Source organism: Mesorhizobium sp. M7A.F.Ca.US.007.01.2.1 (genome assembly GCF_003998165.1).
Taxonomy (GTDB): Bacteria; Pseudomonadota; Alphaproteobacteria; order Rhizobiales; family Rhizobiaceae; genus Mesorhizobium; species Mesorhizobium ciceri.
In genome coordinates this window covers 1-55167 of sequence record NZ_RZQP01000014.1, presented here as the reverse complement: position 1 = coordinate 55167, position 55167 = coordinate 1, and the positions used below count along the sequence as shown (strand labels likewise).

Genomic DNA, 55167 nt, shown 5'->3' with positions numbered 1-55167 from the left:
GGCGTCGATGTGCGCGAGGCCGATCCCGTTTCGGTCCGCCAGCGCATCGCCATCGTGCCGCAGGACGTCACCATTTTCGCGGCAAGCGCGCGTGACAATATCGGTTTCGGCCGGCCGGGAGCCAGCAAGACCGAAATCGAGACGGCGGCGAAGGATGCACTTGCCGATGAATTCATCCTCAAGCTGGAAAAAGGCTATGACAGCCAAGTCGGCGAGCGCGGCGTGACGCTGTCAGGCGGTCAGCGCCAGCGGGTTGCGATCGCCCGTGCCATCTTGCGCGACGCGCCGATCCTGTTGCTCGACGAGGCCACCTCGGCACTCGACGCCGAAAGCGAAACGCTGGTGCAGACGGCATTGGAACGGCTGATGCAGGGCCGCACCACGATCGTCATCGCCCACCGCCTGGCAACGGTGCTGAAGGCCGACAGGATCCTGGTCATGGATGGGGGCTCGATCGTCGAGGAAGGCACGCATCAAAGCCTTGTCGCCAAGGGCGGCATCTATGCACGGCTGGCCAAGCTGCAGTTCGAAACCGGCGCCAGTGCTTTCAGGGGCGCGGCGGAATAGGCAGATCTGGCGCTGTGGCGACAGCCGCTATGCGGCTCCATAGCGCTGTTTCAGATGGTTCACGAAATAGGTGGCGTTGAGCTTTTCGCCTGTGGCGCGTTCGAGCAGGTCCGGCGTCGACCAGCGTGACCCCTGTGACCAGATTTTTTGGCGGCGCCAGTCGTTGATCGCCTCGAAATTGCCTTTGGCGAGATCCTCGTCGGCGGCAGGATGCTCCCGCGTCAGCGCCGCCCATTGCTGTGCTGCCATCATCGCGCCCAGCGTGTAGGAGGGGAAGTAGCCGAAAGCTGCCCCGGGCCAATGCACGTCCTGCATTGGCCCGTCGGCTGGGTTGTCGATGGTGGAAAGGCCGAGGTAGTCGCGCATCTTGGCGTCCCAGGCTTCGGGCAGATCGGCCACCTCCAGCCGGCCCGAGACGAGTTCCTGTTCCAGTTCGTAGCGCAGGATGACATGCAGGGGATAGGTCACCTCGTCGGCATCGACCCGGATCAGGCCGCGTCCGACGCGATGCACGTGCGGCAGGATGTCGTCGAGCGACCAGGCTTCGCCGAGATGCTTTTCAACCACTGGCAGCGCCCAGCGCCAGAAGGCCGGGTTGCGGCCTAGCTGCTTCTCGACGAACAGGCTCTGGCTTTCATGCACGGCCATGCCGCGCGCTTTGCCGAGCGGCCAGTGCGACCATGCCTTGGGCAGGTTCTGTTCGTAGAGCGCATGGCCGGTCTCGTGCAGCACGCCCATCAGCGCCGACAGGAAGTCGGACGTCTTGTAGCGGGTGGTGATACGCACGTCGCTCGGCACGCCGCCGCAGAAAGGGTGGTGCGACACCGACAGCGACCCATGCGTCAGGTCGAAGCCGACTGCCGTCATCATGGCAAGGCCGAGCTCGCGCTGCCGATCGATCGCATAGGTGCCCGAAAGCGGCTTCAGCGGGCGCTTGCGCTGCCGTGCGTCCTGGATCGCCAGCGCCTCCGGCACGAAACTTTTCAGAAAAGCCTTCAGGTCGCTGAACACAGGCGTGATGTCGGCGGTGCGGTTGCCGGGGTCGTACTGCTCCATCAGCGCGTCATAGGGGGCCAGGCCGAGCACATCGGCACGCAGCGCCGCCTCCTCGCGCACCAGCGCCACGACGCCTTCCAGCGCCGGCTGGAAGCCTGCCCAGTCGTTCTTGGCGCGCAGGCCGCGCCACAGCTGCTCGCAACGCATGCGCGCGGTCGTCTGGCGTTCGACGAATTCGACCGGCAGGCAGGTCAGGTTGGTGTATTGCCGCCGCAGTTCCGAGACGGCGGCGCGCTGCTCCTCCCCCAGCGCTTCCTGTTCGGCCGCGGCGATCCAGTCTGCTATCTCGGGCGCCGTTGCCCTGGTGTGATACATGCCGGCCAGTGCCGACATCGCCTCGGCACGCTTCTCGCCGCCGCCGACGGCCATGTGCGTGGCCTCATCGGCACCGAGGATGGCCAGCGCATGCTCGAGCGCTTCGAGCTTGTGACCGAGGTCGTCGAGTTTCTGAAAGGACATGGCGACTTCCGTGATTGGGACGGCGCGAAAAGACACCAACGCAAAAGCGTTGGCAACCCTCGGATGCCGTCCGGCAAATGCACCTTGCGCAGGCGAGGCCGCGCATGAAATGCTGCCGGCAACACATCAAGGGGGAAAAAATGATCGGCAACATCCTGGTCGGGCTGGTGGCCTTGATCCATGCCTACATCGTCTATCTGGAGATGGTGCTGTGGGACACGCCGCGCGGGCACAAGGCTTTCAACCTGACCCCGGAATTCGCCAGTGCCTCGAAAGTGCTCGCGGCCAATCAGGGACTTTATAACGGGTTCCTCGCCGCCGGGTTGATCTGGGGGCTATACCTTGGTGCGGCCGGGTTCCAGGTCAAGGTCTTCTTTCTGGCTTGCGTGGCCATTGCCGGCCTCTATGGCGCGGCAACGGTCGGGCGCAAGATCCTGTTCATCCAGACCGTGCCGGCGGTGATCGCCCTGATCGCGGTATTGCTCGGCTGGTAAAAAGGACGCCCGCGGGATCGCTCTCGAAGGCGCCAGGCGGTTCCTTCCTCTTGGACCGTTTCGGGCGCTATGGCCTCAGCCGTTCGGGTAATTGCCGCCGTCGGCGCCGTCGCCGATCATGAAGCCGCTGCCGGTGTCGATCATCAGCCGCTGGTCGACATTGTCGAGACGGCGCAGCAGATCATGGTATTGCGCGGCCGGTATCCTGCCGTGATCGGAGGCGGCGACTTTCTCTGCCGCCTGACTGATGTGGGCCGTGCGCATTTCCAGGCGTTCCGCCACAGCCGGGGTGATGTTGTTGGCCTGTCTTGCGTCCACGATGCCCTGCCGGACGCCCTGCACCTGTTGGATAAGCGCCTCGACACGCGGGCCAGTCATATCGGTTGGATCGGTCGCGTCGAGAGCGCCCTTGTGATGGCCCGCGGCATAGGCGCCGGCAAGCGGAACGGCGATGAGGAGCGCCGTGAGTGTTGCAGTTCTAAGCGAGGTCTTGGGAGTGAAAGAGCGCATCACGCGTCTCCTCTTGTAGAGGGAGGCGGCGGTTGTCCGCCTGCCTTCCAGCCTTGGGCCGTCCGGTTCCGTCGCGTCGCGATGAGGGGGGATTCATCGCCGGCGGTTCTCGGCCCGGGCGGCAGGCTAGGACCGCCCTGCGACAATGTGTAATTAAAAAAAGATAATCTTTTCAGGCCTTGCCCGCCTCCATCTGCGCCCTAGGGTTGAACCGGCGAACAAGTTCGCGTGATTTTCGATCAACGTTCGGTGAGCTTCAGTTCAATACGGCGGTTCTTGTTGCGCGCCTCTTCGGTGTCGGCGGGATCGAGCGGCTGGAACTCACCGAAGCCTGCCGCGACCAGGCGGTTGGCCGGCACGCCGTTCTCGATCAGAAATTTCACCACCGAGGTCGAACGCGCCGTCGACAGTTCCCAATTGTCGCGGTAGCGGCCGGTGCCGGAGAGCGGCTTGTTGTCGGTATGGCCGTCGACGCGCAGCACCCAGTTGATCTCGGGCGGGATTTCCTTCTGCAACTCGATGATGGCGTCGGCGAGTTTCTTCATCTCGACCTTGCCGGCATCGTTGATCACCTCGGAGCCCGTTGGGAACAGCACTTCCGACTGGAAGACGAAGCGGTCGCCGACGATGCGGATGTTCTCGCGGTCGGCGAGGATTTCGCGCAAACGGCCGAAGAAGTCGGAGCGGTAGCGGTTCAACTCCTGCACGCGCTGCGCCAGCGCGACGTTGAGGCGGCGGCCGAGATCGGCGATCTTGGTGTTGGAATCGCGGTCGCGGATTTCGGAGACGTTGAGCGCATCCTCGAGCGCGCCGATCTGCTTGCGCAGCGCCGCGATCTGCTGGTTGAGTATCTCGACCTGGCTCAGCGCCTGCTGGCTGATCTGGCGCTGGCTGTCGAGTTCGCCGCCGAGCGCCGCTGCACGCTGATTGGCGGCGTCGCCGGCACCGGCACCTTGCGCCAGCAATCGTTCGAGCCGGCTCTTTTCCGCTTGCGCGGCCGACAGCGACGCCTGCAGATTGGCCAGGGAATCATCCTTGTCCTGCGCCGTCGAGCGCTCCAGCGCCAGCAGTTGGGTCAGTTCGTTGATCTGCGAGTTGAGGCGCGAGAGCGCCGTATCCTTGCCGGAGATTTCGCGTCCCAGCAGGAACTGCGCCAGCACGAAGACCGTGAGCAGAAACATGATCGCCAAAAGCAGCGTCGACAGCGCGTCGACGAAGCCCGGCCAGTAGTCGATGCGGCGATCGGTGCGCCGGCCCCTGGCGAGCGCCACTTCAGTGCACTCCGGGCTTCTTCAGGGCATCGGCGATCTTTTCCAGCGTGTTGCGCATCGCCTTCTGCTCGTCGGACTGGGCCTCGACCCAGTCGCGCATGATCTGCTGTTCCGAGCGCATATTCTTGACCAGGCCGGAAATGCCGTCGGCGAGATTGGCCATGGCGGTGGCGACGCGCGGGTTGGAGCCGCCGCCATTCTCCTGCATCGAGCGCAGCCGTTCCGACAGCACCCGGATCTCGTCGGAGGATTCGGTTTTGGCCGGGTCGGCGACGACGATGTCCGACGACAGGTCGGTGACCGAGGAAAGCCAGTTTTCCAGTTCGGTGTAGAAGCGCGTCTGGGCGCGGCCGGCCTGCAGGTCGAGGAAGCCGAGCACCAGCGAGCCGGAGAGGCCGAACAGCGAGGACGAGAAGGCGGTGCCCATGCCGGCCAGCGGCGCCGAAAGCCCCTGCTTCAGGGAATCGAGCACCGCGGCGGCGTCACCGGTGCCGGGATCGAGCGATTCGATGGTTTCGCGGATCGAGCCGATGGTGTTCAACAGTCCCCAGAAGGTGCCGAGCAGGCCGAGGAACACCAGCAGGCCGACGAGATAGCGCGAGGTGTCGCGGCTTTCGTCGAGGCGCGTGGCGATGGAATCGAGCATGGTGCGCATCGAACTGGTCGAGAAGGCCATCGCCGAGGAACGGCCGATCATCGCCTTCATCGGCGCCAGCAGCACCGGTTCGGTCGTCTCCGAGCCGGCACGGAAGGAGTTGACCCAGCGCACTTCGCGAAACAGTCGCCCAACCTGGGCGAAGGCCAAAAGGATGCCGACCACCAGCACGCCGACGATCAGGCCATTGAGGCCGGGATTGCTGCCAAAGGCGGTTGAGATCTGTCGGGTGAGGATGGCGGCGATGAAGGCGACGATGACCAGGAAGATCACCATGGTCAGCAGAAAGACCTGCGGGCTCGATAATTTATGCGGGTCGTAGATCAGGACATCAGAACGTCTGCCCATGCCGAAGGATCTGAGAAAAGCCATCCGTGCCCCGTTTCCGATGCCGCCGCCGATCACGTAAACCGCGACTCTAAACGGAATTGTGACCAAATTGAATGGCGCTTGGCAATATTGCCGCGTCGATAGTGTCAGAGGCGATTGATGACCAGACAGTCGACCATGGCGGCCAGATGCAGGCTGGCGCCGGTGACGACGAAACCGTGCCACAGCGCATTGTGGAAGCGCAGCCCCTTCCAGGCGAAGAAGATGACGCCGCAGGAGTAGACGATGCCGCCGGCAACGATCAGCGCTATCGATGTCGTCGGTAGCGTCTGGACAAGCGGCTTGACCAGGATGATGCCGCTCCAGCCAATGGCGAGATAGAAGCCGATCGCCAGCCGGTCGAAACGGCCGGGAAAGAACACCTTGACGGCAATGCCCAGCGCTGCCGCGGTCCAGACCAGCACGATCATCCAGCGCGCCAGCGGCGAGCCTTCGAGCTGCGCCAGGAAAGGCGTATAGGTCGCGGCGATCAGCAGATAGATCGCGGCGTGGTCGAAACGCCGCAACACCCATTTTGCCGGCGACGAGACCGGCCACAGATTGTAGGTCATCGACACCGAGAGCACGGTGAGCAGCGAAACCACGTAGAAGGCGGCGGCGATGTATTCGCCGGGTCCGACACGAAACGCCGCCAGCGCCAGCAGCGCGGAACCGGCCGATATCGCCAGCACGATGCCGACCGCGTGGACGATACCGTCAGCGATCATCTCGGCACGCGAATAGTGCCAGCGTCCGATGAACGGGATATCGGGGTAGGGTTCGTTGTCTCTCACTAAGCCGGGTTCCTGCGCCGCGCCCTCCAATCTGGGCGCTCGCCGGGCAGTATTTCAAGCTTCCGTTGCGGTTTTGCGACTGCGGCGCATCAGCGCGGCGGTTTGTCGGCGCGGCTTGCCTGTCAACGAGAGGAGAGCGGCTTCTTCACGACCTTGAGCAAAGCGCGCTGGATGATCTCGTTGCCGGCGACGACCGAACCGTTGTCGAGCATGTCCTGGCCGCCATCCATGTCGGAGACGAAGCCGCCCGCCTCGCGGATCAAAAGCAGCCCGGCGGCGATATCCCAGGCAGACAGGCCGGTTTCCCAGAAGCCATCCATGCGGCCGGCAGCGACATAGGCGAGATCGAGCGAGGCGGAGCCGAGGCGGCGGACGCCGGAAACCTCGGCCATGACGTTGCGCAGCTCGACGAGGAAATTGCCGTGGTGGCCGCGGCCGAGATGCGGCATGCCGCAGCCGATGACCGTGTCGACCAGCTTGATGCGGCCGGCGACGCGCAAGCGGCGGTCGTTCATGAAGGCGCCGCCGCCGCGTTCGCAGGTGTAGAGTTCGTCCATCGCCGGATTGTAGATGACGCCGGCGACGATCTGGCCCTGGCGCTCCAGCGCGATCGAAACGGCAAAGAGCGGAATGCCGTGCAGGAAATTGGTGGTGCCGTCGAGCGGGTCGACGATCCAGCGATGCTGGCCGTCGTCGCCTTCGACCACGCCGCGCTCCTCCATCAGGAAGGAATAGCCGGGCCGTGCCTTGGACAGTTCGGCGAAAACGATGTCCTCGGCCTTGCGGTCGGCCTGGCTGACATAGTCGCCGGGGCCCTTCATCGAGACTTGCAGGTTCTGCACTTCGCCGAAGTCGCGCGACAGCGAGCGGCCGGCCTTCATTGCGGCCTGGACCATGACGTTGAGAAGGGCTGAGCGTGCCATAGTGCTTTTTCCCGGTGCTGCGCTTTAAATTCTGCCTCGATGCATGTCGGTGACCCGGAACCGGGCCACTTTTGGGCGACATGCGTCAGTCGGCGCGGCGCACGTAAGTGATTTCGTTGGTGTCGACGATGATGCGTTCGCCGGCGCCGATGAAGGGCGGCACCAGGACGCGGATGCCGTTCTCCAGGATCGCCGGCTTGTAGGACGATGCCGCCGTCTGGCCCTTCACCACCGGGTCGGCCTCGGTGATGGTCAGCGTCACATAGTCGGGCAGCGAAATGCCGATCGGTCGCTCTTCGTAGAGCTGGACCGTTACCATCATGCCGTCCTGCAGGAAGGCGGCGCGATCGCCGACGAAGTCCTTGTTCAATTCGAGCTGCTCGTAGCTCTGGGTGTCCATGAACACCAGGGCGTCTTCCTGCGCGTAGAGGAAGGAAAAATCCTTCAGGTCGAGCCGGATCTGTTCGACCGTCTCGGCCGAGCGGAAGCGCTCGTTGAGCTTGGTGCCGTTGATGAGGTTCTTCAGTTCGACCTGATTGTAGGCGCCGCCCTTGCCAGGCTTGACGGTGTTGGTCCTGACCGCCACCCAAAGGCCGCCATCATGCTCGATGACATAGCCGGGACGGATTTCGTTGCCATTGATCTTGGCCATGATGAGATGATCCGGAATGATGCCTACGGCCACGCCGTCGGTATGGGATGTTCGCTGGGAAAGCGATTTCGGGCTCCCAAGACCACAAATCGCCAGAAGAGGCAAGGGAGCGGGCAGGTTGCGACCAGGCAAGGGAGCCGGGGTTGCACTTGCAATGACCGTGAGAACCGCCGTCAAGGCAGTCGGTTGGCCTTCTGCAGCGCCTGCTTGGTCTGGTCGTCGTCCAGCCCCTGCAGGAAGTCGTCCATCTGCGGATCGATGAGGCCGGCGCGGCGGGCAATGATGTACCAGGCACCGGCAAGGACCAGGTCCGGATCGGTGCCGATGCCTTGCATATAGAGCTTGGCCAGGCGGTTCTGGGCGGCAACATTGCCGCCCTCCGCCGCCTGCTTCATCCAGCCGAAGGCGGATTTCAGGTCGCGCGCGCCGCCGCGGCCTTCGATCATCCAGGCGGCGAGATCGATTTGCGCGGTGTCGTAGTTCTGCCTTGCGGCCTGCGTCAGCAGGCGCCTTGCCTGGGCATCGTCGCGTGGCTTGCCGCCGACACCGTTGGCGTAGATCTGCGACATTGCATATTGCGCGTCCGCGAGGCCGGTCGCAGCGGCGCGTTCATAGTAGGAGACCGCCTTGGCCATACCGGCGTCGCCGGGGTCCTGCTGGACCAGCATCTGCGCGAAATTGAATTGCGCCAGCCGGTTGCCGGCTTCGGCTGCGGCCTGCATCAGGGCGTAGGCCTCTTTTCCATCCTTTTTGACATAGCGGCCGTCGAGCAGCATCAGCGCATACTGGAACTGCGATTCCGGCACACCCTGTTCGGCGGCCAAGGCGTACCATTTCGCCGCCTGCGCCGAATTGACCGGTACACCGAGACCTCGCGACAGGATCTCGGCCACCAGGGTCTGCGCCGCCGGGTCGCCGTTTTGCGCCCGGACCAATGCCAGATTGTAAGCTGTCTTGTAGAGGCCGCGCTGGAAGGCGCCATAGGCCGCGTCGGCGGGTTTTGCGCCGAAGCGGTCGGGATTGACGGCGTCGGCCGACGGCAGCGGCGCAGGCTCGGCCGTGGTGGCGGGCTGCGGCAACGGCTTGTCGATCGGCTTATCGGTGTGGACGCCGATTTCCGGCTTGGGCTGCGGCAAGGGGATGGTCTCCGCGGCCGCCGCCTGGACCATCAGCACCGCAAGCAGAGCCTGGAGGGGAAGCGTCGCCGATGACATTTCAGTCCTCGAAGCGCGGCGCAGTCTCGTCGAGCAGCGCGTTGGCGGTGGCGACCGCTGTCCTGGGGTCGGTGCCGTCGGCGAACACGGCGATCGACAGCGCCACGAATTCAGCGCCGGTGGCGCCCACGGCTTCGACCGAGGCGATGTCGGATCCGGCCATGACGATGCAAGGGATCTGGATCATGTCCGCCCACCATACGCCGAGCGACAGGTTGCGCGGGTGCGGTTCGGGCTTGTTGTCGTAGCCGAAGCGGCCGAAGAAAATGTAGTCTGGCCGCGTCTCGCCAAGCTCGAGCGCGTCGTCACGCGTCTTGGCGCCTCCGGTGCCGACCATCATCTTTGCCTGGAAATGCTCGATCGTCTCGGCGAGTTCGGCCTTGGAGACTTCGACATGGATGCCGTCGGCCTGGACGCGGCCGGCTATGCGGGTGTCGCCGGCGATGATGACAGCAACGCCGGCGGCTTGCGCTGCCGGCACGATCCGTTCGGCGAAAGCCTGGAACGAGGCTTCATCCATGCCGTTCTCGGGCAGGATCAGCGAAGCGACATCGCCACCATCGAATGCCGCGACAATACGGGCCGCCGGCACGCCGGGCGGCGCGATCAGCACGATGCGACAGCGATTGGGGGGCGTTGCTTCATTCATGGTTCTTCGGGTCCCGCGTTTCGCCTATGCCGGGCGAAGATGGTTGGATTGCGGCATAGAGCAAAGTGCCCGCCTTGAACAGGCGGGCAGCCGGGATCGCGATGTTTGATCCGCCGGGCAGCCGGCGGGCCGCTTCACTTGATCGGGTGCGGGCTCGCGACGGGCGGTTTGCCCTTCCACAGCGTCCAGCCGAGATTCATGCCGGCGGCGGCGATCAGGATGGCGGTGGCGCCGACGACCTGGCTCAGATGCAGCCGATGGCCGAAGGCGACGACGTCGACCAGGATGGCGACGACGGGATAGATGAACGACAGCGATCCCTGCAGATGCGTCGGCAGCTTCTGGATGGCGCCGTACATCAGTATGTACATCAGGCCGGTGTGGACGATGCCGAGCGTCGCCAGCATCGTCCAGCTCCAGGCATCGGCTGGAAGCCGGGATAGATTGGCGAACGGCGCCAGCATGACGACGCCGACGCAGACCTGGATCAGCGCAATCAGATGCGGTGGCGTGCCCTTGAGCTTCTTGGTGACGATGGCGGCGACGGCCCAGAAGAAGGCCGCGCCCAATGCCATGACGATGCCGGTGAAATAATCCGTGCCGGCCATGCCGGCATTGGGGCCGGCATCGGGAGCCGACTGCACGATCAGCACCATGCCGGCGAAGGCGATGGTCAGCCAGGTCAGCTTGGTCAGGCTCAGCCGCTCGGCGAAGAAGAGCGCGCCGAAGCCGACCAGCATGAACGGCTGCGTGTTGTAGACGGCGGTGGCGATCGAGATCGACGCGCGCGAGAAAGCGCTGAACAGCAAAAGCCAGTTGACGACGATGGCGACGCCGCCGAGCGCGGCGATGCCGATGATGCGCAGCGACAGCCTGTTGCGCAGCAACCCCAGCCCGGCGCAGATGATGAGCAGCGTCAGCGCGCCGAAAGCGCAACGCCAAAACACCACATCCATGATCGGCTGGCCGGACAGGACGACGAACCATCCGATCGTTCCCAGGATGGCCATTGCGGCGGACATTTCGACCGTGCCGCGTACTGTCTCGTTCACAACAAACCTCCGTATCGGTTGAGCCGCCATAATCTCATGCGGTCGCGAAGCTTTCCATCAGATTGGAAAGGGTGTATGGCCTATTGGCCTAATTATATTAGGAGAAAGCTCCAAGCTGTCGGGAAAAGGAAAAAGATGCTGGACGATCTCGACCGAAATCTCCTTGAAATCCTGGTCAAGGATGCGCGGACCTCGCTGAAGGAGCTGGCCGCCCAGGTCGGGCTGTCGTCGCCAAGCGTTTCGGAGCGGCTGCGACGACTCGAGGAGCGCGGCGTCATCCGGGCGTTCACCGTCGAGATCGATCCGCTCGCGCTCGGCTATACCTTGCAGGCGATCGTGCGCATCCGGCCTCTGCCGGGCAAGCTGCACATCGTTCAGAAGCTGATCGAGGACATCCCCGAATTCGGCGAATGCGACAAGGTGACGGGCGATGACTGCTTCGTCGCCCGGCTGTTCGTACGCTCGATCGGCGATCTCGACGGGATTCTCGACCGTATCGCCGACAAGGCGGAGACAAGCACCGCCATCATCAAGGCGCAGCCGATCCGGCGGCGGCCGCCACCGCTCGACGCGGCTGCTTCTCGGGATAGGGCAAAGGTCTTGCATGCCTCCTGATCGAGCCGGGTGGAAAACCGATGGCCGCTTGGTTAGTGTGCCGACCAAATGAGACCGAGACTGTCATGGCGCAGAACATATACGACCGTGAGGATTTCTTCGCAGGCTACAGCCAACTCGGCCGTTCGGTCGAAGGGCTGGAGGGTGCCGCCGAGTGGCCGGCGATGCGCGCGATGCTGCCCGATGTCGGCGGCTTGAGGGTCGTCGATCTCGGCTGCGGCTTCGGCTGGTTCTGCCGATGGGCACGCGAGCATGGGGCGGCGCAGGTGCTTGGCCTGGACCTGTCGGAGAAGATGCTTGCCCGAGCAAGGGCCGCCGGCCCGGATGCAGGGATAAGCTATGAGACGGCCGATCTCGATCGGCTCAGCCTGCCGGAAGCCAGCTTCGATCTCGTCTACAGTTCGCTCGCCTTGCACTATGTCGAGGATGTGTCGCGTCTGTTCGGGACCGTGCATCGGGCCCTGGCGCCTGGCGGGCATTTCGTCTTTTCGACGGAACATCCGATCTTCATGGCGCCGACCAAACCCGGCTGGGTGATCGATAGCGAAGGCCGAAAGACGTGGCCTGTCGACCAGTATCTGGTGGAAGGACCGCGCAGCACGGACTGGCTGGCCAAGGGCGTGGTGAAACATCACCGCACGATCGGCACCACGCTCAACGCTCTCCTGCAGGCCGGCTTCACCATCGCGCATGTCGAGGAGTTCCGTCCGACATCAGAGCAGATTGCGGCCAAACCCGAACTGGCGGAAGAGCTCGAGCGGCCGATGTTCCTGCTGGTCTCGGCGCGTCGGTAGGCACAGGCCTGCGTCGGCCCGCATGTGCGGCCGCCACGCTCATATTTGCTGTCGCTCCGCCCGACATTCTGGGCTATTCAAGCGTCGACACGCTTTCCCTCCGGACCAGTCCCCTCCCATGTCAGGCCTGCTTCTCGATCCGTGGTTCTATGCGGCCGCCATTCCGGCGGTCATTCTGGTCGGCCTGTCGAAGGGCGGCTTTGGCGGTGCCGTCGGTTTCGTCGGCGTGCCGCTGATGGCGCTGACCATGCCACCGGTGCAGGCGGCGGCCATCCTGCTGCCGATCCTATGCCTGATGGACATCGTCTCGGTGTGGACATGGTGGGGCGTTTACGACCGCAAGATGCTGGTCGACATGATGCCGGGCGCCGTCATCGGCATCGGCCTTGGCTGGCTGACGGCGGCACTGGTGACCGAAGAGGCGGTGCGGCTGATCGTTGGCGCCGTCGCCATCATCTTCGTCCTGCGCTGGCTCTATCTGCAGTTCCGCCACGGCGCCGATCACGCGGCCGCGCCCAACCGCGTGGCCGCCGCCATCTGGGGCACGGTCGCCGGCTTCACCAGCTTCGTTGCCCATGTCGGCGGTCCGCCCTTCCAGGTCTATGCCTTGCCCATCCGTCTCGATCCGAAAGTTCTGTCGGGCACCGCAGCGATCTTCTTTGCCGCCACCAACGCGCTGAAGCTGGTGCCCTATTTCGCGCTCGGCCAGTTCGACACCGCCAATCTGACGGCATCGGCGGTGCTGATGCCGCTGGCGCCGCTGTCGACCATCGCCGGAGCGTGGCTGGTGCGCCGCATGCGGCCGGAAACCTTCTATCCCTTTACCTACGCAACCGTCGCGGTCGTGGCGCTGAAGCTGCTGTGGGATGGCATTGTCGGCCTGATGTAGAAAGGACGCCGCGCAGCCGCCCCGTCATTAGGGGTCAGGCGGCGCTTGGCACCAGACGACGGTTGCCGCCAAAAGCCAGTGTCGCGCCGACCATAACGACCAGCACCATGCCGGCAAGGATGCCGATGTCATGCACGGTCGGTTTGAGCACCATGTCCGCAATGATCACCAGCATCACCGCATAGTCGAAACGTGCCGCGCTCATCATGCGCTGGCCGATGGCAAGAACCTCTGGCGTGACGCCCTCCTTGGCGATCATTGCGCCCATGCGCTCCCCGGTCGGCTTGAAGATGAACATGCCGATCGAAAAGGTCGTGGCGTATCCCGCCAGGCCGATGAGTACCCACAAATCGGAGAAGCCGACCCAGAACCAGCACATGATGAGGCCGAAGATCAGCGTCAGCATCGACATCGGCGCAAAGAACCTGCCGCCCAGCTGACCGCTGGCGCGCATTGCCTGCAGCTTTTCCTCGATGTTGCCCGCGCGCTCGGCAAGCATGCCCAGCAGGAACAGTACGAAGCCACCGCCGACCCACAGAATGGCGGTAGTGACGTGGAGGAATTTGACGATCGAGTACCAGTCCATGGGTTGCTCCTGCAGTGTCCGGTCAGGTTTGCGGCGGCGCCGATTTGCGCCGGCCGTCAGAGGAGCGGGCGTTTAGCGTGGCGCCTGTTTCGGAACGATGTCGCGAAAAATCCGGCTCTGTTTCAGCTTACGGCCAACGCGCGAGGTCGCAGATTGTGAACGCATTATCTGATTTTCTGCTAATGTACGAATCGTCGGGAGGGGGTTGGCGCGACATCGTCTGGATACGCTGCCGATATTAGTGCGCCAATGCCGGGAGCCCGGTGGCGACAACAATCGCCTGACGATCAACCCATTCCCGCAAGCGGGAAAAGGCAATTCGGGGGACCATTATGCAAGGGATAGCACGGAATTTCTTCACGCTGGCCATCATCTATTCGCTGTGCGGCATGGCGCTCGGCCTGTACATGGCGATCAGCCAGGATCACGGCCAGATGCCGACCCACGCCCACACGATGGTGGCCGGATGGCTGATGTCGGCGGTCTTCGCCTTCTTCTACCATTTGTTTCCGGCAATCGGGCAGAAGACGCTCGCCACAGTTCATTTCTGGCTGACGGCGGTCAGCGGCATCGGCCTGCTGATCGGCCTCTATTTCCTGCTTGCCGGCAATGCCGCGATCGAACCGCTGGTGGCGGCCTCCTCGATGGGCTTCTACGCAGCCATGCTGCTGTTCGCCTTCATCGCCTTGCCGGCGGTCTGGAAGACCGCTTGAGCCGAGCCTGACGCAGGAGATGCTGTGCTGTTACGGCACAGTATGGCGGCGTTCGGTCAAAAAACATCTGCACCGTTAAGGCTTCATTAAGCTTTACAGGTGTTTACTATGTTCATCCAGTGATCTGGATTCTTACCGAGTGGTTGGAGCCACTTTGTTTGACGCCTCCCTGTTAAACTCCTGAGAGCCGCCTTATCCGCGGCTCTTTTTTTGTCTCGATTTCTCTTTTTTTGTCCGCACCCCAGCGGGGCCGCCCGACAGGGGTGCCGTTAACCTTCTGTTAAACATGTGCTTGCCTTCACCGGTGACGAAGCGCATTTTCAAGCTTCAGTCAGATAGGGTTCCGGGTGTATCGGCAGGGAGCCGAATCGGCCGGTTGCAAGTGCAGGGGCGTATCAATGAACGAGCCTTCGAAGGGCAGTGCGAAAACCGTCAAGCTGGCGGAACGCCGGGTTTTCTCGCAATCCTTCAAGCCGCTTTACCAGGAAGGCATGGGTCTGGTCGAACAGGCCGCCGAATATCTCGACGGCAAGGGCCGGGCCGAGGCGAAGAAGCTGTCGCGGCTGGCCGCCACGCTCTACGCGGCCGAATCGATGCGGCTGACCACCAGGCTGATGCAGGTTGCCTCCTGGCTGCTTTTGCAGCGCGCCGCCAATTCCGGCGAGATGACCCGTGACCAGGTGGCATCGGAAAAGTCCAAGGTGCGCCTCGACACCGCTTCCGCCCATGACGAAGCCGCCGGTTGGGCCGAACTGCCCGAGGATTTCCTCGACCTCGTCACCCGCTCGCTGCGCCTGCAAGCGTTGGTGCGCCGCATGGACGACGAGATCTATGGCTCCGGCGCCATGGTCGACATGCAACCGATGGCTCGCCGCCCCAACCCGGTTTCCGACCAGATCAGCCTGCTCAACACGGCTTTCGCTCGGGGTTAGACCGCGGTCCGCCGTCTGTTTCCGGTTTGTTCACATTTCGCTGGCATCGCTGTCCGCCGGAGGTAAACTCGGCAAATGGCGGAAGCGATTCGCATCATCGGTATCGATCCCGGGCTTCGGCGCACCGGCTGGGGCATCGTCGAAAGCCTCGGCAATTCGCTGCGCTTCATTGCTTCCGGCACTGTGAAATCAGACGATAAGGCCGCGCTGGCAACGCGGCTATGCCAGCTGCATGACGGGCTTGCCGAAGTCCTGCATGCCGCCATGCCGCACGAAGCGGCGGTCGAACAGACCTTCGTCAACAAGGACGCGGTGGCAACGCTGAAGCTCGGTCAGGCACGCGGCATCGCCATGCTGGTGCCGGCGCGTGCCGGCCTCGTCGTTGCCGAATATGCGCCTAACGCAGTCAAGAAAGCGGTGATCGGCGTCGGGCATGGCGACAAGAAGCAGATCCACATGATGGTGAAGGTGCTGTTGCCGAAAGCCGTCTTCGATACCGAACATGCCGCCGACGCGCTTGCCATCGCCATTTGCCACGTGCATCACCGGCAAAGCGTGGCTTACCGGATGGCGCTCGCTGGTTAGCGATGTTCTTGACTTGTTCGTCGGGTTGGAATAATCCTTACTTGTAACAAAGGGGTGTTTCATGCGTGTGACGAGCAAAGGCCAAGTGACAATCCCACGGGATCTGCGGGAGACATTTGGGATTGGCGCCAACAGCGAAGTCATCTTCGGCATCGAGGGCGGCAAGATCACGATCACGCCGAAGCATGACAAGGGGCGGTTGGCCGACCGCGAAAGACTCGATCGTTTTCTTGCTGCGCTCGATCGGCTTGAGGGCAGCGGCGATCAGACAATGAATGCCGATGCCGTCATGGCTTTGACCCGGGATCGCTAATCTTGGCGACGCTTGTCGACACCAACGTGCTTGTCGATATCGCCGTTCGCGATCCCGTCTGGTCAAAGTGGTCGTGGTCCAAAATGGTGTCTGCCCTCGAGCAAGGCAGCCTGGTCATCAATCAGATTATCTACGCCGAGTTTTCGATGCGCTATGAGGCGATAGACGATGTCGATGATGCCTTGCCTGAAGACGAGTTCCGGCGCGAAAGTCTCCCGTTCGAGGCGGCCTTTGCTGCGTCGAGAGCGTTCTCGGTCTATCGGCGGTTGGGCGGACCTCGAGAGAAGGTGATGCCCGACTTCTTGATTGGGGCTCACGCTGCCATCCGAGGCTATCCCATTCTTACTCGCGATCCCGCAGGTTTCAGAAAGTACTTTCCAGATGTCGAGCTCATCACGCCCGATACTCATCCCTAACGGGGATTGCGTCCAATGATCGGCAAGCTCAAGGGCACGCTGGACGAGGTCGACGAGGATCATTGCCTCATCGATATCCATGGCGTCGGCTACGTCGCCTATTGTTCAGCGCGCACGCTGGCGGCGCTGCCTTCGCCCGGCGAGTTAGTAGTGCTGTTCATTGAGACCTATGTGCGCGAGGATATGCTGCGGCTGTACGGCTTCCAATCGCAGCTCGAGCGTGAGTGGTTCCGGCTGTTGATGAACAATGTTCCCGGCGTTGGCGCCAAGGTGGCGCTGGCCATCTTGTCGACGCTGGCGCCGGCAGATCTCGCCAATGCGATTGCGCTGCGCGACATCGCCATGGTTTCTCGCGCACCCGGCGTCGGCAAGAAGGTGGCCGAGCGCATCGTCACCGAACTGAAGAACAAGGCGCCGGCCTATGCCGGAACCGCTTCGGGCACCATCGGCCTGAAACAGGAGCTCGGCGACGGCGTGGCATCCGCGCCGATCACCGACGCGGTCTCGGCGCTGGTCAATCTCGGCTATTCGCGCGACACGGCCGCCAATGCGGTGGCGGCGGCGCTGAAGACGGCGGGCGAGGATGCCGATGCGCCGAAGCTGATTCGCTTTGGGCTGAAGGAACTTGCGCGGTGAGCCGCCGCTTGTTCAGCCCCTTGCCGTGTGCAAGGAAGGCGGCATGAGCCTGTCGCCCCGCTTGATTGCACCGGAAAAACGCGGCGAGGATGCCGAGCAGACCCTGCGGCCGCAGACGCTCGACGATTTCGTCGGCCAGGCGGCGGCGCGGGCCAATCTCAAAGTGTTCATCGAGGCCGCCAAGAGCCGCAGCGAGGCGCTCGACCATGTGCTGTTCGTCGGGCCGCCTGGTCTCGGCAAGACGACGCTGGCGCAGATCATGGCGCGCGAGCTCGGCGTCAATTTCCGCTCGACCTCGGGTCCGGTCATCGCCAAGGCCGGCGATCTTGCCGCGCTGCTGACCAATCTCGAGGAAGGCGACGTGCTGTTCATCGACGAGATCCATCGGCTGAGCCCGGCGGTGGAGGAGATCCTTTATCCGGCGATGGAGGATTTTCAGCTCGACCTGATCATCGGCGAAGGCCCGGCGGCGCGCTCGGTCAAGATCGACCTCGCCCGCTTCACCCTCGTCGCCGCCACCACGCGGCTTGGCCTGCTCACCAATCCGCTGCGCGACCGTTTCGGCATTCCGGTACGGCTCAATTTCTACACGGTCGAGGAGCTGGAGCAGATCGTGCGGCGTGGCGCGCGTATCCTGCAAATGCCGCTCGGCAACGACGGCGCGCTGGAGATCGCGCGGCGCGCGCGGGGCACGCCACGCATCGCCGGCCGGTTGTTGCGCCGTGTGCGCGATTTCGCCTCGGTGGCCGGCGATGGCCATGTCGACCGCAAGATCGCCGACGAAGCGTTGACCCGGCTGGAAGTCGACGCGCTCGGCCTCGACGCGCTCGACCGCCGGTACCTCAGCATGATCGCGCGCAATTTCGGCGGCGGGCCGGTCGGCATCGAGACGATCGCCGCCGGCCTGTCAGAGCCGCGCGACGCCATCGAGGACATCATCGAGCCTTATCTGATCCAGCAGGGTTTCATCCAGCGCACGCCGCGCGGCCGGATGCTGACGGCCAATGCCTGGCGCCATCTCGGCCTCGACGCGCCGAAGGATCTGGCGCAACAGCAGATCAACCTGTTCCAGGAAGAATAGCGCTCAGGGCGATCAGGCGCAGGTTCCGGGCCGACAAAGGATCTGTGAGCGGCCTGCGCAAAATATCCTCGGCTTCGTCGGTTTGCCGGCGCATTCGTCGGCTCTGGTGGCGGTGCCATCCCGGGGCAATCTCGCTCCGATGGTTTGCCGGAGCCACGCAATGATCACCAGACGCGGATTCCTGCGCTTCATCGGCGGGTCGGTTCTGTCGGTTGCCGCGTTCAGCGCCTATGCGGCCGGCATAGAGCCGATGCTGCTGACGCATGTGAAACGCTATGCGCTAACGCCGCCGCATTGGCCTGATGGCCTGAAGCTGCGCATCGTCGCGCTTGCCGATATCCATGCCTGCCGGCCATGGATGACGCCGGAGCGGATCGCCTCACTTGTCGAAGACGCGAATGCCCTGCAGCCGGACGTCATCGTCCTGCTCGGCGATTATATCGCCGGCATGCCGTTGGTGACCCGCCCGGTGACGCCGTCGCAATGGGCCTCCGCCCTCTCAAACCTCAGGGCACCGCTCGGCGTGCTCTCGATTCTCGGCAACCATGACTGGTGGGCAGATGGCTTCGCGCAGCGCGCCGGGGCCGGCCCGACCGTAGCGCGCAAGGCCCTGGAGAAAGTCGGCATTCCGGTGCTGGAGAACGATGTCGTGCGCCTGGAAAAGGATGGGCATGGTGTCTGGATTGCCGGGCTCGCCGACCAGCTCGCTCTGCTGCCGATCAGGGACCGCGCTGGCTTCACGGGGCTGGACGATCTCGACGGCACGCTGGCCAAGGTCAGCGACACCTCGCCCATCATCCTGCTTGCGCACGAGCCGGATATTTTTCCGAAAGTGCCGTGGCGCGTCTCGCTGACCCTGTCCGGCCACACCCATGGCGGACAAATTCGGCTGTTCGGCTATTCGCCGGTCGTGCCATCGCGTTTCGGCAACCGCTACGCCTATGGCCACGTCGTCGAGAAGGATCGCAATCTGATCGTCTCCGGCGGGCTCGGTTTCAGCATATTGCCGGTGCGTTTCGGGATGCGGCCGGAAATCCTGTCGATCGACCTTGGCTAAATCCAGATCGCCTCAGTGAAGCGATTTGATCGCGTCCATCACATCCGGCTCGGCCTTGTCGCCGTTGAAGGCATCGACGATGCCGAAGGCGCCGCCATAGCTCCACACCGACCATGAGAAGCCATGTGCTTCGGCACGCGCGATCATGTCCCTGATATAGGCGGCCCGATACCTAGCGGGCATCACATAGGAATTGCCGTATTCCTGGCGGATCATGCCGAACTCGCCCAGCGTGATGTTTCCAGGCTTGACGCCGTTGGCCCTCGCCCACGCCTCGACCTTTTCGAACGGCGCATCCATCAAGCCGAGCAGTCTGTCGGGGCTGTCCATGCTGGCAACTTGTTCATCGAGATAGGCAAGCAGGCCGCTTTGCCGTGTCCAAGGCGCCTCGGCCTTGATCCTGGCGCGGATGGTGTCGAGCGTCACGTCGAGCTGCGCCTTGGGCACCGCACTCAGCGGATAGGGCAGGCCGGTCACGTAAGGAATGAAGTCTCCGGCCCAGGTTGCGCCCTGATGGGTGAGCAGAAACGGATCGTAGGAATGGAAGGTCCAGATGACGTTGTCGTCCGGAATCGTCTTCGGGTCGATCTTTTCCAACGAACTCGCGGCGGAATAGCAGGCGCCGGTCAGCACCAGGGTCAGTTTCGTAGCCGAGGATCGCGCCGCCGCGAACAGTTTGCGCTGGCGGTCCGGCCACAGGCTCGTGCCGTCGCTGTCGCAGTCCACGATCGGTTCGTTCATGGGCTCGAAGGCGACCTGGGCGGGATCTTCGCTGGCCAGCGTGCGGGCCATCTTGCGGACCATCTCGACATAGGCGTCGAAGGTCCGTGGGTCGCCCATCACTTCAGCCATTCCGATCTTGCGGCTGCCGCCGGCCGGGATCAGGTGCATGTCGACGATCACCTTGAGCCCGGCGCGGTTGATTATGCGCACCGAGTCCAGCACGCTGGCATAGAGATCGTCACGCAAGGCCACGGTCTGGTCGGACAGAAAGGGCGATGGATCGACCGGCATGCGCAGGAAATCGAAGCCGGCATCCTTCAACGCCTTGAGGTCGTCCTCCCCAAGGAATTTCCGCCACTCCGGATAGGGCAGGATGGCCTTGGCGTGGCCCCACTGGTCCTCGCCGGGCCAGGTGACCCACTGGTCGAGATTGAGGCCGCGCTTCATCGAGAATGTCGCGGTCTGGCCAGGCAGCGCCAAAGCCACCAACACGAACAGCGCCGCCGTCAAACTCTTGATCATCGCCGTCAACAGTGCCATCCGATGTTATGTTCCGCGGGAAACTGGTGCCTCGCTGGGACTAAAAAAGGAAGCGCAATGGGCGATCATGGTGAATCGGCGACGCTGCTGGCCGGGCTTTCCGGTGCGCTGACGGCGTTCGGCCACCGGCTGATGGCGCGAGTCTACTATGCCGACACCGATTTCTCCGGCGTCGTCTACCATGCACGCTATCTCGAATTCTTCGAACGCGGCCGCTCCGACTATCTCAGGCTCACCGGCGTGCATCACACAGAGCTTGCCGACGGCAAGCATGGCGAAAGAATAGTCTGGGTGGTGCGCCGCATGGAGATCGACTTTCGCGGCCCGGCCCGCATCGACGACATCCTGACCGTCGACACCCGCACCGAGGAGATTTCCGGCGCGCGCATCTTCATGGCGCAACAGCTCAAGCGCGGCGACGAGGTGCTGGTCGAGGCCAAGGTCGAGGCGGCGATCATCGGCGAGAATGGCCGCCCAAGGCGCTTTCCCAAGGAATGGGTGGCGGCATTCATGCCACGGGTGGGATGATATTCAGGTGATGCCGGCCTGCAAACGGTGATTCCCTGCGCTTCCGGTGCTCGGGTGCTTCAAGTACCCTCCGCTCCGGTTCTCGGAAACCACCGCTTTCGGCTCGGCCTGACCTGAATCTCAACCCATCCTGACTTCGCGCTTGGATGATGGCGTTACAACTGTGCGGGCGTGGCAATGCGCCGCGCCTTATATACTAACCCATCCTTAACCATAACGGTTCATGAAGAGATTGGTGAAGATTGGCGTTATCGAACGCCTTCCTTTCACCAATATTTGCCCTGAAAAGGCCGACAACGGCACAGTTTGGGGTTGTTCCGGTAGCTTCGTGCGAACCGACCACAAGGGATGCCAGGGGCCAGCCGCCAGCTTCGCCCGGAAAATCTTAAGGACGTAACGATGGAAAATATCGCACTCGCCGATCCGGGCGCGCAATTGTCGGTTTGGTCGCTGTTCGTTTCGGCCAGCTGGGTGGTCAAGCTGGTCATGATCGGCCTGCTCTGCGCCTCGGTCTGGACCTGGGCGATCATCGTCGACAAGCTGGTTTCCTATGCCCGCATGCGGCTGGCGCTCAACCGGTTCGAGCAGGTGTTCTGGTCGGGGCAGTCGCTGGAGGAGCTTTACCGCACGCTCGCCGATCGCAAGACCACCGGCATGGGCGCCATTTTCGTGGCGGCCATGCGCGAGTGGAAGAAGAGTTTCGAGAAGGGCGCCAAGTCGCCGCTCGGCCTGCAAACCCGCATCGACAAGGCGATGGACCTGGCGCTGACCCGCGAGATGGAAAAGCTGGAAGGCCGCCTCGGCTTCCTTGCCACCACCGGCTCGGCGGCACCCTTCATCGGCCTGTTCGGCACCGTCATCGGCATCATGACGTCGTTTCAGGCGATCGCCGGCTCCAAGAATACCAGTCTCGCCGTGGTTGCGCCGGGCATCGCCGAAGCGCTGCTGGCGACGGCCATCGGCCTGCTCGCCGCCATTCCCGCCGTCATCGCCTACAACAAGCTGTCGTCCGATGCGAGCAAGATAGCCGTGCGCATGGAAGGATTCTCCGACGAGTTCTCCGCCATACTCTCGCGCCAAATCGATGAAAAAGTGGCCCCCAAGGCCTGAGGAGTAGCAGATGGGTATGTCCATGGGCATGGCAGGACGCGGCGGGCGCGGCCACAGGCGGCGCGGCCGTCACCATGCACTGATGTCCGAGATCAACGTCACGCCGATGGTCGACGTGATGCTGGTGCTGCTGATCATCTTCATGGTCGCGGCACCAATGCTGACGGTCGGCGTGCCGATCGACCTGCCGGATACGCAGGCTAAGGCGATGAATGCCGACACGCAGCCGATCACCGTCTCGATCAACGCCGCCGGCCAGATTTACCTGCAGGAAACCGAAATCCCGATCGAGGAACTGGTAGCCAAGCTGCAGGCAATTTCCAAGACCGGCTATGAGGAGCGCATCTTCATCCGCGGCGACAAGTCCACCGACTATGGTACGGCGATGAAGGTGATGGCCCGCATTTCGGCCGCCGGCTACAAGAACATCGGCCTGGTTTCACTGCAGGAACAGGACCAGTAGACGCGCGATGAAGACCGGCCTCACCACATCGGTGATCTTGCATGCGGCGGCGCTGACCTTCGGCCTGTTCACGCTGACGGCGCCGGCGGCACTTCCGTCGTCCGACGTCGAGTCGGTTGCGGTCGATATCGTGCCGATGGAAGCCATTGCGCAGACGTTGCAGGGCGACAAAAAGGCCGTGATGCATGAAAAGCCGGCCCCTGTGCCGACGCAGCGCCCGGACATCGTGCCGGATGCGCAGAAGGTCGGTGAGAACAGTGTCGACACCGACAAGCCGATAACGCCGGAAGCCAAGCCGAAGCCCGTCGACATGACCTCGGCTCCGCCGCCCGCACCGACCCCGATCGAAAAGCCGAAGCCTGAGGACGTGCCGAAGCCGCAGGAGAAGCCCAAGCCCACCCCGGCAACGGAAGTGGCGCCGGCGCCGACGCCCAAGGAAGAGGTCAAGCCCGAGCCGGTCAAGCAGGCCGATCCCAAGCCGACACCGGCCAAGCCGGCGCCGACCCCGCCGCCGCAGGACAAGACCGCTGCCATCGATCCGACGCCCGAGGTCAAGCCCGACGCCGTCGCTGAAGCCATAGCGCAGGAGCCGCCCGCCGAGGCGACGCAGCTGCCGGATTCCGCTCCCGCGCCGGAAGCGCGGCCGAAGCCGCAGCCGGCGCAGGCCGAAAGCGCCAAGGCGCCGGAGCGCAAGGACGCCGACAAGCCGGTCAAGGAAGCGTCGTCGAAGCCGAAATCCGATGACAAGCAATTCAACGCCGACGAGATCTCCGCGCTCCTCGACAAGCAGAAACCATCCGGCGGCGGCGCCAAGCGCTCGACCCAGCAGGCGTCGCTCGGCGGCGACAAGGACCAAGGTCAGAAGCTCTCCAGGTCCGAAATGGGTGCCCTGGAAAGCCAGCTCGGCGGCTGCTGGACCCTTCCTGTCGGCCTTGAAGGTTCCGAGAACTTCCTCGTCGTGGTGCGGTTCAACCTGGATGCATCCGGTAAGCTGGACGGGCGCCCGGCAGTCGAAAAGTCGAGCGGAAATCGCCAGTTCGACGAAAGTGCCGTTCGTGCGGTGCAAAAATGCGATGTCACCGGCCTGCAAGTTCCCGCCGGCAAGCAGGACATCTGGGCCGACGTCCGCGTCACCTTCGATCCAAGGGAGATGCTCGGCCTCTAAGGCCCTGTCATCCGAAAATCAGTACGAGAAGCGAGAAGACATGAAATCAATCCTCAAGCCGCTCCTGATGGTCGCAGCAATGGCGATGGGCATGACCGCGGCAGGCACGTTGCCGGCGCTGGCGCTCGTCGAGCTCAACGTCAACAAGGGCAACGTCGAGCCGCTGCCGATCGCCATCACGGATTTCCAGGGCGGCGACGCGCTTGGGGCGCAGATTTCGCAGATCGTCACCGCCGATTTGAAGCGTTCGGGTCTGTTCGCTCCGATCGACAAGAGCGCCTTTATCGAGAAAATCACCAACCCCGATGCAGCACCGCGCTTCGACGACTGGAAGGTGATCAACGCGCAGGCGCTGGTCACGGGCAGCGTCAGCAAGGAAGCCGACGGCCGCATCCGCGCCCAGTACCGGTTGTGGGATACCTTTGCCGGCCAGCAGATGGCTGGCGAGCAGTTCTTCGCCAACGATGCCAATCAGCGGCGTGTCGCCCATATCATCGCCGACGCCATCTATGAGCGGCTGACCGGCGAAAAAGGCTATTTCGACACCCGCGTCGTCTTCATCGACGAATCCGGAGCCAAGAATGCGCGCAAGAAGCGCCTCGCGATCATGGACCAGGACGGCGCCAACGTCCGCTATCTTTCGGACGGCAGGTCGATCGTGCTGACGCCGCGTTTCTCGCCAAACCGGCAGGAAATCACCTACATGTCCTATGAAAGCGGCCAGCCGCGGGTGTACCTGCTGCAGATCGAGACCGGCCAACGCGAACTGGTCGGCAATTTCCCAGGCATGACCTTTGCGCCGCGCTTTTCGCCCGACGGCCAGAAGGTGATCATGAGCCTGCTGCGCGACGACGGCAATTCCAACATCTTCGCCATGGACCTGCGCAGCCGCTCGACGACGCGGCTGACCAACTCGACCGCCATCGACACCTCGCCGTCGTATTCGCCCGACGGCAGCAAGGTGGTGTTCACCTCCGACCGTGGCGGCCGCGCACAGATCTACGTGATGGGCGCCGACGGTTCGGGCCAGACCCGCATCTCCTTCGGCGACGGCGTCTATTCGACACCGGTCTGGTCGCCGCGCGGCGACCTGATTGCCTTCACCAAGCAGACCGGCGGCGAATTCCAGATCGGGGTCATGAAGACCGATGGATCGGGTGAGCGCATCCTCTCCTCCGGCTTCCAGCAGGAGGGACCGACCTGGGCGCCGAATGGCCGCGTGCTGATGTTCTTCCGCGATTCCGCCGGTGGCCCCAAACTGGTTTCGGTCGATCTGACCGGACGCAACGAGCAATCGATCCCGACGGCGAACTTCGCTTCGGACCCTGCCTGGTCGCCGCTGCTGGAGTAAGAGACGAACTGAGGAACTGGGGAATTGAAGAACTGAAGAATGGAGAAGGCGGGCGGCCACATCAAGCGTGCGAAGGATCTAGAGGTTTATAAGCGCGCTTATGTGGTCTCTCTTGACGTGCATAAAGCTACGCTCGCCTTCCCGAAAATGGAGCAATACGCACTGGCTGATCAGTTGCGTCGCTCCAGCAAGGGAATCTGCGCCAATTTGGCTGAGGGATTTGCCAAGCAGACTCACTCCAAACCCGAATTCGCGCGGTTCATTTCGATGGCAATGGGTCATGCAGCGAAGTGGAGACGTGGATTTCCTACGCGTTCGACCTTGGATACATCAGCCAGGCACAACACGACGATTGGCTGCGATCCTATGCCCATATCTACGGCATGCTGATCAATCTGAGAGAAAAGCTGAAGTGAATTCTCTCTTCAGTTCCTCAATTCCCCAACTCTTCAATTCCTCTTTTCCATCTCTTTGTCGCGTTTTGGCCGTATTTCCGCCTAGGGTCCGCGCCAACTGTGGCTCATGGCCAATGGCTGCGGACGGGCAGCTTAAACCAAAATTTAACCGTGTTTCTTGAATGCCGGTTAACCCAAACGTGGTTACTGGGTGATCAACGAAATCACTCAAATTAGACCACTCGAATTACGAAGGAGAGGCGGCATGGGCCGTATTGCAGCACTTACCAGAAACCCGGTCATGATCGCGCTGGTGGCGATGCTCGCCATCGCCGGTTGCGCCTCGAAAAAGACGCCGAACAACGCGGCCGATCTTGGCCTTAACGGCGCCGGCGCCGCAACACCCGGATCGGCGCAGGACTTCACCGTCAACATTGGCGACCGCATCTTCTTCGATACGGACTCGACCTCGATCCGTGCCGACGCGCAGACGACGCTCTCGCGCCAGGCACAGTGGCTGAACCAGTACAAGCAGTATGCCATTGTGGTCGAAGGCCATGCCGACGAACGCGGAACGCGCGAATACAATCTGGCGCTCGGCGCCCGCCGCGCCGCCGCTACCCGTGACTTCCTTGTCGCCAAGGGCGTCTCGGCCAGCCGTCTCAAGACCATTTCCTACGGCAAGGAACGTCCGGTCGCGGTTTGCGACGACATCTCTTGCTGGTCGCAGAATCGCCGCGCGGTCACTACGCTTAGCGGCGCTGGCTCCTGAGGCATCATGGACCGGCGCGTCAAAGGACGCGTGGCCGTCTAGCGGTAAAAATGCAACATACTTGTGCGAAAGGCGGCCTTGGGGCCGCCTTTTTCATATCCGGATGCCCGAAACAAAATTTGGCCGAAGTCTCGGCTCCTGCTATGAGCCGAGGGCGCTTGGCTGGTCCCATTCTGATTGGAAGGCGCGAACAAGCTAACGAAATCACTGCGAGAGGCACATGCATTTGAGATCGGTTCTGAGCGGCACGCTTGCGCTGCTGCTCCTATCAGGCGTCACCGCCCTGGCTAGCGGCACCGGGGCGAGCGGCACAGGGCAATCAACCGACAGCGGCTTTACCTTCCATCTTCCCACTATCGAATTGCCCAGCTTTTTTGGCCAAAAGAAGAAACCGGACCAGGTTCAGCTGGTGCAGTCCGATCCTACCGCTGTCACCAGCCTGGAAGAGCAGCTGCGGCAGATGAACGGCAAGATCGAGGAACTCAATTTCCAGGTCCTGCAAATGCAGGAGCAGATCCGCAAGCAGCAGGAAGATAATGAATTCCGCTTCCAGCAGCTGGAAGGTGGCGGCACGCAAGGCGGGCAGCCGCCGGCGCAGAAGAAATCGGACGCCACCACCGGCACCGACAACAACGTGGCGGCGGCCCCGGCAACACGGGCGCCGGCCGATGCCGGCGCCGAGCCCGCCAACGATCAATCGGCAGTCGGCAAGACGGTCGAGGACGTCATCGTCGAATCTCCGGATGGCGACCCCGGCAAGGTTATTCCCGGTACGGGAGCGCCGGAAAAGACCTTCGGCAGCATCACCGTCGACAAGAACGGCAATGTCATCGATGCCGGCGGCAACACACAATCGACCGCGCCGGCGCAGGATACCGCGCCAGTCGCCGGGGCGGCGCCCAAGGCCGGCAAATCCGATACGGTGGTCGCGGCGTTGCCTGCCACCAACAATCCGGAAGAGCTCTACCGCAACTCATACCAGTTCATCCTCTCGGGCGACTACGGCACCGCCGAGCAGGGTTTTCGCGACCACATCGCCCGCTTCCCCAAGGATGCGAAGGCCGCGGATGCGCATTACTGGCTGGGCGAGTCATTGCTCGGCCAGCAGAAATACCGCGATGCGGCCGAGACGTTCCTTGCCGCCAGCAAGGACTACCCCAAGGCCAAGAAAGCTCCCGACATGTTGCTGAAGCTCGGCGTGTCGCTGGTCGGCCTCAAGCAGCATGACGTTGCCTGCGCCACTTTCAGCGAGGTCGGCAAGCGCTACCCCGATATTTCCAGCGCGCTCAAGGAACGCGTCAAGCAGGAGAAGGCTCTGGCTGCCTGCTGATCCTTGTCATACATGTCGTTGTCCTGAAACCGGGATCACTTTTGGGCGACATGCATCATGCTCGACACCGAGCCGGACCTTTCGACTAACCCTTTTTCGCATATCGATTTTACCAGCGGCGCTGTTGCGGCCCTGTCCGGCGGCAGCGACTCGACCGCCCTGCTCCTTCTCCTCAAACACCATCTCGACCGTAGGGCGCCGGCAACCAAGCTGCTGGCGGTGACGATCGACCACGGTTTGCGGTCCGGTTCGGCTGCGGAAGCGCAAACAGTGGCGAAGCTGTGCGCCAGGCTCGGAATTTCACACCGCATCCTGACATGGTCGGGTCCAAAGCCATCGACCGGTCTGCCCGCCGCCGCTCGCGAGGCGCGCTACCGGCTGCTAGCCGAGGCGGCACAAGCGGAAGGCATCGGCATGATCCTCACCGGCCATACCGCCGACGACCAGGCGGAAACGGTGCTGATGCGGCACGCGCGGGACGAGGGCCAAGGCCATGCCGGAATGGCCGGCCGGGGACTTGCCGGCATGGCACCGGCCACCCTCTATGACTGGCGCATCTGGATCGTGCGGCCGCTCCTCGGCGTGCGGCGCGCGGTATTGCGCGACGTCCTGCGCCGTCAAAATGTCGGCTGGGCTGACGATCCGACCAATGTCGACGCGGCTTTCGAGCGGCCGCGTGTGCGGGCCGCACTTGCCGGCGAGAGTGTCGAGCATGTGAAGGGCATGTTGATGCTCGCGGGCCAGGCCGCCCTCGAGCGCAGGCAGCTTGGCGCCAGCGCAGCCGGTTTGATCGATGGCTTCGCCAGCCAGCCAGCCATCGGCCTCATCCGCCTCGACCCGTGCCTGCTCTCCTCCGGTGACGAGCAGGCGGCCGTCTATGCGTTGCGCATCCTTCTGGCCACGACCGGCGGGATTGCCTTCCTGCCGGATCAGGCCCGCAGCGAGGCTCTGTTCGGTCGGCTGAGGGCTGGATTTCTTTGCGCCACATTGTCGCGGACGGTTGTCGATTCCCGGCGCTCCGGCATATTCCTGCGCCGCGAGGCGCGCGGACTGCCCGCCGCCGCTGCCGCCACCGGCAGCACCCTGTGGGACGGCCGCCGGCACATCACATTGAACGACAGCAGCAGCGCATTGTTGATTGCCCCGTTAGGCGCGGCAGCGGCGAAGCGGCTGGCGACGGGTGAAGGAAAAACCCCGTCGAGCCTGATGCGCGCCGCGCTCGCGGCCGAACCGGCGGTGTGGCAGGCCGGTGAATGCCTTGGTTTGCCTGGATATGGACTGAAGTCCGCGATGGTGGAAGCGCGGCCGGTCGTTGCCCCCTTCGGCCGCTTCCTGCCATCCTTCGACCTAGCGCCGGCGCGGGCCGTCGCCGGGCTGATTGGCGCGGCCCCGGTCCCGCCCTTGCCTTTCAGCGGCCACAGTGCCGGCTGATGGTTGCGCGAAAGCTTAACCCAGACGTGCTGTTCTGCTTGGCAAGGGGGGACGCTCTCCCTATGTTAGGCGCAAGTTTCCTCTCATGACGCGTGTCTGCCTCGCGGACGCCAACGGGACAATTGATGAATCCGAACTATCGCAACCTCGCGCTTTGGGCGATCATAGCGGTCCTGCTCATAGCCCTGTTCAATCTGTTCCAGACGCCGCAGACGCGAGGGGCTTCCAGCGATGTGCCTTATTCGCAGTTCCTGCAGGATGTCGCGGCCGGGCGGGTCAAGACGGTGACCATTGCTGGCGCTCGTATCAGCGGCACCTACACCGACAATTCCAGCGGTTTCCAGACCTATTCGCCCGGCGATCCTTCGCTGGTCTCGCGGCTGCAGGACAAGAACGTCACCATCAATGCACGGCCTGAAACGGACGGTTCCAATTCGCTGTTCGGCTATTTGATCTCCTGGCTGCCGATGATCCTCATCCTCGGCGTCTGGATATTCTTCATGCGCCAGATGCAGTCCGGCTCCGGCCGCGCGATGGGCTTCGGCAAATCGAAGGCCAAGCTGCTCACCGAAGCGCATGGCCGCGTCACTTTCCAGGACGTTGCCGGCGTCGACGAAGCCAAGGAAGATCTGGAAGAGATCGTCGAGTTCCTGCGCGATCCGCAGAAGTTCCAGCGGCTCGGCGGCAAGATTCCGCGCGGCGTGCTGCTCGTCGGCCCTCCGGGAACCGGCAAGACGCTGCTCGCGCGCTCGGTTGCCGGCGAAGCCAATGTGCCGTTCTTCACCATTTCCGGTTCTGACTTCGTCGAGATGTTCGTCGGCGTCGGTGCAAGCCGCGTCCGCGACATGTTCGATCAGGCCAAGAAGAACGCGCCCTGCATCATCTTCATCGACGAAATCGACGCAGTCGGCCGTCATCGCGGCGCCGGCCTCGGCGGCGGCAATGACGAACGCGAGCAGACGCTGAACCAGCTGCTGGTCGAGATGGACGGCTTCGAATCCAACGAAAGCATCATCCTGATCGCTGCCACCAACCGGCCCGACGTGCTCGATCCGGCGCTGCTCCGGCCAGGCCGCTTCGACCGCCAGGTCGTGGTGCCGAACCCTGACATCGTCGGCCGCGAGAAGATCCTCAAGGTGCATGTGCGCAACGTGCCGCTGGCGCCCAATGTCGACCTCAAGGTGATCGCGCGCGGCACGCCTGGCTTCTCCGGCGCCGACCTGATGAACCTCGTCAACGAATCCGCGCTGATGGCGGCACGACGCAACAAGCGCCTCGTCACCATGGCTGAATTCGAGGACGCTAAGGACAAGATCATGATGGGCGCCGAGCGCCGCTCGTCGGCCATGACGCAGGCCGAGAAGGAGCTGACCGCCTACCATGAGGCCGGCCACGCCATTCTCGCGCTCAACGTGCCGTCGGCCGATCCGCTGCACAAGGCCACCATCATCCCGCGCGGCCGCGCGCTCGGCATGGTCATGCAGTTGCCGGAAGGCGACCGCTATTCGATGAGCTACAAATACATGATCTCGCGGCTCGCCATCATGATGGGCGGCCGTGTCGCCGAGGAGTTCAAGTTCGGCAAGGAGAACATCACCTCCGGAGCTTCTTCGGATATCGAGCAGGCGACCAAGCTGGCGCGTGCCATGGTCACGCGCTGGGGCTTTTCCGACAAGCTCGGCCATGTCGCCTATGGCGACAACCAGGAAGAAGTGTTCCTTGGCCATTCGGTGGCACGCACGCAGAACGTCTCGGAAGAAACGGCGCAGATCATCGACGCCGAAGTGCGCCGCCTGATCGATGAGGCCTATTCGTCGGCGAAGTCCATCCTGACCAAGAAGAAGAAGGAATGGATCGCGCTGGCGCAGGGCCTGCTGGAATACGAGACGCTGTCCGGCGAGGAGATCAAGCAGTTGATCGCCGGCCACAAGCCCGCACGCGACCTCGGCGACGATACGCCGCCAAGTCGTGGCTCGGCCGTGCCGAAGTCCGGCGGCCGCCGCAAGAAGGGTCCTGAGCCCGAAGGCGGTATGGAACCACAGCCGTCGAGCTGAGCTTGACCAACGATTTCATCGAACGCCGCGGCTTGTTCCGCGGCGTTTTTTGTTTTTGGCGTTGGGGAGGAGTTGTCCGCGACCTCGCATCTGCGACGGTGACGATTGGCGAAAGCCTAGGTGATAGCCAATCTCCCCCACAAGGGGGAGATTGGCAACGTCGCCGCTGGCGTGCCCTCGAAGGCAACAAAAAGGCCCGCGAACCCTGCGGTTCGCAGGCCTTCTCTTCTTCAGATGTCTTGTCGCTCAGCTCTTCAGCTTGGCATTGCACAGGCTGTAATAACCGCCGCCCTTCTGGATCCAGCGAAGGCCGTTCAACGTGCCCGCGTCCTTGTTGCCATGGTAGCCCTGGAGACAGGTCTTCATGCGCGCCTTCGCGGGCTTTTCGGTCTTGAACTCGGCGGCCAGCGTGGTCGGAAATGTCACGCCCGCGGGCGCTACAGTGGGGGCGACCGCCGCGCTGGTTTCCTTTTTCGTCTGCGGCTCGGTTTTGACCGTATCCTCGCTGACACTGTCCGCTGCTGATGTCGCGCACTTCTCCTTGCGAAAAGCCGTCCAGTCCATGCCGTTCAGAGTGCCGCCTTCCTTGGCTGTTCGATAGGTCTCGCCGCATTCCTTCATCGTCAGTGCGCTTGCGGGGGCGACGCTCCAAGCGACAAATGCGGTCGCAGCCAATACCGCCAATTTCAAACCGTGCATAAGACCCTCCTGGTTGATAATAAGTTTGACGTCTTTTTGTATATGGTTTGTTCTCTATATGTTCAACCAGAATCTTTACGGACTACCGATGAGCTTGGCGGTGGGCAGTGTAGGCGAATTGATGATGCCGGCAGCCGGCGACATGCAGATGCGAGCAAGGCAGTGTGCGTCTTCGCGCAACAAAAAAGGCCCGCGCATCTTGCGATGCGCGGGCCTTTGTTTGGAGACTATGGCTAAGCGATCAGCCCTTCAGCTTGGCATTGCACAGGCTGTAGAAGCCGCCGCCCTTCTGGATCCACTTCAGGCCGCCGAGCGCGTTGGCGTCCTTGAGGACATAGTACTGGTCGAGGCAGGTGTGCATGCGGCCCTTTCCGGGGGTCTCGCTGGCATATTTCGCCGAGATCGCGGACGGGAACTTGACGCCCTTGGGCGCAGCCGTCGTCGGCTTCGCCGGCTCCTTGGTGTAGCTCGCCTCGTCGGCGGCCGGCACGGTGTCGTCATCCGAGGCGGCTGCGCCGCACTCGGTCTTGCGGAAGTCGTTCCACTTCATGCCGTTCAGCGTGTTGGCCGTCTTGGCGGCCTGATATTTGGTGCTGCATTCGGCCATGCTCAGACCCTTGCCGCCATTGTCTGCGGGAGCGGCGGGAGCCGCGGCGGCCTTGGTGGTCGCCGGCTTGGCGGCGGCAGCGGCGGATGCACCGGCGGCGCATTCGGATTTGCGGAAGTCGTTCCACTTCATGCCGTTCAGCGTGCCGGCAGCCTTCGCCGCCTGATACTTGGTGCTGCATTCCTTAGCCGTCAGGCCCTTGGCCGTGCTGTCGTCCGCCGCGGCAGCCTTCGTGGTGTCGGTCGCTTTCTTGGCATCGGCCGGCTTGGCGTCGGTCGTCGCTGCGGCGTCGGTGCCGCACTGAGCCTTGCGGAACTGGTTCCAGGTCGCTCCGGCCAGTGTCCCCGCATCCTTGGCGGCGTTATACTTCGTGCTGCACTCGGCCATCGTCAGTGCGTTGGCTGGCGCGGCCAGGAACAAGGTCGCGACGGCGAGGCCGGTCAAAGTGGCAAGTCGGTGGATGAGCATAGCGTTTCTCCGTTGCAGCAGCCCATGATACGTCCCTGCAAATCAATAACGCTCAACGGTCGGTTGCGCCAGATGCTAAGTGGCGTATATATCGCCGAAAATCGGCTTCTCCCGATAAGGTGATGAAATCGTTGTCCGTTGCCTGGGTCAGAGCAAGATTTTCCTGGTGCATCCGCGCTGAAAGGCTCGAATGACTTGTATATTGCAGCATGGCAGTCTGGGCATGTCAGGTTGCGGCCACGTTGTGTGCAGTGCACAACAATGGTTTTCTAAGGATTGGTAACGTATAATCACACAATGTGATCATAGCGCCCTGGCCACTTGTGGCATGACGTGCCGGGGAAGAAACGTCGAGGAAGCTGACTGGCATGGCAGGGAATTATTTCGGCACGGACGGCATTCGCGGACGCGCCAACAAGTTTCCGATGACCGCTGAAATCGCGATGCGGGTCGGCATGGCCGCCGGCCTTTCCTTCCAGCGCGGCAGCCATCGACATCGTGTCGTGCTCGGCAAGGACACCAGGCTTTCCGGTTATATGATCGAGAATGCCATGGTCGCCGGTCTTTGTGCCGCCGGCATGGATGTGTTCCTGCTCGGCCCGATCCCGACGCCGGCTGTCGCCATGCTGGTGCGTTCGCTGCGCGCCGATATCGGCGTCATGATCTCGGCCTCGCACAACCCCTATTACGACAACGGCATCAAGCTGTTCGGACCCGACGGCTACAAGCTCTCCGACGAGATCGAGGAGCGCATCGAGAGCATGCTCGACAGGGATATCGAACTGGCGCTCGCCGATTCCGACGGGCTTGGCCGCGCCAAGCGCGTCGACGGCGTGCATGACCGCTACATCGAATTCGCCAAGCGCACCTTGCCGCGCTCGATGTCGCTCGCGGGCTTGAGGATCGTCGTCGATTGCGCCAATGGCGCGGCCTACAAGGTGGCGCCCGAGGCGCTGTGGGAACTGGGCGCCGAAGTCGTCGCCATCAATGTCGAGCCCAACGGCTTCAACATCAACAAGGAATGCGGCTCGACCCACCCGGCCGGCCTGCAAAAGAAGGTGCACGAAGTGCGCGCCGATATCGGCATCGCGCTCGACGGCGACGCCGATCGCGTCGTCATCGTCGATGAAAACGGCGCGATCGTCGATGGTGACCAGATCATGGCGCTGATCGCCGAATCCTGGCACCAGAGCGGGCGGCTTGCCGGCGGCGGTGTCGTCTCAACCGTCATGTCCAATCTGGGCCTCGAACGCTTCCTCGGCGACATGAAGCTGCAATTGCACCGCACCAAGGTCGGCGACCGTTATGTCGTCGAGCATATGCGCGCGCACGGGCTGAATGTCGGCGGCGAACAGTCGGGCCATATCGTGCTGTCTGACTTTTCGACCACCGGCGACGGCCTGGTTTCGGCGCTGCAGGTGCTGGCCTGCATCAAGCGGCAGGGCCGGCCGGTCAGCGAACTGTCGAAGAAATTCGAACCCGTGCCGCAGCTCCTGAAGAACGTTCACATTTCCGGCGGCAAGCCGCTCGAGGAGGCGCCGGTCAAGGCCGCCATCGAAGACGCGCGTAGCCGGCTCGGCAAGACCGGACGGCTGGTTATCCGGCCATCCGGGACAGAGCCGCTGATCCGCGTGATGGCCGAGGGCGACGACCCGCAACTGGTCGAGTCCGTGGTGAATGGCATCGTGGACATCATCTCGGAAACGCGCAGCGCCGCCTGACCCCCACAGCGCCCGGCAGGACGTCGTCGCCTGAACCTGTCCAAGCCCCGCCTCTCGGCGGGCTTTTTCTTGTCGGCTCCCAGTCTGTTCGCTGTTCGGAAATCTCGCGCCGGTCCCCAGAAGTTTCGAGATTCGTGGTTAAGCAACAGGGTTAAACGCCTTTTAACCTTTGCAATTCATTATCCACGACTGAAAGCCAATCGCATTTCGGGCGGGTTTGCCGTTCCGAGCTTCTCAGGGGTGACAAGCATGTTCAAGACAGCAAGAAAGGCCCTGCTCGCCTTACTGTTCGCAGGCCTGGCGGGGCCGTTGTTCGCGGCCGACCTGCCGGAACCGATCGTCGAAGAGGCTCCGCCTCAGGCCGTCTACGAGCAGCCGGTAGAAGTCGGCGGCTGGTATATCCGTGGCGACATCGACTATCACAAGTCGACCGTGCGCGGCATCGACTATATGACCTACACCGTCGATCCCTGTAACTGTACGGTTACGCCCGGCACCAGAAGCTTCGATTTCGGCAAGCTCAAGGGCGGTTTCTCGCTCGGCGCCGGCGTCGGCTACAAGATCAACGATCACTTCCGGACCGATTTGACCGCCGACTATTGGTTCAAGTCGAACTTCAACGGCGGCACCTCGGACATCAACGGTACTTCGACCGAAGTATCGAAGATGAGCGCCCTGCTACTGCTTGCCAACGCCTATGTCGATCTCGGCACCTACCATGGCATCACGCCTTACGTTGGCGCCGGCATCGGCGGCGCCCGCGTCAAGTGGGATGATGTCTACGACCCGAACACCACCGAGTTCAATCCCGGCAGATCAAGCTGGCGTTTCGCCTACGGTCTGATGGCCGGCGCTTCGTACTGCTTGACCGACAAGATCATTCTCGATGCCGGCTACCGCTTCTCCCATATCCAGGGCGGCCGCATGTTCGACTGGAACATCACCAGCTCCGGTCCCGGCTTCGATCGTGGCATCAACACACACGAAGTGCGCGGTGGCCTGCGTTACCAGTTCGGTGGCAACAACGGTTGCGCCGCGCCGGTCGTTGCCTACCAGCCCGAACCCGAGCCGATCTACACCAAGTAACAGCATCTACATTACTTGAATTCTTCACAAACCGCCCGGCCTCAGCCGGGCGGTTTTTCGTTGGCCGCCTGGAATCGACAGGGGAAATGAATTCGCTAACGCTCTGTTAGCCTTAACCGCCACTTAACCACTATGGTTAACAATGCTCCTTGAAACGATGGCTGCCGCTGCGATTGCGGGCTGCGCCAAATTCGGGAGTCGGGGACCATGAAACTTACATCGCGTATGGCGCTGGCGCTCGGTGCACTAACCCTCCTGCCGCTGACGCCGGTGCACGCGGCCGATTATGACCCGCCGATCTATGTCGACCAGGCGCCCGACTACGTCCCGGTCGAGGTCGGCTCCGGCTGGTATCTGCGCGGTGATCTCGGCTATGCCTTCAACAAGCCCTATGAATTTTCGGAAACTCCGGCCGGTCTGGTTACGGACACCAGCCCGCTGTCTGGTTCGATAGGTATGGGCTATCATTTCAACGATTACTTCCGCGGTGAATTGAATTTCGGTCTGCTGCCGACAAGCAAATTCGCCAGCAAATTCGACAGTACTTGCGATGGAACGCAGACGGTGACTGTCACCAGCGGTGGCAGCACAAGCGCGTTCGCCGGCCCAAGCACCCGTGGATGCGAAGGCTCCAACGACGGCAACAACAAGGCCTACGATGTGATGGCCAGCGCCTTTGTCGACCTGGGCACTTATGTCGGCTTCACGCCCTATGTCGGAGGCGGTGTCGGCATAGCGTACAGCACCTACAAGTACGCTCAAGGCGCTCGCAACTGTCAGAATTCATCGACAACATCAGGTACAACCACGACCATCTTTGAATGCGACGATCCAAACGGCTATGATGGGACGACGCAGTCGGAGAAGCAGTTCAGCTTCGCCTATACGCTCGGCGCCGGCTTTGCTTATCAGGTCAGCAAGAATGTTGCAGTCGATGTCGGCTATCAATACACGGCTCTGCCTTCCGCGAAATACGTGACAGCAGACGCTGTCGGCAACCCTGAGTTCAAAAAGGGCCTCGATTATCATCAGGTCAAGGTCGGGCTGCGCTACGATCTCTGGTAGGCGCGGCGAGTACGAGGACCAGGACGGCGGATCTTTCGGGGTCCGCCGTTTGCGTTTGAAGTCACGACATCCTGATCAGGATCGCCGGTATCCCGGCAACGACAAAAACTTTCCTCTTGACGCCTGAAGCCCGAACGAATATCGCCGTCCGTGGGCCACCCCTCCCCAACGAGGGGCCACTATCTGGAAGGATAGACCACGATGACGACGCATACGAAGCCCGGACTCCGTCCGGCAAACCCCAATTTCTCCTCAGGTCCCTGCGCAAAGCGCCCCGGCTGGTCGGTCGAGGCGCTAAGAAATGCTGCGCTCGGCCGTTCCCACCGCGCCAAGATCGGCAAGACCAAGCTCGAACAGGCGATCGAGCTGACGCGGGAGATTCTCCAGGTCCCGGCGGGTTACCGCATCGGCATCGTGCCGGCGTCGGACACCGGTGCGGTCGAGATGGCGCTGTGGTCGCTGCTCGGCGAGCGCGGCGTCGACATGGTCGCCTGGGAGAGCTTTGGCTCCGGCTGGGTCACCGACGTGGTCAAGCAATTGAAGCTCGCCGACGTGCGCAACATCGAAGCCGGCTACGGCGAACTGCCTGATCTCACCAAGATCGATTTCGACCGCGATGTGGTGTTCACCTGGAACGGCACCACGTCGGGCGTTCGCGTGCCGAACGGCGATTTCATTCCCGCGGACCGCAAGGGCCTGACCGTCTGCGATGCGACTTCCGCCGCATTCGCGCAGAGGCTCGACTTCGAAAAACTCGATGTCGTCACTTTCTCCTGGCAGAAGGTGCTGGGCGGCGAGGGCGCTCACGGCATGCTGATCCTGTCGCCTCGCGCCGTCGAGCGGCTGGAAACCTACAAGCCCTCATGGCCGCTGCCGAAAATTTTCCGCCTGACCTCAGGCGGCAAGCTGATCGAAGGCATCTTCAAGGGCGAGACCATCAACACTCCCTCGATGCTGTGCGTCGAGGATTACCTCGATGCGCTCAACTGGGCGAAGTCGACCGGCGGCCTCGACGCGCTGATCGCCAGGGCGGATGCCAATGCGGCCGTCATCGATCGCTTTGTCGGCAAGTCCTCCTGGCTCGGTCATCTCGCCGTCCAGCCGGCGACACGGTCGAACACGTCCGTCTGCCTGTCCTTCACCGATCCGGACGTGTCCGCGCTCGACGCCGACGGGCAGGCGGCCTTCGCCAAGGGGCTGGTGTCGGTGCTCGACAAGGAAGGCGTCGCCTATGATATCGGTGCCTATCGCGACGCACCGCCCGGCCTGCGCATCTGGTGCGGCGCGACGGTCGAGACGTCGGATCTCGAAGCGCTGCTGCCCTGGCTCGACTGGGCATTCGCCGCACAGAAGGCGTCGCTCAAAGCGGCGGCCTGAGATCGTTCGCGGCGGCCTTCGGGCCGCCCACTCCCATCAGGATCAAATCCATTTCAAGGAGGCCGCCATGGCGCCCCGCGTTCTCGTCTCAGACAAACTCTCCCCCACCGCCGTGCAAATCTTCAAGGATCGTGGCGTCGAGGTCGACTATCTGCCCGATCTCGGCAAGGACAAGGATAAGCTCGCCGAAGTGATCGGCCAGTATGATGGCCTCGCCATCCGCTCGGCGACCAAGGTCACCGAAAAGCTGATCAACGCCGCTACCAATCTCAAAGTCATCGGCCGCGCCGGCATCGGCGTCGACAATGTCGATATCCCGGCGGCAAGCCGCAAGGGCATCATCGTGATGAACACGCCCTTCGGCAACTCGATCACCACAGCCGAACATGCGGTGGCGATGATCTTTGCGCTGGCGCGCCAGATCCCTGAAGCCAACGCCTCGACCCATGCCGGCAAATGGGAAAAGAACCGCTTCATGGGCGTCGAGATAACCGGCAAGACGCTGGGCGTCATCGGTTGCGGCAACATCGGTTCGATCGTCGCGACGCGCGGCGTTGGCCTCAAGATGCACGTCATCGCCTTCGATCCGTTCCTGTCGGACAGCCGTGCCGAGGAGCTTGGCGTCGACAAGGTCGAGCTCGACGAGCTGTTCGCCCGCGCCGATTTCATCACCCTGCACACGCCGCTGACCGACAAGACGCGCAACATCATCGATGCCGCGGCGATCGCCAAGATGAAGAAGGGCGTGCGCATCATCAATTGCGCACGCGGCGGTCTGATCGTCGAGGCCGATCTGGTCGCAGCGCTGAAGAGTGGCAAGGTGGCCGGCGCCGGCGTCGACGTCTTCGAGGTCGAACCGGCCGAGAACAACGAACTGTTCGGCATGGAGAATGTGGTGGCGACGCCGCATCTCGGCGCCTCGACGACGGAGGCCCAGGAGAATGTCGCGCTGCAGGTTGCCGAGCAGATGGCCGACTATCTGATCAAGGGCGCCGTCTCCAACGCCATCAACATGCCGTCGATCACCGCCGAGGAGGCGCCGCGGCTGAAGCCGTTCGTCAAGCTCGCCGAGGTGCTCGGCGCCTTTGTCGGCCAGGTCACCGAAGATCCGATCAAGGAGGTGGAGATCCTGTTCGACGGCTCGACCGCGACGATGAACACGCGCGCGCTGATCAGTGCAGCACTCGCCGGGCTGATCCGGCCTCAGGTCTCGGACGTCAACATGGTGTCGGCGCCGATCATGGTGAAGGAGCGCGGCATCATCGTGGCCGAGGTCAAGCGCGACAAGTCGGGCGTGTTCGACGGCTATATCAAGCTGACGGTGAAGACCGAGCACATGACGCGCTCGATCGCCGGCACATGCTTCTCGGATGGCAAGCCACGCTTCATCCAGATCAAGGGCATCAACCTCGATGCCGAGGTCGGCCAGCACATGCTCTACACCACAAATGCGGACGCGCCGGGCATCATCGGCCTGCTCGGCACCGTCTGCGGCGAGAATGGCGTCAACATCGCCAACTTCCAGCTCGGCCGCAACCGGCCGGGCGGCGATGCCATAGCGCTGCTCTATCTCGACGCGCCGTTCCCGGAAGCCGTGCTGGAAAAGGTCAAGGCGCACAAGTCGATCGACTCGGCCAAGCGGCTGCAGTTCGACGTCAACGCGATGTGATTGAGGACAGGCGGTCTCCGACCCACCTCGTTGGCGCCGGCCGCCGCGGCGGCCGGTTCATGTCAACTCGTCCGAGCCATCGGAGACACCCACGCGATGTCGGTAGACCAGTTCCCAGCCCTTCCAGCCCGTAAACAGCAGGATGAGAACCACGATCAGCGATAGGACGATGCCGGTTGGCATCACGGCCGCCGCTCCGCCGGCATACCGCGAGTACCAGTTGTAAAGCTCGATCAACACGACGAGTACATTGCCGCCAGCATGGAGCCATGCCGTCGTGAGATTGCGGACCTGAACATCGCCGAGAACGTCCGTCAAGCCAGCAAGCGCGGCCAGGGCAGCCATGATCAGGCCTGCGCCGAGAAGCCAAAGCGACCCGGTGAACCATCCGGGATCGGCTGTTCGCCAGAAGATAAGGTCGCAAACGAAGGTGCCGACAAAAAAGGCAATCGGAAACGGAATCAGCATCGGGTGGATAGGGTGACCAGCAATGCTTGCCGTGCTGCGAGGGTTGTGGCTCATCATGTCGCCTCCCTGGCGTTCAAACTCCGCTGGAGGTGAAATGTTCCAAGTAGGGGACGCGGCAGGATTCATGCCGCTGTTTCCGCGCCATTGGCGAAGTCCAGGCCGTTCGCGTGATTACCGCGACGGCGGAGGGCCTCAGCCGCCAAATGTCATCCGCGGTGGTCCGCCACCGCCATCTTGCGCCCGCTGTATTCGGCAAGCCCGATGCCGCCCAGCACGAGCACCAAGGCCAGCGCCTGATAGAGCTGGAACGTCTCGCCGACGATCAGCACCGACAGCAGCGTGCCGAAGATCGGCACCAGATTGATGAACAGGCCGGCGCGGTTGGCGCCGATCAGCTCGTTGCCCCTGATGTAGAAGATCTGCGAAACGACCGAGGCGCCGATCGCCGTATAGACGATGACGGTCCAGCCGCGCGCGTCGGGCATGATGACCTTGCCGGCGAGGACCTCCCACAGGAAGAACGGCAACGAGGTGACGAGTGCCGAAACCGACAGGGCCAGCATCAGGCTCTGCCAGTGCATCACCGGCTTCAGCCGCAACCCCACCGAATAGCCGCTGTAGAGAAAGACTGCGACCAGCATGATGGCGTCACCGAAATTGAGTTCCAGCGTCAACAGCCGGCGCGGGTCGCCATGGCAGGCGGTGAGGATCACGCCGGCGACGGTCAGCACGACGCCGACAATCTGCGCCCAGTTCACGCGCAGGCGGAAGAAGACGAAATTGGCAGTCATGATCAGGATCGGCATCGCCGCCTGTTCGATCGAGACATTGATCGCTGTCGTGTAGTTGAGCGCCGTGTAGAAGATGGTGTTGAACAGGGTGAAGCCGCTGGCGCCGAGGGCGACCAGCACGAACCAGTGCTTGCGGACTACCGGCCAGTCCTTCTGGATGGTCTTCCAGCCGATGGGCAGCATGATCGCCACGGCCAGCACCCAGCGCAGGAAGACCAGCGTCATCGGCGAGACGTGATCGACCGCCAGCTTGCCGGCCACCGAATTTCCACCCCAAAGCAAGGTGGTGAGCAGCAGGAATATGTAGGCGCTTCGATGCATCGCGGGATTCCAGTCGCCGGAGCTGCGGTGTTTGCCGGCCTATTGCCCTCGCTCGCCCAAGTAAATGATGTCAAAGCCGAAAATTGTTGTGCCTCAGGGCATTTTCGACGGCAAAGAAAGGTCGCGCTCGCGAGGTCTTGACGTTATAGAGGCCTGTCGTTTCGAACCATATTCAAGCCGCTTGGCGGCGTCTCAAGGGAAAAGAAACATGGCCAATGTGGTGGTCGTCGGCTCGCAGTGGGGTGACGAAGGCAAGGGCAAGATCGTCGACTGGCTGTCGGAGCGCGCCGATGTCGTGGTGCGTTTCCAGGGCGGCCACAATGCCGGCCATACGCTGGTCGTCGACGGCAAGGTCTACAAGCTGTCGTTGCTTCCGTCGGGCGTCGTGCGCCACGGCAAGCTGTCCATCATCGGCAATGGCGTCGTGTTCGACCCGCACGCTTTCGTCGCCGAGGTGGCAAAACTCAAGGCGCAAGGTGTCGAAGTAGCGCCGGATCGCCTGAAAATAGCCGAAAACACAGCGCTTATCCTGTCCCTGCATCGAGAGCTGGACGGATTTCGTGAGGACGCCGCATCCAATTCCGGGACGAAGATTGGCACGACCCGTCGCGGCATCGGCCCCGCCTATGAGGACAAGGTGGGCCGGCGCGCGGTCAGGGTGATGGATTTGGCGGATTTGGAAACACTGCCCTTGAAAGTCGACAGGCTGCTGACGCACCACAATGCGCTGCGACGCGGGCTTGGTCATGCGGAAGTCACGCATGACGCGATCATGCAGGAACTAACCTCGGTCGCCGACGACATCCTGCCCTATATGGACCGGGTCTGGAAGATCCTCGACGACAAGCGCCGGGCTGGCGAGCGCATCCTGTTCGAGGGCGCGCAGGGCACACTGCTCGATATCGACCACGGCACCTATCCGTTCGTGACCTCGTCGAACACGGTTGCCGGACAGGCTGCCGCCGGCTCCGGCGTTGGCCCGGGCGCCATCGGCTATGTGCTCGGCATCACCAAGGCCTATACGACACGCGTCGGCGAGGGTCCGTTCCCGACCGAGCAGAAGAACGAGGTCGGCGAATTCCTCGGCACGCGCGGCCATGAATTCGGCGTCGTCACCGGTCGCAAGCGCCGCTGCGGCTGGTTCGACGCGGTGCTGGTGCGCCAGGCCGTCGCGGTCAACGGCATCAAGGGCATCGCGCTGACCAAGCTCGACGTGCTTGACGGGCTGGACGAGATCAAGGTCTGCACCGGTTACCGTCTCGACGGCGAGATGATCGATTATCTGCCGGCCAGCCAGGGCGCGCAGGCACGTGTCGAACCGGTCTACGAGACGCTCGAGGGCTGGAAAGGCACCACTGCCGGCGCGCGCAGCTGGAATGATCTGCCGGCCCAGGCGGTCAAGTATGTCCGCTACATCGAGGAGCTCATCGGCGCACCGGTCGCGCTCCTTTCCACCAGCCCGGAACGCGACGACACGATACTTGTGACCGATCCGTTTCAAGACTAGTTTCTGAAGCCTTTCCGGGCATCGCGGCTGATTTGCGGGGGCCGACGCGGAAGCAAAATACAGGTCGACTGAAGCATGGCAGATTTCGTTGCTATTCTGAAAAACGCGCTCGACAAGCATGGCGACGAGACGCCGGAAAAGCGTACGCGCATCTATGCCAGCGTTCGCACCATGCTGGCGAAGAAGCTTGGTGAACGTTCGCCGCCGTGGGCTCCCGAAGCCATAGCCACGCAGATGCGTTCGCTGGAAGACGCCATTACAAGCGTCGAGCGCGATTATGCCAAGAGCGTGCCGGAGACCGACCCGCTCGCGGAGCTGGAACACATCTTTTCGTCGATCGATCGCAACAAGAACCAGCCAAGCCATACGAGGCAGCCGGCGAAGGCGGAATCGGCCTGGCCGGCACCGCCCGTCGCCAAGCCCGAGCCCTATCAACCCGCGCCGCCGCCTGCCGCCAAGGTCGAGCCAAGCTGGCAAAGATCGACGCCGGCGCCTGCCCAGCCGGCTCGCGCCGACACGCCTCTTCCAGGCATGAACGCCGAGGAGGCGGACGACGAGGCCGATGTCTTTTCCAGCAACGAAGACAATGAAGAGCCGGTACAGGACACCTTCCAGCGCCTGCGTCCCGCCGAGCGCAAGCGCAGCTATGGCGGGCTGATCGCGGCCGTCGTCGCACTGCTGGTCGTTGCCGGCGGCGGCTACGGCATCTGGCTGAACAAGGACGCCTTCGGCAAGATGCTGGGGCTTGGCGGCAATCAGGTAGCGAAAACCGAACCCGTGAAGCCGGCGCCGGCCAAGCCGGCAACCGATGCCGCGGCAGCGCCGCCGGCGCCCGCGGCTGGCGGCACGGAAGCCGAAAGCACGAAATTCACCCAGCGGCTGACACCGCAGGGTGGTGAAGTCGACCCGGGTCCGGCCGGTGGCCAAAGCGGCATCGGCGAAGGCGAATCGGTCGCGGCGCTGACCACCCCGCCCTCGGCCACGAACGCACCGGCGATTTCCGCACCGGCCGCCGGTACGCCTGCCGCGACTACGCCTCCGGCGACAGATGCCGCCCCCGCAACGCCGCCTGCCAACGGAGCAGCGCCTGCAGCGCCGGCCGGTGCTGCCGGCACGCCGCCAGCACCGGCAGGTGCCGCGCCGCCCGCCCCGGCGGCTGCGCCTGCGGAAGCCGCTCTGCCTGTCGGCCAGAAGGCGATCTTCTATGAGGAGCGCACCAGCACCGCCCAGGGCTCCGCCGAGCCCGGCAACATCGTCTGGTCGCTGGTGCAGGAATCGCCCGGTGGCGACCTGCCGCCGGAGCCGGCGATCCGCGCCGAGGCGACCATTCCCGGCAAGGACATCCAGTTGCGCATGACCATCCGCCGCAACACCGACCAGACGCTGCCGGCCAGCCATATCATCGAGATGATCTTCCTGACGCCCGACGGTTTCGAGGGCGGCGGTGTCGACAACATCCTACGCGTTGCCATGAAGGCTTCGGAGCAGGATGCCGGCAGCCCGCTGATCGGCATTCCGGCCAAGATTGCCGACGGCTTCTTCCTCGTCGCGCTCAACGACACCAAGGCCGACGAAGACGCCAACATGACCTTGTTGCGCGGCCAGGACTGGATCGACGTGCCGGTGGTCTACAAGACCGGACGGCGGGCGTTGCTGACCATGGAAAAGGGCATTCCCGGAGAGAAGGTGTTCGACGAGGCAATCAAGGCCTGGCAGGCCAAGACGGCAGGCTGAGACGCTGTAGCCGCCGTTCAGAAGCCCTGGAACAGCATGTCGAGCGCAGCGACGATGTCATCGTGGTGCTTGATCAGGTTCAACCGACTTTCGCCCAAATCGCTGGCCGGAACGGTGGCAACCAGGTGTGTTGCCATAACGAGCTTTCGACCGTTGATCTCAAAAATCGGATGAAGCTTTCGCATCGGCGGTGGCACCATTGCGAGCGGCAGAAGCGGCACGACCACCCGCGTCTTGAAATTGTCGAGCAGTTCTGACTGAACGTCGAGCACATAGCTGCCTTCGATGCGACCGGCGAAGACATCATAGCGGGGCATCAGAACTGCCGGTAGTCTTCCAGCGGGATGCCATGTTTCTCGATATAGTCGTTCCACGCGTCCATCGTGGCGCGGTTCTCAAGCTTCCACAGCCGCGTTTTTTCGGCAGCCACCGCCTCCGCGATGCCGGCCTCCGCAGCGCGCGAGACATTCACGTCAAGTCCCTTGGCTTCCCTCATGAGGTTCGAATCGATCGACAGATTTGCTGGCTGACGGATCGCACTCAAGGCAATTTTGCGCATAATAGCCTCCGCAACATGCGCATAATGTATGCGCATTTCGGCGTCGGAGCAATAATCAAGCGACGCTAATTGGAGGTGTGCGAGCCTACCCCTCCATCTCCTCGCGCAACATCTCCAGTTCCAGCCATTCTTCCTCGAGCGCGGCCAGCGTGGCGCGCTCCTTGTCGAGGGCGGCGATGGTTTTCTGGAACGAGGCCGGATCGCGCTCGTAATAGGCCGGATCGGCGATGTTGTTCTCCAGCCGCGAGATAGAGGCCATCACAGCTTCGATTTTCTTCGGCAGGGATTCCAGTGCGAATTTCTGCTTGAACGACAGTTTCTTCGCCGGCCCTTTTGGCGCGGCGGCTTCGCTCTTGCCTGACGCGGGCGCCTCGCCATTTTCGGCTCTCGCCCGCGCCTTGCGGTCGTCCAGCTTCGTGCCGCCGCGCTGCGCCAGCATGTCGGAGTAGCCGCCGGCATATTCGATCCAGCGGCCTTCACCATCCGGCGCGATCAGGCTGGTCACGGTGCGGTCGAGAAAATCGCGGTCGTGGCTGACCAGGATGACGGTGCCGGCGAAACCGGCGACCAGTTCCTGCAGCAGTTCAAGCGTCTCCATGTCGAGATCGTTGGTCGGCTCATCGAGCACCAGAAGGTTTGCGGGACGCGCCAGCACGCGCGCCAGCAAGAGCCGCGCCCGCTCGCCGCCGGACAACTCGCGCACCGGCGTGCGCGCCTGCTCCGGCTTGAACAGGAAATCCTTCATGTAGGAGACCACGTGGCGCTGCTCGCCATTGATGACGAGGTTCTCGCCGCGTCCATCGGTGAGATATTGTGCCAGCGTCTCCTGCGGGTCGACCGCCTCGCGCTTCTGGTCGAGCGTGGCGATCTCCAGATTGGTGCCGAGCCGCACCGAACCGGCGTCCGGTTTCATCTCGCCGGTCAGCATCTTCAAGAGCGTGGTCTTGCCAGCGCCGTTCGGCCCGACCAGGCCAACGCGATCGCCGCGCTGGATGCGGGTCGAAAACGCCTTGACCACGGTGAGATCGCCAAAGCTCTTTTCGATGTTTTTCGCCTCGATCACCAGCTTGCCGGACTCGGTGGCGTCGCTCGCCACCATGGTCGCCGACCCTTCGGCCCCGCGATGACCGCGAAAACGCTGACGCATGGTCTGCAACTCGCCGAGCCGGCGCATGTTGCGCTTGCGCCGCGCCGTCACGCCGTAGCGCAGCCAATGCTCTTCGCGAACGATCTGGCGGCCGAGCTTGTGCTGCTCGCGTTCTTCTTCCTCCAGAACCAGGTCGCGCCATTCCTCGAAATGGCCGAAGCCCTTGTCCAGCCTGCGGGTCTGGCCGCGATCGAGCCAGACTGTGGCGCGCGACACGCGTTCGAGGAAGCGGCGGTCGTGCGAGATGACGATCAGCGCCGAGGAGGTGCGGATGAGTTCTTCTTCCAGCCATTCGATGACCGAGAGGTCGAGATGGTTGGTCGGCTCATCGAGCAGCAGGATATCGGGCTCCGGCGCCATGACGCGGGCAAGGGCGGCGCGCCTCGCCTCGCCGCCCGACAGGTCGTTCGGACGTTCCTCACCCGACAGGCCGAGATGCTCCATCAGATAGCTGGCGCGGTAGGGATCGTCGGCGGGGCCAAGCCCGGCCTCGACATAGGCGCGGACAGTGGCAAAACCTTCCATGTCGGGCATCTGCGGCAAATAGCGGACGGTCGCCGAAGGCTGGCGGAACACTTCGCCGTCCTGCGGCTCGATCAGGCCGGCGGCGATCTTCAGCAGGGTCGACTTGCCGGACCCGTTGCGGCCGACCAGTGCGATCTTGTCGCCGGCCGAAGCCGTCAAGGCGGCGCCATCGAGCAGCGGCGTGCCGCCGAAGGTCAGTTTTATCCCGTCGAGGTTGAGAAGGGGCGGGGCCATGTCAGCTTTCAGGTAAGGGATAGGGATGAGCGAGCAGCATCGCGCGGCCATGGCCGAGCGCGATTTCGAGGCGGCCCCCGGTCTTGTCGGACTTGACCTCGTTGGAAATGGTCAGCGACGAACCGAACGCCACCTTGACGTGAGCGAGCGGCCATTTGGCGCCGGTGACGGTCAGGCCGTCGAGCTCGGAAAAGCCGAGCACCGAAAACAGCGTGCCGTCGGCATAGTCGAAGCCGGCCGTTCCGCGCAGCAGGGGGATGCCTTCCTGAGCGCCGCTGGTCAAAAGCACGTCCGTTCCCGCCTCCGCCAGCCGCAGGGCGAGCGACAGATGCAGAAAAGCGTGGTCGGCGCGCTTGCCGCCAAAGGCGCCGGCCAGCACCAGGCGGGTCGCGCCGCGCTCCAGTGCCGCGGCGACGGCAAGTTCGCCATCGGTCTGGTCCTTTTCCGCCGGGAAGGTCCGGCGCGGCACGGAAGCGAGATCGTCCGGCAGGTTGGCCGGCACCGAATCGAAATCACCCACCCACAGCTCCGGCACGAGACCCAGCAACCGCGCATGACCGATGCCGGCGTCGGCGGCGATGACGCGGGAGCCTTTGACCTGACGGTCGAGCCGTGGCGTACGGATGAGATCGCCGCCAAGCAGGATGGTGAATGTGCTCATATCGTGTGGCCCTTACCAGCCCGGCACGGGAAACGGAAGGCGGCAAACTCCCGCTTGCATGGCGGATCGGCCCGGCCTATGTGTCGAAACGCTCTAACGGGGTGCCGGACGCGATCTTCGCGGACCGGCTGAGAGGCAGTCTCGCCAACCCGCTGAACCTGATCCGGTTTGTACCGGCGGAGGGATTAGACGTTTCGGACAGTCCGACGCCTCAATTCCTTTCAATTCAAACGAAGGAGGCGCCGATGCGCACGCTTTTATACGCTCTTGTTTCAGCAACGGTCGTGGCCTTGTCCGGGCCCGCCTTGGCCAAGGACAAGCTCACCGTCTACACCTATGAGAGTTTCACCGCCGACTGGGGTCCGGGTCCCGTGGTGAAGAAGGAGTTCGAGGCCGAATGCGGCTGCGACGTCGACTTCGTCTCGGTCGCCGATGGCGTCGCGCTGCTCAACCGCGTCAGATTGGAAGGCACATCGACCAAGGCCGATATCGTGCTTGGCCTGGATACCAATCTCACCGCCGATGCCAAGGCGTCAGGCTTGTTCGCGCCGCATGGCGCGGTGACGGATGTCAGTGTGCCGGGCGGCTGGAGCGACGACACGTTTGTCCCCTTCGACTACGGCTATTTCGCTGTCGTCTACGACACGCAGAAGATGAAGACGCCGCCGAAGAGCCTGAAGGAGCTGATCGAAGGCAGTGCCAACGACAAGATCGTCATCCAGGATCCGCGCACCTCGACGCCAGGCCTCGGCCTGCTTCTTTGGGTCAAGTCGGTCTATGGCGACAAGGCACCCGAGGCCTGGGCCAAGCTCAAGGCCAAGGTGCTGACCGTGACGCCGGGCTGGAGCGAGGCCTATGGGCTGTTCACCAAGGGCGAGGCGCCGATGGTGCTGTCCTACACGACGTCGCCAGCCTACCACATGGTCGCCGAGAACACGGAGCGCTACCAGGCGGCCTCCTTCGAGGAGGGCGAGTATCTGCAGATCGAGGTGGCGGGTATCACCACGACAGGAGCCAAGAATCCGCTGGCGGCCAAGTTCATGGCCTTCATGACCGGGCCGAAATTCCAGGATGCCATCCCCGAGACCAACTGGATGTTCCCGGCAGGCAAGACCGACAAGCCGCTCAATCCGGCCTTCGACAAACTGGTCAAGCCGACGAAGACCTTGCTGTTCAGCCCGCAAGAGGTCGCCGCCAACCGCAAGGCCTGGGTCGATGAATGGCTGGCGGCGATGAGCAAATAGGCAGCGCGATGGCGCCGGCGCATTCCACGGATTCCCGCGTCAGTGCCGGCATTGTCGCGCTCGCTGCAATCGCGCTGCTGATCGGCGGCGCGTTTGCCGGCCTGCTTTTCGAGGGCGCCCATGATTTCTCGGGCGCCTGGGCAGCCTTCGATCCCTATCTGCTTCGCGTCATTCGCTTCACGCTCTGGCAAGCGGTCCTGTCGACGCTGCTTTCGGTCATCCCGGGGCTGTTTGTGGCGCGCGCTCTGTCGCGGCATCCACGTTTCTTCGGCCGCGCCTTCATCCTGCAGATCTTCGCCGTGCCGTTGGCGCTGCCGGCCATCGTTGCAGCGCTCGGCATCCTGGCGCTTTATGGCCGTGCCGGCTACTTCGCCGGCGTGCTTGCCGTTATCGGCGGCGGAAGCTGGCCGGGCATCTATGGCCTGTCCGGCATTCTCGTCGCCCATGTCTTCTTCAACCTGCCGCTGGCGACGCGGCTGTTCCTCGAGGCGCTGCAGACCATACCGGCCGACCAATGGCGGCTGGCGAGCCAACTCGGCATGGCGGCCCGGCCGGCGTTCCGGCTGATCGAATGGCCAACGCTGCGCGCCGCACTGCCCGGCGTCGCCGGGCTTGTGTTCATGCTCTGCATCACATCCTTCACGATCGTGCTGACGCTCGGCGGCGGGCCGGCCGCGACGACGCTTGAGGTCGGCATCTACCAGGCGCTGCGCTTCGATTTCGATCCCGCACGGGCCGTTGCACTGACGCTGCTGCAGATCGCCTTGACCTTTATCGTGGTGCTGGCACTGACGCGGCTAGGCGCCAATGTGGTCGGCGACACCAATTTGCCGGTCGCGCAACGCCGCTATCTCTCGGTCAATCGGAGCGAGACCTGGTTGAACGCGCTACTCATCGTCCTGGCGCTGCTGTTCGTTGTCGGGCCGATGGCGGCAACCGTGATGGCCGGATTGAGTGCCGATCTCGCCCGCTTGGCCGGCGAGGCCACTGTCCGGCAGGCAACGCTGACCAGTGCGGCGCTCGCCTTCCTGTCGGCGCTGCTTTCGGTGATGCTGTCGCTGGCGCTGACCATGGCGCGGCGGGCACTGGCGCTGAACCGCCGTGCCGGCGCAAAGACACTGCTCGAACACGCCACCGATACAGGCGCCGGTTTTGTCCTGGTCGTGCCGCCGATCGTCGTCGGCGCCGGCTGGTTCCTGTTGTTGCGCCATGTCGGCGATGTCTTCGCCATCGCTCCGGTCATGGTCGTCACCGTCAACGCGGTGATGGCGATGCCGTTTGCGCTCCGCGCCGTGCGTCCCGCCTATGATGCAGCGAGCGAGCGTCACGAACGGCTCTGTGCACAGCTCGGCATTGCGGGCTGGAACCGGCTGATGCTGGTCGACTGGCCGTCGCTGCGGCGACCGCTCGCCACGGCCTTCGCTTTCGCCATGGCGCTGTCGCTCGGCGATCTCGGTGTCATTGCCTTGTTCGGCAGTGATTCCGTGCAGACATTGCCCTACCTTCTTCTGGCTCGGATGGGCAGCTACCGCACCGAGGATGCCGCCGGCCTCGCACTGCTGCTCGGCCTCGTCTGTCTCGCGTTGATCGTGGCGGCGCACTGGCTGGGAAGGGAGGAGGTCCGTGATGCGTGAAAAGGCGGCCAACGGGCTCGCGAAGGGCGCGCCGGTGCGGCTGGACAAAGTGTCGTTCAGCTATGGCAGCTATGGCGAGGCGCCGCTTGTTTTCGATGTCGAGTTTGCCGCGGCGACGATCACCGCCATCATGGGGCCGAGCGGTTCGGGCAAGTCGACACTGCTCAATCTGGTCGCCGGCTTCGAGACCCCACGGTCGGGCCGCGTGCTGGTCGGCGGTGTCGATGTCAGCGCCGAGCCGGCCTCGGCGCGGCCGGTGTCGATGGTGTTCCAGGAGAACAATCTCTTCGCGCATCTTTCCGTCGAGCAGAATGTCGGGCTCGGCCGCTCGCCATCCCTGCGGCTGACCGAGGCGGACCGCGCTGCGGTCGCCGAGGCGCTTGCGCGCACCGGTCTTGCGGGCAAGGAGAAACGCCTGCCGCGCGAGCTCTCCGGGGGCGAACGCCAGCGCGTCGCCCTGGCCCGCGTGCTGGTGCGCGACCGACCGGTGTTGCTGCTCGACGAGCCCTTCGCTTCGCTCGGACCGGCTTTACGCGACGAGATGCTGGATCTGGTTGCCGCCGTTCATGCCGAACGCGCCATGACAGTGCTGTTCGTCACCCACCAGCCGGAGGATGCACGCCGCATCGGCGAGCATATGGTGTTTGTCGACAATGGGTTGGTCGCCGCCACCGGCAAGGCTGATGATTTCTTCGCCGGGGCTGGTCCGGAGGCGTTCCGGCGCTATATCGGCGCGGGTGCCGGATATTCCACATCACGCGATGTTGCCCGGAAGCGGACATAATTTACGGTCAAACCGGCTCCAGGCGATGTGGCGTTTGCTTGCCATGACCGGGGGAGTGTGGCTAGGTCCGCCCTACCGGTCCGGCACAGGCCGTGATTTGCCTGCAGTATCCGGCGCCCGCCCCTGGGATGGGCCGCGGATACTGCAGCAGTTTGAGATATGGCACGTGAACATTCTGAAGATCGTCCCCGATTTTCAATGTCATGTGCCGGGACCCGAAAGGAAGCCGTTCTGGCGATCGGCGCTAACACATTGGGAATGAAACCGCTGGCGCGCTTTCTCGCGCTGGCCGGCTTTGCCGTGGCGTTGGCAAGCTGCCAGATGTTCACGCCGCCGGAGGTTCAGGAATCCGGCTTCCAGCCTTCCGACAAGCCGATCACGGTGGACAATGTCGGCGCCAACAACAAGCTCGCCGAATTGGCCAGGGCGCAGCATCCGCGCATCCTGGCGACCTATGGCGGCGAATATTCCGATCCCAAGCTCGAGCGCATGGTCGCCAAGGTGGTCGGTAGTTTGACGGTGGTGTCCGCCAACCCGACACAGACCTATCGCATCACCATTTTGAATTCGCCCAATGTCAATGCCTTCGCGCTGCCGGGCGGCTATCTCTACATCACGCGCGGCCTCCTGGCGCTGGCCAATGATTCGGCCGAGCTTGCAGCTGTCATCGCGCATGAGATGGGCCACGTCACCGCCAATCACGGCTTGCAGCGCCAGCAACTCGAGGCAGAGGAAGTCCTGGCGACCAAGGTGGTTTCCGATGTGCTCGGCGACAGCCCGACCGCCAAGGCGGCGTTGATCCGCGGCAAGCTGAGGCTCGCGCAATTCTCGCGCAACCAGGAGCTGGAAGCCGACGCCATCGGCATCAAGTCGATCGGCGAGGCCGGCTACGATCCTTTCGCCGCCGGCCGCTTCCTGCAATCAATGTCGGCCTACACCGATTTCCGCTCGATCAGCGGCGCCACCGACGCCAGCCTCGATTTCCTGGCCACGCACCCCAATACGCCGCAGCGCATCGATCTGGCGCAGCGCCATGCCCGCCAGTTCGGCGCGCCGGGCGTCGGCACGCGCGACCGCGATTCCTTCCTCGCCGGCATAGACGGCCTGCTCTATGGCGACACGCCGGAAGAAGGCTATGTACGCGGCGAAACCTTCCTGCATCCGGGCCTTGGCGTTTCGTTCACGGTACCGGACGGCTTCATCATCGACAATTCGGCGGCAGCGGTGACGGCCACCGGCCCCGGCGACATAGCGATCCGTTTCGATGGCGTGTCGATCGACAAGAACCGGGCGCTGACGGACTATATCCGCAGCGGCTGGGTGGCTGGTCTCGTCGACAGCAGCGTCAGGCAGGAAACCATCAACGGCAACGAGGCAGCGACCGCGCATGCCGGCGCCGAAGGCTGGCAGTTCGACATTGCGGTGATCCGCGCCGGCGGCCAGGTCTACCGGCTGCTGACCGCGGCCCCTTCGGCCAGCACGTCGCTGGACACAATCGCCCGCTCGGTCAGCGGCTCGTTCCGGATCTTGAGTGCCGCCGAAAAGGCGGCGCTGAAGCCGCTGCGCATCCGCGTCGTCACTGTCCAGCCTGGGCAGACGATGGGTTCGCTTTCGGCGCAGATGGTCGGCGTCGACCGTAAGCTCGACCTGTTCCGCGTCCTCAACGCGCTGTCGCCTGGTGCCGCGGTTTCGGCCGGCGACAAGGTCAAGATCGTCACGGACAAGTAGGCACCTGCGGACGCCTGCCGCCGTTCAGGCGGCAGTCGCCATGAACTCCGGATTCTGCTTCACCAACGCGACCTTCAGCTTTTCCATGGCGCGGGCCTCGATCTGGCGGACGCGTTCCTTGGAGATGCCGAGGGTTTCGCCGAGCGCTTCCAGCGTCGCGCCCTCGTCGTTAAGCCGGCGTTCCTCGATGATCCTCAACTCCCGTGCGTTGAGCGCGCGAAGCGCCTCCCTCAGCCAGAGCGAGCGGCGCGCGACATCGATCTTGTCGCCGACGATCTCGTCGGGCAGCGGATCGTCCGAGACCAGGAATTCCATGCGCTCGGTCGAACCCGCATCGTCGGCAACCGGCATGTTGAGTGAGGAGTCGGGAGCCGACAGCCGCGAATCCATCATCGCCACGTCGGCTTCGGAGACGCCGAGTGCTTCCGATACTTCGCGATAGAGCGTTGCGTTTGACAGTGGCTCGGCGCCATTCGCCAGCCGCGCGCGCAGGCGTCGCAGGTTGAAGAACAGCGCCTTCTGCGCCGAGCTGGTGCCGCCACGCACGATCGACCAGTTGCGCAGGATATAGTCCTGCATCGAGGCCCGGATCCACCATGTCGCATAGGTCGAGAACCGCACCTCGCGCTCCGGCTCGAAGCGGGCGGCGGCCTCGAGCAGTCCGACATGACCCTCCTGGACCAGGTCGCCGAGCGGCAGGCCGTAATGGCGGAATTTGGAGGCCATGGAAATGACCAGCCGCATATGCGCGACGGTGATGCTGTGCAGCGCGTTCTGGTCGTTGTCCTCTTTCCAGAGCAATGCAAGCCGATGCTCTTCGTCACGCTCGAGGTAGGGAGCCTTCATCGCCGCGCGGACCATGATCCGTCCTGCCGTGTCTTCCATCATGAGGCGCTCCCTGGGTGGTGCGGATGACTTTGCAAACTTGGCTGGCGCCTGGGTTGAAATGGCGGCGTCGTGCCCTAGAACAGCCAGAACTGCCATGCGCGGGAAAGGTTCCGCGACCGTGGCTGCGGGTATGTGTTGCCTGGCGGACTCCGGGGACTACCCGCGATAGCCGTGATGTCGGCTGGAAAGCGCCAGTTTGAGTATCTGATTTCAGAAACTGATTGTTTTTGGAATTCTGTTCCTTATTTTTTCGACTTGCATCTGTCAGTTTCCAGCGCTCACAATATGCCGGTCGGCCGGCCAAGGACGGGATCACAGAAAAATGAAATGGCTCAAGTCGCTCATCATCGCCGGAACGCTGCAGGCCTTGGCTGTCACCGCAGGCCATGCCGGCGCCAATCTCGACCAGATCAAGCAGGCCGGGGTCATCAAGGTCGGCACGGAAGGCACTTATGCGCCATTCACCTATCATGACACTTCGGGCGCACTGGTCGGCTTCGACGTCGAAATCGCCAAGGCGATCGCCGACAAGCTCGGCGTCAAGGTCGAATTCCTCGAAGGCAAGTGGGACGGGCTGATCGCCGGCCTCGACGCCAATCGCTATGACGCCGTCATCAACGAGGTCGGCATCACCGATGCCCGCAAGGCCAAGTACGACTTCTCCGATCCTTACATCGCCTCCAAGGCGGTGCTGATCGTGCGCGGCGACAACACAGACATCAAGACCTTTGCCGATCTCAAGGGCAAGAAGTCGGCGCAGTCGCTGACCTCGAATTTCGGCAAGCTGGCCGAAACGAACGGCGCCGAGCTGGTCGGCACCGATGGCTTCGACCAATCGATCCAGCTGCTTCTGACAGGCCGTGCCGACGCCACGATCAATGACAGCCTGTCGTTCCTCGACTTCAAGAAGCACAAGCCCGACGCCAATGTGAAGATCGCCGCGCAAGAGGAAAACGCCGACTATTCCGGCGTCATCGTGCGCAAGGGCGATCCGGAGCTGGTCGCGGCGATCAACAAGGCGCTGGCCGACATCAAGGCCGACGGCACCTATAAGAAAATCTCCGACACCTATTTCGGCCAGGACGTTTCGAAGTAATCTATGAGGC

The 55167-nt window shown here is 63.2% G+C and carries 56 protein-coding genes, 1 pseudogene and 1 riboswitch (1 of these 58 only partly in view); of the genes and pseudogenes, 36 read left to right on the top strand and 21 right to left on the bottom strand.

The genetic code is table 11. From position 1 onward, the window contains the following. Window positions 1–567: the final stretch of an ABC transporter transmembrane domain-containing protein gene (locus tag EN949_RS04850; protein ID WP_127371646.1), read on the top strand. 1233 nt of this gene lie to the left of the window's left edge; 567 of the gene's 1800 nt are visible here — the last part of the coding sequence; its start codon lies beyond the left edge, outside the window; it ends in the stop codon at window positions 565–567. 27 nt (window positions 568–594) lie between these two features. On the opposite strand, the gene EN949_RS04845 is transcribed toward EN949_RS04850, so the two are convergent. Further along, a complete protein-coding gene (locus EN949_RS04845; RefSeq protein WP_013529120.1) occupies window positions 595–2082 on the bottom strand; it encodes a carboxypeptidase M32 in 1488 nt (495 codons plus the stop codon). A gap of 140 nt (window positions 2083–2222) precedes the next feature. Between EN949_RS04845 and EN949_RS04840 the strand changes: the two genes are divergently transcribed. Next, complete coding sequence (locus tag EN949_RS04840) at window positions 2223–2576, top strand: DUF1304 domain-containing protein (protein ID WP_063169204.1); 354 nt, start codon at window positions 2223–2225, stop codon at window positions 2574–2576. A gap of 75 nt (window positions 2577–2651) precedes the next feature. Here the strand turns inward: EN949_RS04840 and EN949_RS04835 are convergent, their stop codons facing one another. The 9 genes from EN949_RS04835 to EN949_RS04795 form a co-directional block, all read right to left on the bottom strand. Next, complete coding sequence (locus tag EN949_RS04835) at window positions 2652–3086, bottom strand: hypothetical protein (protein ID WP_027162534.1); 435 nt, start codon at window positions 3084–3086, stop codon at window positions 2652–2654. Window positions 3087–3325: 239 nt separating this feature from the next. Further along, entirely contained in the window at window positions 3326–4357 is a 1032-nt protein-coding gene (locus EN949_RS04830; RefSeq protein ID WP_013529123.1) for a peptidoglycan -binding protein, read from the bottom strand. 1 nt (window position 4358) lies between these two features. Continuing rightward, window positions 4359–5384 carry a MotA/TolQ/ExbB proton channel family protein gene (locus EN949_RS04825; RefSeq protein WP_013529124.1) on the bottom strand — a complete coding sequence of 342 codons (1026 nt, stop codon included), beginning with the start codon at window positions 5382–5384 and terminating at the stop codon, window positions 4359–4361. Window positions 5385–5488: 104 nt separating this feature from the next. Continuing rightward, complete coding sequence (locus EN949_RS04820) at window positions 5489–6175, bottom strand: hemolysin III family protein (protein ID WP_063170358.1); 687 nt, start codon at window positions 6173–6175, stop codon at window positions 5489–5491. 122 nt (window positions 6176–6297) lie between these two features. After that, entirely contained in the window at window positions 6298–7098 is an 801-nt protein-coding gene (locus EN949_RS04815; protein ID WP_013529126.1) for an inositol monophosphatase family protein, read from the bottom strand. Between the two features lie 85 nt (window positions 7099–7183). Then, window positions 7184–7750 carry an elongation factor P gene (efp, locus tag EN949_RS04810; protein WP_013529127.1) on the bottom strand — a complete coding sequence of 189 codons (567 nt, stop codon included), beginning with the start codon at window positions 7748–7750 and terminating at the stop codon, window positions 7184–7186. A 173-nt stretch (window positions 7751–7923) separates the two neighbouring features. After that, entirely contained in the window at window positions 7924–8964 is a 1041-nt protein-coding gene (locus tag EN949_RS04805) for a tetratricopeptide repeat protein (protein ID WP_127366757.1), read from the bottom strand. 1 nt (window position 8965) lies between these two features. After that, window positions 8966–9613 carry a thiamine phosphate synthase gene (locus tag EN949_RS04800; RefSeq protein WP_127366756.1) on the bottom strand — a complete coding sequence of 216 codons (648 nt, stop codon included), beginning with the start codon at window positions 9611–9613 and terminating at the stop codon, window positions 8966–8968. A 134-nt stretch (window positions 9614–9747) separates the two neighbouring features. Continuing rightward, entirely contained in the window at window positions 9748–10665 is a 918-nt protein-coding gene (locus tag EN949_RS04795) for a DMT family transporter (protein WP_027162529.1), read from the bottom strand. Window positions 10666–10800: 135 nt separating this feature from the next. Here EN949_RS04795 and EN949_RS04790 point away from each other — a divergent pair, with 135 nt between their 5' ends. The 3 genes from EN949_RS04790 (at window position 10801) to EN949_RS04780 (ending at window position 12963) form a co-directional block, all read left to right on the top strand. Beyond that, a complete protein-coding gene (locus EN949_RS04790) occupies window positions 10801–11280 on the top strand; it encodes an Lrp/AsnC family transcriptional regulator (RefSeq protein ID WP_013529131.1) in 480 nt (159 codons plus the stop codon). Between the two features lie 65 nt (window positions 11281–11345). Further along, entirely contained in the window at window positions 11346–12074 is a 729-nt protein-coding gene (locus EN949_RS04785; RefSeq protein WP_024502917.1) for a class I SAM-dependent methyltransferase, read from the top strand. 118 nt (window positions 12075–12192) lie between these two features. Continuing rightward, window positions 12193–12963: a sulfite exporter TauE/SafE family protein gene (locus EN949_RS04780; protein ID WP_064995914.1), complete on the top strand. Its 771-nt coding sequence runs from the start codon at window positions 12193–12195 to the stop codon at window positions 12961–12963. 34 nt (window positions 12964–12997) lie between these two features. Here the strand turns inward: EN949_RS04780 and EN949_RS04775 are convergent, their stop codons facing one another. Then, window positions 12998–13549 carry a DUF2269 family protein gene (locus EN949_RS04775; protein WP_063173250.1) on the bottom strand — a complete coding sequence of 184 codons (552 nt, stop codon included), beginning with the start codon at window positions 13547–13549 and terminating at the stop codon, window positions 12998–13000. A gap of 332 nt (window positions 13550–13881) precedes the next feature. Here EN949_RS04775 and EN949_RS04770 point away from each other — a divergent pair, with 332 nt between their 5' ends. From EN949_RS04770 to EN949_RS04735, 8 genes are all read left to right on the top strand, one after another. After that, complete coding sequence (locus EN949_RS04770) at window positions 13882–14262, top strand: hypothetical protein (RefSeq protein WP_013529135.1); 381 nt, start codon at window positions 13882–13884, stop codon at window positions 14260–14262. 398 nt (window positions 14263–14660) lie between these two features. After that, window positions 14661–15194: a DUF1465 family protein gene (locus EN949_RS04765; protein ID WP_013529136.1), complete on the top strand. Its 534-nt coding sequence runs from the start codon at window positions 14661–14663 to the stop codon at window positions 15192–15194. A gap of 75 nt (window positions 15195–15269) precedes the next feature. Continuing rightward, window positions 15270–15779 carry a crossover junction endodeoxyribonuclease RuvC gene (gene ruvC, locus EN949_RS04760; protein ID WP_127366284.1) on the top strand — a complete coding sequence of 170 codons (510 nt, stop codon included), beginning with the start codon at window positions 15270–15272 and terminating at the stop codon, window positions 15777–15779. A gap of 61 nt (window positions 15780–15840) precedes the next feature. Continuing rightward, window positions 15841–16092: an AbrB/MazE/SpoVT family DNA-binding domain-containing protein gene (locus tag EN949_RS04755; RefSeq protein WP_013529138.1), complete on the top strand. Its 252-nt coding sequence runs from the start codon at window positions 15841–15843 to the stop codon at window positions 16090–16092. 2 nt (window positions 16093–16094) lie between these two features. Then, a complete protein-coding gene (locus tag EN949_RS04750; protein ID WP_013529139.1) occupies window positions 16095–16508 on the top strand; it encodes a type II toxin-antitoxin system VapC family toxin in 414 nt (137 codons plus the stop codon). 15 nt (window positions 16509–16523) lie between these two features. Beyond that, complete coding sequence (gene ruvA, locus EN949_RS04745) at window positions 16524–17144, top strand: Holliday junction branch migration protein RuvA (protein WP_127366285.1); 621 nt, start codon at window positions 16524–16526, stop codon at window positions 17142–17144. A gap of 43 nt (window positions 17145–17187) precedes the next feature. Next, on the top strand, window positions 17188–18225 hold the full coding sequence (gene ruvB, locus EN949_RS04740; protein ID WP_013529141.1) for a Holliday junction branch migration DNA helicase RuvB: 1038 nt from the start codon (window positions 17188–17190) through the stop codon (window positions 18223–18225). A gap of 160 nt (window positions 18226–18385) precedes the next feature. Next, complete coding sequence (locus EN949_RS04735; protein WP_127366286.1) at window positions 18386–19282, top strand: metallophosphoesterase; 897 nt, start codon at window positions 18386–18388, stop codon at window positions 19280–19282. 12 nt (window positions 19283–19294) lie between these two features. Here the strand turns inward: EN949_RS04735 and EN949_RS04730 are convergent, their stop codons facing one another. Continuing rightward, window positions 19295–20545, bottom strand: coding sequence for a cellulase family glycosylhydrolase (locus tag EN949_RS04730; RefSeq protein ID WP_127366287.1), 1251 nt, complete (start codon window positions 20543–20545; stop codon window positions 19295–19297). 57 nt (window positions 20546–20602) lie between these two features. On the opposite strand from EN949_RS04730, the gene ybgC reads away from it, so the two are divergent. From ybgC to ftsH, 11 genes and pseudogenes are all read left to right on the top strand, one after another. Further along, entirely contained in the window at window positions 20603–21073 is a 471-nt protein-coding gene (gene ybgC / locus EN949_RS04725; protein WP_127366288.1) for a tol-pal system-associated acyl-CoA thioesterase, read from the top strand. Between the two features lie 399 nt (window positions 21074–21472). After that, window positions 21473–22183 (top strand): protein TolQ, encoded by a 711-nt coding sequence (gene tolQ, locus EN949_RS04720; protein WP_013529145.1) that lies wholly within the window; start codon window positions 21473–21475, stop codon window positions 22181–22183. Between the two features lie 10 nt (window positions 22184–22193). After that, window positions 22194–22646, top strand: a complete 453-nt coding sequence (gene tolR / locus EN949_RS04715; RefSeq protein ID WP_013529146.1) for a protein TolR — start codon at window positions 22194–22196, stop codon at window positions 22644–22646. Window positions 22647–22653: 7 nt separating this feature from the next. Then, window positions 22654–23811, top strand: a complete 1158-nt coding sequence (locus EN949_RS04710; protein WP_127371645.1) for a TonB family protein — start codon at window positions 22654–22656, stop codon at window positions 23809–23811. 40 nt (window positions 23812–23851) lie between these two features. Then, window positions 23852–25162, top strand: coding sequence for a Tol-Pal system beta propeller repeat protein TolB (gene tolB, locus EN949_RS04705; protein ID WP_013529148.1), 1311 nt, complete (start codon window positions 23852–23854; stop codon window positions 25160–25162). 39 nt (window positions 25163–25201) lie between these two features. Next, window positions 25202–25399, top strand: a pseudogene (locus tag EN949_RS36415) (four helix bundle protein); the annotation flags it as partial. Between the two features lie 53 nt (window positions 25400–25452). Then, complete coding sequence (locus EN949_RS36410; protein WP_245459302.1) at window positions 25453–25578, top strand: hypothetical protein; 126 nt, start codon at window positions 25453–25455, stop codon at window positions 25576–25578. Between the two features lie 244 nt (window positions 25579–25822). After that, window positions 25823–26329, top strand: coding sequence for a peptidoglycan-associated lipoprotein Pal (gene pal, locus EN949_RS04695; RefSeq protein ID WP_013529149.1), 507 nt, complete (start codon window positions 25823–25825; stop codon window positions 26327–26329). Between the two features lie 220 nt (window positions 26330–26549). Beyond that, window positions 26550–27659, top strand: a complete 1110-nt coding sequence (ybgF, locus tag EN949_RS04690; protein WP_024502924.1) for a tol-pal system protein YbgF — start codon at window positions 26550–26552, stop codon at window positions 27657–27659. A 57-nt stretch (window positions 27660–27716) separates the two neighbouring features. Beyond that, window positions 27717–29090 carry a tRNA lysidine(34) synthetase TilS gene (gene tilS / locus EN949_RS04685; RefSeq protein ID WP_127371644.1) on the top strand — a complete coding sequence of 458 codons (1374 nt, stop codon included), beginning with the start codon at window positions 27717–27719 and terminating at the stop codon, window positions 29088–29090. A gap of 125 nt (window positions 29091–29215) precedes the next feature. Beyond that, window positions 29216–31144, top strand: a complete 1929-nt coding sequence (gene ftsH, locus EN949_RS04680; protein ID WP_013529152.1) for an ATP-dependent zinc metalloprotease FtsH — start codon at window positions 29216–29218, stop codon at window positions 31142–31144. Window positions 31145–31390: 246 nt separating this feature from the next. Here the strand turns inward: ftsH and EN949_RS04675 are convergent, their stop codons facing one another. Further along, window positions 31391–31843 (bottom strand): hypothetical protein, encoded by a 453-nt coding sequence (locus tag EN949_RS04675; RefSeq protein ID WP_013529153.1) that lies wholly within the window; start codon window positions 31841–31843, stop codon window positions 31391–31393. 241 nt (window positions 31844–32084) lie between these two features. Next, entirely contained in the window at window positions 32085–32918 is an 834-nt protein-coding gene (locus EN949_RS04670) for a hypothetical protein (protein ID WP_064995907.1), read from the bottom strand. 368 nt (window positions 32919–33286) lie between these two features. Here EN949_RS04670 and glmM point away from each other — a divergent pair, with 368 nt between their 5' ends. The 5 genes from glmM (at window position 33287) to serA (ending at window position 39836) form a co-directional block, all read left to right on the top strand. Then, entirely contained in the window at window positions 33287–34639 is a 1353-nt protein-coding gene (gene glmM / locus EN949_RS04665; RefSeq protein ID WP_013529155.1) for a phosphoglucosamine mutase, read from the top strand. Window positions 34640–34888: 249 nt separating this feature from the next. Further along, window positions 34889–35725 carry an outer membrane protein gene (locus EN949_RS04660; RefSeq protein WP_013529156.1) on the top strand — a complete coding sequence of 279 codons (837 nt, stop codon included), beginning with the start codon at window positions 34889–34891 and terminating at the stop codon, window positions 35723–35725. Window positions 35726–35932: 207 nt separating this feature from the next. Beyond that, entirely contained in the window at window positions 35933–36790 is an 858-nt protein-coding gene (locus tag EN949_RS04655) for an outer membrane beta-barrel protein (protein ID WP_127366076.1), read from the top strand. Window positions 36791–36991: 201 nt separating this feature from the next. Beyond that, entirely contained in the window at window positions 36992–38167 is a 1176-nt protein-coding gene (locus EN949_RS04650; protein ID WP_127366077.1) for a phosphoserine transaminase, read from the top strand. A 67-nt stretch (window positions 38168–38234) separates the two neighbouring features. After that, a complete protein-coding gene (serA, locus tag EN949_RS04645; RefSeq protein WP_024502929.1) occupies window positions 38235–39836 on the top strand; it encodes a phosphoglycerate dehydrogenase in 1602 nt (533 codons plus the stop codon). Between the two features lie 57 nt (window positions 39837–39893). On the opposite strand, the gene EN949_RS04640 is transcribed toward serA, so the two are convergent. Both EN949_RS04640 and EN949_RS04635 read right to left on the bottom strand, forming a co-directional pair. Then, complete coding sequence (locus EN949_RS04640) at window positions 39894–40358, bottom strand: DUF2231 domain-containing protein (RefSeq protein ID WP_127366078.1); 465 nt, start codon at window positions 40356–40358, stop codon at window positions 39894–39896. Window positions 40359–40510: 152 nt separating this feature from the next. Beyond that, on the bottom strand, window positions 40511–41416 hold the full coding sequence (locus EN949_RS04635; protein ID WP_063169196.1) for a DMT family transporter: 906 nt from the start codon (window positions 41414–41416) through the stop codon (window positions 40511–40513). A 208-nt stretch (window positions 41417–41624) separates the two neighbouring features. Between EN949_RS04635 and EN949_RS04630 the strand changes: the two genes are divergently transcribed. Together EN949_RS04630 and EN949_RS04625 are read left to right on the top strand one after the other, a co-directional pair. Continuing rightward, window positions 41625–42923 (top strand): adenylosuccinate synthase, encoded by a 1299-nt coding sequence (locus tag EN949_RS04630; RefSeq protein ID WP_127367414.1) that lies wholly within the window; start codon window positions 41625–41627, stop codon window positions 42921–42923. Window positions 42924–42998: 75 nt separating this feature from the next. Next, on the top strand, window positions 42999–44657 hold the full coding sequence (locus EN949_RS04625) for a hypothetical protein (protein WP_013529163.1): 1659 nt from the start codon (window positions 42999–43001) through the stop codon (window positions 44655–44657). Between the two features lie 17 nt (window positions 44658–44674). On the opposite strand, the gene EN949_RS04620 is transcribed toward EN949_RS04625, so the two are convergent. The 4 genes from EN949_RS04620 to EN949_RS04605 form a co-directional block, all read right to left on the bottom strand. Next, window positions 44675–44974: a CcdB family protein gene (locus tag EN949_RS04620; RefSeq protein ID WP_127371550.1), complete on the bottom strand. Its 300-nt coding sequence runs from the start codon at window positions 44972–44974 to the stop codon at window positions 44675–44677. Next, window positions 44974–45216 carry a type II toxin-antitoxin system CcdA family antitoxin gene (locus tag EN949_RS04615; RefSeq protein WP_082827595.1) on the bottom strand — a complete coding sequence of 81 codons (243 nt, stop codon included), beginning with the start codon at window positions 45214–45216 and terminating at the stop codon, window positions 44974–44976. The genes EN949_RS04620 and EN949_RS04615 overlap by 1 nt, the downstream gene beginning before the upstream one ends. An 85-nt stretch (window positions 45217–45301) precedes the next feature. After that, window positions 45302–47122, bottom strand: a complete 1821-nt coding sequence (locus tag EN949_RS04610) for an ABC-F family ATP-binding cassette domain-containing protein (RefSeq protein WP_127371643.1) — start codon at window positions 47120–47122, stop codon at window positions 45302–45304. Window position 47123: 1 nt separating this feature from the next. Further along, entirely contained in the window at window positions 47124–47783 is a 660-nt protein-coding gene (locus EN949_RS04605) for a thiamine diphosphokinase (RefSeq protein WP_027162509.1), read from the bottom strand. An 87-nt stretch (window positions 47784–47870) separates the two neighbouring features. Continuing rightward, window positions 47871–47985: riboswitch (TPP riboswitch) on the top strand. 43 nt (window positions 47986–48028) lie between these two features. Here EN949_RS04605 and thiB point away from each other — a divergent pair. The 4 genes from thiB to EN949_RS04585 all read left to right on the top strand — a co-directional run bounded on the left by thiB (window position 48029) and on the right by EN949_RS04585 (window position 53173). Continuing rightward, on the top strand, window positions 48029–49027 hold the full coding sequence (gene thiB / locus EN949_RS04600; RefSeq protein ID WP_063169191.1) for a thiamine ABC transporter substrate binding subunit: 999 nt from the start codon (window positions 48029–48031) through the stop codon (window positions 49025–49027). 8 nt (window positions 49028–49035) lie between these two features. Beyond that, window positions 49036–50661, top strand: a complete 1626-nt coding sequence (gene thiP / locus EN949_RS04595) for a thiamine/thiamine pyrophosphate ABC transporter permease (protein WP_024502936.1) — start codon at window positions 49036–49038, stop codon at window positions 50659–50661. Beyond that, the gene (thiQ, locus tag EN949_RS04590; protein ID WP_063169190.1) at window positions 50654–51445 is read left to right on the top strand and encodes a thiamine ABC transporter ATP-binding protein; all 792 of its coding nucleotides are present in this window, start codon (window positions 50654–50656) and stop codon (window positions 51443–51445) included. Before thiP ends, thiQ begins: the two co-directional genes overlap by 8 nt. Before the next feature lie 258 nt (window positions 51446–51703). Then, a complete protein-coding gene (locus EN949_RS04585) occupies window positions 51704–53173 on the top strand; it encodes a M48 family metalloprotease (RefSeq protein ID WP_164782474.1) in 1470 nt (489 codons plus the stop codon). 24 nt (window positions 53174–53197) lie between these two features. Here EN949_RS04585 and EN949_RS04580 read toward each other — a convergent pair whose 3' ends face one another. After that, complete coding sequence (locus EN949_RS04580; protein WP_013529172.1) at window positions 53198–54061, bottom strand: RNA polymerase factor sigma-32; 864 nt, start codon at window positions 54059–54061, stop codon at window positions 53198–53200. Window positions 54062–54383: 322 nt separating this feature from the next. Between EN949_RS04580 and EN949_RS04575 the strand changes: the two genes are divergently transcribed. Then, window positions 54384–55157, top strand: a complete 774-nt coding sequence (locus EN949_RS04575; RefSeq protein ID WP_013529173.1) for an amino acid ABC transporter substrate-binding protein — start codon at window positions 54384–54386, stop codon at window positions 55155–55157. The last annotated feature ends 10 nt before the right edge of the window (window positions 55158–55167 follow it).

What these genes read in the sequence shown, in the direction of transcription:
- EN949_RS04845 (WP_013529120.1), bottom strand. Translation starts at nt 2,082, where the DNA reads ATGTCCTTTCAGAAACTCGACGACCTCGGTCACAAGCTCGAAGCGCTC.
- EN949_RS04840 (WP_063169204.1), top strand. Translation starts at nt 2,223, where the DNA reads ATGATCGGCAACATCCTGGTCGGGCTGGTGGCCTTGATCCATGCCTAC.
- EN949_RS04835 (WP_027162534.1), bottom strand. Translation starts at nt 3,086, where the DNA reads ATGCGCTCTTTCACTCCCAAGACCTCGCTTAGAACTGCAACACTCACG.
- EN949_RS04825 (WP_013529124.1), bottom strand. Translation starts at nt 5,384, where the DNA reads ATGGCTTTTCTCAGATCCTTCGGCATGGGCAGACGTTCTGATGTCCTG.
- EN949_RS04815 (WP_013529126.1), bottom strand. Translation starts at nt 7,098, where the DNA reads ATGGCACGCTCAGCCCTTCTCAACGTCATGGTCCAGGCCGCAATGAAG.
- efp (WP_013529127.1), bottom strand. Translation starts at nt 7,750, where the DNA reads ATGGCCAAGATCAATGGCAACGAAATCCGTCCCGGCTATGTCATCGAG.
- EN949_RS04805 (WP_127366757.1), bottom strand. Translation starts at nt 8,964, where the DNA reads ATGTCATCGGCGACGCTTCCCCTCCAGGCTCTGCTTGCGGTGCTGATG.
- EN949_RS04800 (WP_127366756.1), bottom strand. Translation starts at nt 9,613, where the DNA reads ATGAATGAAGCAACGCCCCCCAATCGCTGTCGCATCGTGCTGATCGCG.
- EN949_RS04790 (WP_013529131.1), top strand. Translation starts at nt 10,801, where the DNA reads ATGCTGGACGATCTCGACCGAAATCTCCTTGAAATCCTGGTCAAGGAT.
- EN949_RS04785 (WP_024502917.1), top strand. Translation starts at nt 11,346, where the DNA reads ATGGCGCAGAACATATACGACCGTGAGGATTTCTTCGCAGGCTACAGC.
- EN949_RS04780 (WP_064995914.1), top strand. Translation starts at nt 12,193, where the DNA reads ATGTCAGGCCTGCTTCTCGATCCGTGGTTCTATGCGGCCGCCATTCCG.
- EN949_RS04775 (WP_063173250.1), bottom strand. Translation starts at nt 13,549, where the DNA reads ATGGACTGGTACTCGATCGTCAAATTCCTCCACGTCACTACCGCCATT.
- EN949_RS04770 (WP_013529135.1), top strand. Translation starts at nt 13,882, where the DNA reads ATGCAAGGGATAGCACGGAATTTCTTCACGCTGGCCATCATCTATTCG.
- EN949_RS04765 (WP_013529136.1), top strand. Translation starts at nt 14,661, where the DNA reads ATGAACGAGCCTTCGAAGGGCAGTGCGAAAACCGTCAAGCTGGCGGAA.
- ruvC (WP_127366284.1), top strand. Translation starts at nt 15,270, where the DNA reads ATGGCGGAAGCGATTCGCATCATCGGTATCGATCCCGGGCTTCGGCGC.
- EN949_RS04755 (WP_013529138.1), top strand. Translation starts at nt 15,841, where the DNA reads ATGCGTGTGACGAGCAAAGGCCAAGTGACAATCCCACGGGATCTGCGG.
- ruvA (WP_127366285.1), top strand. Translation starts at nt 16,524, where the DNA reads ATGATCGGCAAGCTCAAGGGCACGCTGGACGAGGTCGACGAGGATCAT.
- ruvB (WP_013529141.1), top strand. Translation starts at nt 17,188, where the DNA reads ATGAGCCTGTCGCCCCGCTTGATTGCACCGGAAAAACGCGGCGAGGAT.
- EN949_RS04735 (WP_127366286.1), top strand. Translation starts at nt 18,386, where the DNA reads ATGATCACCAGACGCGGATTCCTGCGCTTCATCGGCGGGTCGGTTCTG.
- EN949_RS04730 (WP_127366287.1), bottom strand. Translation starts at nt 20,545, where the DNA reads ATGGCACTGTTGACGGCGATGATCAAGAGTTTGACGGCGGCGCTGTTC.
- ybgC (WP_127366288.1), top strand. Translation starts at nt 20,603, where the DNA reads ATGGGCGATCATGGTGAATCGGCGACGCTGCTGGCCGGGCTTTCCGGT.
- tolQ (WP_013529145.1), top strand. Translation starts at nt 21,473, where the DNA reads ATGGAAAATATCGCACTCGCCGATCCGGGCGCGCAATTGTCGGTTTGG.
- tolR (WP_013529146.1), top strand. Translation starts at nt 22,194, where the DNA reads ATGGGTATGTCCATGGGCATGGCAGGACGCGGCGGGCGCGGCCACAGG.
- EN949_RS04710 (WP_127371645.1), top strand. Translation starts at nt 22,654, where the DNA reads ATGAAGACCGGCCTCACCACATCGGTGATCTTGCATGCGGCGGCGCTG.
- tolB (WP_013529148.1), top strand. Translation starts at nt 23,852, where the DNA reads ATGAAATCAATCCTCAAGCCGCTCCTGATGGTCGCAGCAATGGCGATG.
- pal (WP_013529149.1), top strand. Translation starts at nt 25,823, where the DNA reads ATGGGCCGTATTGCAGCACTTACCAGAAACCCGGTCATGATCGCGCTG.
- ybgF (WP_024502924.1), top strand. Translation starts at nt 26,550, where the DNA reads ATGCATTTGAGATCGGTTCTGAGCGGCACGCTTGCGCTGCTGCTCCTA.
- tilS (WP_127371644.1), top strand. Translation starts at nt 27,717, where the DNA reads ATGCTCGACACCGAGCCGGACCTTTCGACTAACCCTTTTTCGCATATC.
- ftsH (WP_013529152.1), top strand. Translation starts at nt 29,216, where the DNA reads ATGAATCCGAACTATCGCAACCTCGCGCTTTGGGCGATCATAGCGGTC.
- EN949_RS04675 (WP_013529153.1), bottom strand. Translation starts at nt 31,843, where the DNA reads ATGCACGGTTTGAAATTGGCGGTATTGGCTGCGACCGCATTTGTCGCT.
- EN949_RS04670 (WP_064995907.1), bottom strand. Translation starts at nt 32,918, where the DNA reads ATGCTCATCCACCGACTTGCCACTTTGACCGGCCTCGCCGTCGCGACC.
- glmM (WP_013529155.1), top strand. Translation starts at nt 33,287, where the DNA reads ATGGCAGGGAATTATTTCGGCACGGACGGCATTCGCGGACGCGCCAAC.
- EN949_RS04660 (WP_013529156.1), top strand. Translation starts at nt 34,889, where the DNA reads ATGTTCAAGACAGCAAGAAAGGCCCTGCTCGCCTTACTGTTCGCAGGC.
- EN949_RS04655 (WP_127366076.1), top strand. Translation starts at nt 35,933, where the DNA reads ATGAAACTTACATCGCGTATGGCGCTGGCGCTCGGTGCACTAACCCTC.
- EN949_RS04650 (WP_127366077.1), top strand. Translation starts at nt 36,992, where the DNA reads ATGACGACGCATACGAAGCCCGGACTCCGTCCGGCAAACCCCAATTTC.
- serA (WP_024502929.1), top strand. Translation starts at nt 38,235, where the DNA reads ATGGCGCCCCGCGTTCTCGTCTCAGACAAACTCTCCCCCACCGCCGTG.
- EN949_RS04640 (WP_127366078.1), bottom strand. Translation starts at nt 40,358, where the DNA reads ATGAGCCACAACCCTCGCAGCACGGCAAGCATTGCTGGTCACCCTATC.
- EN949_RS04635 (WP_063169196.1), bottom strand. Translation starts at nt 41,416, where the DNA reads ATGCATCGAAGCGCCTACATATTCCTGCTGCTCACCACCTTGCTTTGG.
- EN949_RS04630 (WP_127367414.1), top strand. Translation starts at nt 41,625, where the DNA reads ATGGCCAATGTGGTGGTCGTCGGCTCGCAGTGGGGTGACGAAGGCAAG.
- EN949_RS04625 (WP_013529163.1), top strand. Translation starts at nt 42,999, where the DNA reads ATGGCAGATTTCGTTGCTATTCTGAAAAACGCGCTCGACAAGCATGGC.
- EN949_RS04620 (WP_127371550.1), bottom strand. Translation starts at nt 44,974, where the DNA reads ATGCCCCGCTATGATGTCTTCGCCGGTCGCATCGAAGGCAGCTATGTG.
- EN949_RS04615 (WP_082827595.1), bottom strand. Translation starts at nt 45,216, where the DNA reads ATGCGCAAAATTGCCTTGAGTGCGATCCGTCAGCCAGCAAATCTGTCG.
- EN949_RS04610 (WP_127371643.1), bottom strand. Translation starts at nt 47,122, where the DNA reads ATGGCCCCGCCCCTTCTCAACCTCGACGGGATAAAACTGACCTTCGGC.
- EN949_RS04605 (WP_027162509.1), bottom strand. Translation starts at nt 47,783, where the DNA reads ATGAGCACATTCACCATCCTGCTTGGCGGCGATCTCATCCGTACGCCA.
- thiB (WP_063169191.1), top strand. Translation starts at nt 48,029, where the DNA reads ATGCGCACGCTTTTATACGCTCTTGTTTCAGCAACGGTCGTGGCCTTG.
- thiP (WP_024502936.1), top strand. Translation starts at nt 49,036, where the DNA reads ATGGCGCCGGCGCATTCCACGGATTCCCGCGTCAGTGCCGGCATTGTC.
- thiQ (WP_063169190.1), top strand. Translation starts at nt 50,654, where the DNA reads ATGCGTGAAAAGGCGGCCAACGGGCTCGCGAAGGGCGCGCCGGTGCGG.
- EN949_RS04585 (WP_164782474.1), top strand. Translation starts at nt 51,704, where the DNA reads ATGAAACCGCTGGCGCGCTTTCTCGCGCTGGCCGGCTTTGCCGTGGCG.
- EN949_RS04580 (WP_013529172.1), bottom strand. Translation starts at nt 54,061, where the DNA reads ATGATGGAAGACACGGCAGGACGGATCATGGTCCGCGCGGCGATGAAG.
- EN949_RS04575 (WP_013529173.1), top strand. Translation starts at nt 54,384, where the DNA reads ATGAAATGGCTCAAGTCGCTCATCATCGCCGGAACGCTGCAGGCCTTG.